The sequence below is a fragment of the Myxosarcina sp. GI1 genome, assembly GCF_000756305.1.
GTDB lineage: Bacteria > Cyanobacteriota > Cyanobacteriia > Cyanobacteriales > Xenococcaceae > Myxosarcina.
The window spans coordinates 230686-288356 of the sequence record NZ_JRFE01000022.1 but is presented as its reverse complement, the minus strand read 5'-3'; the positions used below and the strand labels follow the sequence as shown (position 1 = coordinate 288356).

The 57671-nt window shown below is 40.0% G+C and carries 56 protein-coding genes, 1 tRNA gene and 1 pseudogene (2 of these 58 only partly in view); 35 read left to right on the top strand and 23 right to left on the bottom strand.

Features of this window, described 5'->3' with window-relative positions:
- A protein-coding gene (locus KV40_RS16690) for a response regulator transcription factor (protein ID WP_036483759.1) crosses the window boundary here: on the top strand, positions 1 to 1243 show its 3' portion. The gene continues 599 nt to the left of window position 1, outside the view; 1243 of the gene's 1842 nt are visible here — the last part of the coding sequence; the start codon falls outside the window, past its left edge; it ends in the stop codon at positions 1241 to 1243.
- Between the two features lie 291 nt (positions 1244 to 1534).
- Here the strand turns inward: KV40_RS16690 and KV40_RS16685 are convergent, their stop codons facing one another.
- Complete coding sequence (locus KV40_RS16685) at positions 1535 to 1936, bottom strand: cupin domain-containing protein (RefSeq protein WP_036483758.1); 402 nt, start codon at positions 1934 to 1936, stop codon at positions 1535 to 1537.
- Between the two features lie 264 nt (positions 1937 to 2200).
- Between KV40_RS16685 and KV40_RS16680 the strand changes: the two genes are divergently transcribed.
- Together KV40_RS16680 and KV40_RS16675 are read left to right on the top strand one after the other, a co-directional pair.
- Positions 2201 to 2824: a histidine phosphatase family protein gene (locus KV40_RS16680; RefSeq protein WP_052055699.1), complete on the top strand. Its 624-nt coding sequence runs from the start codon at positions 2201 to 2203 to the stop codon at positions 2822 to 2824.
- Between the two features lie 89 nt (positions 2825 to 2913).
- Positions 2914 to 4503 carry a glycosyltransferase family 39 protein gene (locus KV40_RS16675; protein ID WP_052055698.1) on the top strand — a complete coding sequence of 530 codons (1590 nt, stop codon included), beginning with the start codon at positions 2914 to 2916 and terminating at the stop codon, positions 4501 to 4503.
- A 49-nt stretch (positions 4504 to 4552) separates the two neighbouring features.
- Here KV40_RS16675 and KV40_RS16670 read toward each other — a convergent pair whose 3' ends face one another.
- Entirely contained in the window at positions 4553 to 5002 is a 450-nt protein-coding gene (locus KV40_RS16670) for a hypothetical protein (protein WP_156114058.1), read from the bottom strand.
- A gap of 136 nt (positions 5003 to 5138) precedes the next feature.
- Positions 5139 to 6284, bottom strand: coding sequence for a mechanosensitive ion channel family protein (locus KV40_RS16665; protein ID WP_253274285.1), 1146 nt, complete (start codon positions 6282 to 6284; stop codon positions 5139 to 5141).
- A gap of 185 nt (positions 6285 to 6469) precedes the next feature.
- Between KV40_RS16665 and ald the strand changes: the two genes are divergently transcribed.
- The 7 genes from ald (at position 6470) to KV40_RS16630 (ending at position 12211) form a co-directional block, all read left to right on the top strand.
- Entirely contained in the window at positions 6470 to 7549 is a 1080-nt protein-coding gene (gene ald / locus KV40_RS16660; protein ID WP_036483754.1) for an alanine dehydrogenase, read from the top strand.
- A gap of 490 nt (positions 7550 to 8039) precedes the next feature.
- Positions 8040 to 8942, top strand: a complete 903-nt coding sequence (locus KV40_RS16655; protein WP_052055697.1) for an ISL3 family transposase — start codon at positions 8040 to 8042, stop codon at positions 8940 to 8942.
- Positions 8943 to 9022: 80 nt separating this feature from the next.
- A complete protein-coding gene (locus tag KV40_RS16650; RefSeq protein ID WP_156114056.1) occupies positions 9023 to 9286 on the top strand; it encodes a hypothetical protein in 264 nt (87 codons plus the stop codon).
- A 9-nt stretch (positions 9287 to 9295) separates the two neighbouring features.
- Positions 9296 to 9724 (top strand): Fic family protein, encoded by a 429-nt coding sequence (locus KV40_RS16645; protein ID WP_036483751.1) that lies wholly within the window; start codon positions 9296 to 9298, stop codon positions 9722 to 9724.
- A 332-nt stretch (positions 9725 to 10056) separates the two neighbouring features.
- Positions 10057 to 10977 carry a S1C family serine protease gene (locus KV40_RS16640; protein ID WP_036483749.1) on the top strand — a complete coding sequence of 307 codons (921 nt, stop codon included), beginning with the start codon at positions 10057 to 10059 and terminating at the stop codon, positions 10975 to 10977.
- Positions 10974 to 11585 (top strand): S1C family serine protease, encoded by a 612-nt coding sequence (locus KV40_RS16635; RefSeq protein WP_036483747.1) that lies wholly within the window; start codon positions 10974 to 10976, stop codon positions 11583 to 11585. Before KV40_RS16640 ends, KV40_RS16635 begins: the two co-directional genes overlap by 4 nt.
- Positions 11582 to 12211, top strand: coding sequence for a response regulator transcription factor (locus tag KV40_RS16630; protein WP_036483744.1), 630 nt, complete (start codon positions 11582 to 11584; stop codon positions 12209 to 12211). The genes KV40_RS16635 and KV40_RS16630 overlap by 4 nt, the downstream gene beginning before the upstream one ends.
- A gap of 108 nt (positions 12212 to 12319) precedes the next feature.
- Here KV40_RS16630 and KV40_RS16625 read toward each other — a convergent pair whose 3' ends face one another.
- Positions 12320 to 14233: a transketolase C-terminal domain-containing protein gene (locus KV40_RS16625; protein ID WP_036483741.1), complete on the bottom strand. Its 1914-nt coding sequence runs from the start codon at positions 14231 to 14233 to the stop codon at positions 12320 to 12322.
- Between the two features lie 678 nt (positions 14234 to 14911).
- Between KV40_RS16625 and KV40_RS16620 the strand changes: the two genes are divergently transcribed.
- Both KV40_RS16620 and KV40_RS16615 read left to right on the top strand, forming a co-directional pair.
- Positions 14912 to 17305, top strand: coding sequence for a phosphoketolase (locus KV40_RS16620; RefSeq protein WP_036483738.1), 2394 nt, complete (start codon positions 14912 to 14914; stop codon positions 17303 to 17305).
- A gap of 634 nt (positions 17306 to 17939) precedes the next feature.
- Positions 17940 to 18917, top strand: coding sequence for a sodium:calcium antiporter (locus KV40_RS16615; protein WP_036483736.1), 978 nt, complete (start codon positions 17940 to 17942; stop codon positions 18915 to 18917).
- 26 nt (positions 18918 to 18943) lie between these two features.
- Here the strand turns inward: KV40_RS16615 and KV40_RS16610 are convergent, their stop codons facing one another.
- Both KV40_RS16610 and KV40_RS16605 read right to left on the bottom strand, forming a co-directional pair.
- Positions 18944 to 20410 (bottom strand): tetratricopeptide repeat protein, encoded by a 1467-nt coding sequence (locus tag KV40_RS16610; RefSeq protein WP_036483734.1) that lies wholly within the window; start codon positions 20408 to 20410, stop codon positions 18944 to 18946.
- Between the two features lie 177 nt (positions 20411 to 20587).
- On the bottom strand, positions 20588 to 23251 hold the full coding sequence (locus KV40_RS16605; protein ID WP_036483731.1) for a tetratricopeptide repeat protein: 2664 nt from the start codon (positions 23249 to 23251) through the stop codon (positions 20588 to 20590).
- Positions 23252 to 23440: 189 nt separating this feature from the next.
- Between KV40_RS16605 and KV40_RS16600 the strand changes: the two genes are divergently transcribed.
- The 3 genes from KV40_RS16600 (at position 23441) to KV40_RS16590 (ending at position 26602) form a co-directional block, all read left to right on the top strand.
- The gene (locus tag KV40_RS16600) at positions 23441 to 24439 is read left to right on the top strand and encodes a glycosyltransferase (RefSeq protein WP_036483728.1); all 999 of its coding nucleotides are present in this window, start codon (positions 23441 to 23443) and stop codon (positions 24437 to 24439) included.
- A gap of 47 nt (positions 24440 to 24486) precedes the next feature.
- Positions 24487 to 25821: a TrkH family potassium uptake protein gene (locus tag KV40_RS16595; protein ID WP_036483726.1), complete on the top strand. Its 1335-nt coding sequence runs from the start codon at positions 24487 to 24489 to the stop codon at positions 25819 to 25821.
- A gap of 85 nt (positions 25822 to 25906) precedes the next feature.
- A complete protein-coding gene (locus tag KV40_RS16590; RefSeq protein WP_036483724.1) occupies positions 25907 to 26602 on the top strand; it encodes a TrkA family potassium uptake protein in 696 nt (231 codons plus the stop codon).
- 29 nt (positions 26603 to 26631) lie between these two features.
- Here the strand turns inward: KV40_RS16590 and tadA are convergent, their stop codons facing one another.
- Complete coding sequence (gene tadA, locus KV40_RS16585) at positions 26632 to 27129, bottom strand: tRNA adenosine(34) deaminase TadA (RefSeq protein ID WP_036483722.1); 498 nt, start codon at positions 27127 to 27129, stop codon at positions 26632 to 26634.
- Positions 27130 to 27224: 95 nt separating this feature from the next.
- On the opposite strand from tadA, the gene KV40_RS16580 reads away from it, so the two are divergent.
- The 5 genes from KV40_RS16580 (at position 27225) to KV40_RS16560 (ending at position 30462) form a co-directional block, all read left to right on the top strand.
- A complete protein-coding gene (locus KV40_RS16580) occupies positions 27225 to 27794 on the top strand; it encodes a hypothetical protein (RefSeq protein ID WP_036483721.1) in 570 nt (189 codons plus the stop codon).
- A gap of 37 nt (positions 27795 to 27831) precedes the next feature.
- The gene (locus KV40_RS16575) at positions 27832 to 28230 is read left to right on the top strand and encodes a DUF2358 domain-containing protein (protein ID WP_036483720.1); all 399 of its coding nucleotides are present in this window, start codon (positions 27832 to 27834) and stop codon (positions 28228 to 28230) included.
- Positions 28231 to 28259: 29 nt separating this feature from the next.
- Entirely contained in the window at positions 28260 to 29441 is a 1182-nt protein-coding gene (locus tag KV40_RS16570) for a TRC40/GET3/ArsA family transport-energizing ATPase (RefSeq protein ID WP_036483718.1), read from the top strand.
- A 471-nt stretch (positions 29442 to 29912) separates the two neighbouring features.
- A complete protein-coding gene (locus tag KV40_RS16565; protein WP_036483717.1) occupies positions 29913 to 30170 on the top strand; it encodes a 2TM domain-containing protein in 258 nt (85 codons plus the stop codon).
- Positions 30163 to 30462: a DUF3181 family protein gene (locus tag KV40_RS16560; RefSeq protein ID WP_036483715.1), complete on the top strand. Its 300-nt coding sequence runs from the start codon at positions 30163 to 30165 to the stop codon at positions 30460 to 30462. The genes KV40_RS16565 and KV40_RS16560 overlap by 8 nt, the downstream gene beginning before the upstream one ends.
- A gap of 9 nt (positions 30463 to 30471) precedes the next feature.
- Here KV40_RS16560 and KV40_RS16555 read toward each other — a convergent pair whose 3' ends face one another.
- Entirely contained in the window at positions 30472 to 31176 is a 705-nt protein-coding gene (locus KV40_RS16555; protein WP_036483713.1) for a TIGR04283 family arsenosugar biosynthesis glycosyltransferase, read from the bottom strand.
- Between the two features lie 47 nt (positions 31177 to 31223).
- On the opposite strand from KV40_RS16555, the gene KV40_RS16550 reads away from it, so the two are divergent.
- A complete protein-coding gene (locus KV40_RS16550; protein ID WP_036483711.1) occupies positions 31224 to 32012 on the top strand; it encodes a DUF6816 family protein in 789 nt (262 codons plus the stop codon).
- Here KV40_RS16550 and KV40_RS16545 read toward each other — a convergent pair.
- Entirely contained in the window at positions 31975 to 34083 is a 2109-nt protein-coding gene (locus KV40_RS16545) for a hypothetical protein (protein WP_036483708.1), read from the bottom strand. The genes KV40_RS16550 and KV40_RS16545 overlap by 38 nt on opposite strands.
- 877 nt (positions 34084 to 34960) lie before the next feature.
- On the opposite strand from KV40_RS16545, the gene trxA reads away from it, so the two are divergent.
- Both trxA and KV40_RS16530 read left to right on the top strand, forming a co-directional pair.
- Complete coding sequence (trxA, locus tag KV40_RS16535) at positions 34961 to 35284, top strand: thioredoxin (protein WP_036483703.1); 324 nt, start codon at positions 34961 to 34963, stop codon at positions 35282 to 35284.
- Between the two features lie 228 nt (positions 35285 to 35512).
- Entirely contained in the window at positions 35513 to 36577 is a 1065-nt protein-coding gene (locus tag KV40_RS16530) for an LOG family protein (protein ID WP_036483701.1), read from the top strand.
- A gap of 107 nt (positions 36578 to 36684) precedes the next feature.
- Here the strand turns inward: KV40_RS16530 and KV40_RS16525 are convergent, their stop codons facing one another.
- The gene (locus tag KV40_RS16525) at positions 36685 to 36930 is read right to left on the bottom strand and encodes a hypothetical protein (protein WP_172657300.1); all 246 of its coding nucleotides are present in this window, start codon (positions 36928 to 36930) and stop codon (positions 36685 to 36687) included.
- 170 nt (positions 36931 to 37100) lie between these two features.
- On the opposite strand from KV40_RS16525, the gene KV40_RS16520 reads away from it, so the two are divergent.
- Positions 37101 to 38315 carry a lipid-A-disaccharide synthase-related protein gene (locus KV40_RS16520; protein ID WP_036483698.1) on the top strand — a complete coding sequence of 405 codons (1215 nt, stop codon included), beginning with the start codon at positions 37101 to 37103 and terminating at the stop codon, positions 38313 to 38315.
- A 319-nt stretch (positions 38316 to 38634) separates the two neighbouring features.
- Entirely contained in the window at positions 38635 to 40200 is a 1566-nt protein-coding gene (locus tag KV40_RS16515; protein WP_052055696.1) for a Ppx/GppA phosphatase family protein, read from the top strand.
- 13 nt (positions 40201 to 40213) lie between these two features.
- Here the strand turns inward: KV40_RS16515 and KV40_RS16510 are convergent, their stop codons facing one another.
- Positions 40214 to 42256, bottom strand: a complete 2043-nt coding sequence (locus tag KV40_RS16510; protein ID WP_036483696.1) for a thioredoxin domain-containing protein — start codon at positions 42254 to 42256, stop codon at positions 40214 to 40216.
- A gap of 79 nt (positions 42257 to 42335) precedes the next feature.
- Entirely contained in the window at positions 42336 to 42545 is a 210-nt protein-coding gene (locus tag KV40_RS16505; RefSeq protein WP_036483693.1) for a hypothetical protein, read from the bottom strand.
- Between the two features lie 26 nt (positions 42546 to 42571).
- On the opposite strand from KV40_RS16505, the gene KV40_RS16500 reads away from it, so the two are divergent.
- From KV40_RS16500 to KV40_RS36995, 3 genes are all read left to right on the top strand, one after another.
- Positions 42572 to 42868, top strand: a complete 297-nt coding sequence (locus KV40_RS16500; protein WP_036483691.1) for a hypothetical protein — start codon at positions 42572 to 42574, stop codon at positions 42866 to 42868.
- Between the two features lie 178 nt (positions 42869 to 43046).
- A complete protein-coding gene (locus KV40_RS16495) occupies positions 43047 to 43502 on the top strand; it encodes a DUF1810 domain-containing protein (RefSeq protein WP_036483912.1) in 456 nt (151 codons plus the stop codon).
- A gap of 67 nt (positions 43503 to 43569) precedes the next feature.
- Positions 43570 to 43698 carry a hypothetical protein gene (locus KV40_RS36995; protein WP_256381139.1) on the top strand — a complete coding sequence of 43 codons (129 nt, stop codon included), beginning with the start codon at positions 43570 to 43572 and terminating at the stop codon, positions 43696 to 43698.
- Here the strand turns inward: KV40_RS36995 and moaC are convergent.
- A complete protein-coding gene (gene moaC, locus KV40_RS16490) occupies positions 43682 to 44197 on the bottom strand; it encodes a cyclic pyranopterin monophosphate synthase MoaC (protein ID WP_036483910.1) in 516 nt (171 codons plus the stop codon). The two genes, KV40_RS36995 and moaC, sit on opposite strands and share 17 nt — an antisense overlap.
- 69 nt (positions 44198 to 44266) lie before the next feature.
- Here moaC and KV40_RS16485 point away from each other — a divergent pair.
- A tRNA-Arg gene (locus KV40_RS16485) sits at positions 44267 to 44340 on the top strand.
- A 2-nt stretch (positions 44341 to 44342) separates the two neighbouring features.
- On the opposite strand, the gene KV40_RS16480 is transcribed toward KV40_RS16485, so the two are convergent.
- Both KV40_RS16480 and KV40_RS32225 read right to left on the bottom strand, forming a co-directional pair.
- Complete coding sequence (locus tag KV40_RS16480; protein ID WP_036483690.1) at positions 44343 to 45620, bottom strand: MFS transporter; 1278 nt, start codon at positions 45618 to 45620, stop codon at positions 44343 to 44345.
- A 307-nt stretch (positions 45621 to 45927) separates the two neighbouring features.
- Positions 45928 to 46425, bottom strand: coding sequence for an SPOR domain-containing protein (locus KV40_RS32225; protein ID WP_052055695.1), 498 nt, complete (start codon positions 46423 to 46425; stop codon positions 45928 to 45930).
- Positions 46426 to 46497: 72 nt separating this feature from the next.
- On the opposite strand from KV40_RS32225, the gene mnmA reads away from it, so the two are divergent.
- Both mnmA and KV40_RS33440 read left to right on the top strand, forming a co-directional pair.
- Complete coding sequence (mnmA, locus tag KV40_RS16470) at positions 46498 to 47550, top strand: tRNA 2-thiouridine(34) synthase MnmA (protein WP_036483688.1); 1053 nt, start codon at positions 46498 to 46500, stop codon at positions 47548 to 47550.
- A 67-nt stretch (positions 47551 to 47617) separates the two neighbouring features.
- Positions 47618 to 47731 (top strand): annotated as a pseudogene (locus KV40_RS33440) (IS1 family transposase); the annotation flags it as partial.
- A gap of 99 nt (positions 47732 to 47830) precedes the next feature.
- Here the strand turns inward: KV40_RS33440 and KV40_RS16465 are convergent.
- Complete coding sequence (locus KV40_RS16465; RefSeq protein WP_036483687.1) at positions 47831 to 48346, bottom strand: phycobiliprotein lyase; 516 nt, start codon at positions 48344 to 48346, stop codon at positions 47831 to 47833.
- Between the two features lie 131 nt (positions 48347 to 48477).
- Here KV40_RS16465 and KV40_RS16460 point away from each other — a divergent pair, with 131 nt between their 5' ends.
- Both KV40_RS16460 and KV40_RS16455 read left to right on the top strand, forming a co-directional pair.
- Positions 48478 to 48969, top strand: a complete 492-nt coding sequence (locus KV40_RS16460; RefSeq protein WP_036483686.1) for a hypothetical protein — start codon at positions 48478 to 48480, stop codon at positions 48967 to 48969.
- A gap of 173 nt (positions 48970 to 49142) precedes the next feature.
- Positions 49143 to 50015 (top strand): S-methyl-5'-thioadenosine phosphorylase, encoded by an 873-nt coding sequence (locus KV40_RS16455; protein ID WP_036483684.1) that lies wholly within the window; start codon positions 49143 to 49145, stop codon positions 50013 to 50015.
- Positions 50016 to 50634: 619 nt separating this feature from the next.
- On the opposite strand, the gene KV40_RS16450 is transcribed toward KV40_RS16455, so the two are convergent.
- The 5 genes from KV40_RS16450 to KV40_RS16430 all read right to left on the bottom strand — a co-directional run bounded on the left by KV40_RS16450 (position 50635) and on the right by KV40_RS16430 (position 54601).
- Positions 50635 to 50982 (bottom strand): DUF760 domain-containing protein, encoded by a 348-nt coding sequence (locus KV40_RS16450; RefSeq protein ID WP_036483681.1) that lies wholly within the window; start codon positions 50980 to 50982, stop codon positions 50635 to 50637.
- 85 nt (positions 50983 to 51067) lie between these two features.
- The gene (gene scpB / locus KV40_RS16445; RefSeq protein ID WP_036483678.1) at positions 51068 to 51535 is read right to left on the bottom strand and encodes an SMC-Scp complex subunit ScpB; all 468 of its coding nucleotides are present in this window, start codon (positions 51533 to 51535) and stop codon (positions 51068 to 51070) included.
- A gap of 13 nt (positions 51536 to 51548) precedes the next feature.
- Complete coding sequence (gene thiD, locus KV40_RS16440; RefSeq protein WP_036483675.1) at positions 51549 to 52361, bottom strand: bifunctional hydroxymethylpyrimidine kinase/phosphomethylpyrimidine kinase; 813 nt, start codon at positions 52359 to 52361, stop codon at positions 51549 to 51551.
- On the bottom strand, positions 52358 to 53614 hold the full coding sequence (gene ftsZ / locus KV40_RS16435) for a cell division protein FtsZ (RefSeq protein WP_036483673.1): 1257 nt from the start codon (positions 53612 to 53614) through the stop codon (positions 52358 to 52360). Before ftsZ ends, thiD begins: the two co-directional genes overlap by 4 nt.
- Before the next feature lie 222 nt (positions 53615 to 53836).
- Positions 53837 to 54601: a cell division protein FtsQ/DivIB gene (locus KV40_RS16430; protein WP_036483671.1), complete on the bottom strand. Its 765-nt coding sequence runs from the start codon at positions 54599 to 54601 to the stop codon at positions 53837 to 53839.
- 153 nt (positions 54602 to 54754) lie between these two features.
- On the opposite strand from KV40_RS16430, the gene ctpC reads away from it, so the two are divergent.
- Positions 54755 to 56047, top strand: coding sequence for a carboxyl-terminal processing protease CtpC (gene ctpC, locus KV40_RS16425; protein WP_036483670.1), 1293 nt, complete (start codon positions 54755 to 54757; stop codon positions 56045 to 56047).
- An 88-nt stretch (positions 56048 to 56135) separates the two neighbouring features.
- Here the strand turns inward: ctpC and KV40_RS16420 are convergent, their stop codons facing one another.
- Together KV40_RS16420 and KV40_RS16415 are read right to left on the bottom strand one after the other, a co-directional pair.
- On the bottom strand, positions 56136 to 56321 hold the full coding sequence (locus tag KV40_RS16420) for a hypothetical protein (RefSeq protein ID WP_036483667.1): 186 nt from the start codon (positions 56319 to 56321) through the stop codon (positions 56136 to 56138).
- An 84-nt stretch (positions 56322 to 56405) separates the two neighbouring features.
- A complete protein-coding gene (locus KV40_RS16415) occupies positions 56406 to 56522 on the bottom strand; it encodes a photosystem II reaction center protein I (protein ID WP_036483666.1) in 117 nt (38 codons plus the stop codon).
- A gap of 202 nt (positions 56523 to 56724) precedes the next feature.
- Here KV40_RS16415 and gcvT point away from each other — a divergent pair, with 202 nt between their 5' ends.
- Positions 56725 to 57671, top strand: the 5' portion of a protein-coding gene (gene gcvT, locus KV40_RS16410) for a glycine cleavage system aminomethyltransferase GcvT (RefSeq protein ID WP_036483663.1). 175 nt of this gene lie beyond the right edge of the window; 947 of the gene's 1122 nt are visible here — the first part of the coding sequence; the start codon lies at positions 56725 to 56727; its stop codon lies beyond the right edge, outside the window.

Below are 57671 nucleotides of genomic sequence, written 5' to 3'. Positions count from 1 at the left end.
ATTAAAATCCGCTGGTTTACCAGAAGATATTATTACTACGATGAGAGGACAGGGATATTGTTTGAAACCTTTGCCTCAAGCCGAAACTTCGGAAAGCATACTTGCTTCAGAACCAGCCGATAAGCACTCAAAACATTTAGCTGCTCTAACTCTAATTTGGAACAAACATCGACCCAAACGCCAACAACAGCTAACAACTATAGAACAAGCGATCGCCGCTTTACAACGAGGTACACTCGAACTTAGCGATCGCCTGTCGGCAATTGTCGCCGCTCATAGTTTGGCAGGAAATCTGGGACAATTTGGCTTGTATCGGGGTTCTGAGTTGGCTAGAGAACTAGAAGAATTGCTGCAAAACAATCCCAATCGCGAGCAATGGCAAAAATTATCGCTTAAATTGACTGCTTTAAATGAAGAAATAGCTAACGAACGTAATATTTCTCCCCAGCTCGACCAAAAACTTGCGGCAGATTCGCCTCTGCTGTTAATTGTTGGCGATGTTAATTCAAGCTCGCAGATAACCCAAGAAGCAAAAATTCAGGGAATTCGTACTAAGACTTTGCCTACATCAGAAACGGTAAAAATTTGGCTGGAACAACAACAAGACCGTTACGAAAATCTTCCCCAGGCAGTGCTGTTAACTATATCTTTTACTAATTTAGAATCCGACCTGCGGCAGGAATATTTAGCATTAATCGCCGAATTTAAATTACTAGAACCATCAATACCAGTTATTGTAATTGCCGATCGCGATCGCTTTGGCGATCGGTTGCAGGTAGCTAGACACGGGGGCAGTTTTTACCTCACTCAGCCACTAACTCCCAGTCAAATAATTGCTGTTTGCCAGCAAGCTATACAGCGTTCTTCTCGCTGCAAAAAAATCATGATTGTCGATGACGATACAGAATTGCTACAAGTCTTACCTTCTTTGTTACAACCTTGGGGATTTCAGCTAACTACCCTCCAAGATCCGCGACAGTTTTGGGAAGTTCTGCAAGCGGTAAATCCCGATTTAATACTGCTAGACATCGAAATGCCACATTTAAGCGGTATTGAATTATGTAAAGTGCTAAGAACTCATCCTTACTGGTGCAAACTACCTGTTTTGTTTCTCAGCATTCATAACGATCGTCATATTTCTAGTGATGCCTTTGCCAGTGGTGCCAGCGATTTTATCTGTAAACCTGCAACCGCTCGCCAACTCGCCCATCGTATTATCAATCACTTGGCTCGCTCTACTTAACCTGAGTTCGGGTTAAGCAGAGTAAATTTAGATTGCGACAAGCGCACTCTATCTCCTTTATATTCTCCCACATCTAGCAATGCGAGCGCGTACAAAAAACTTAAGCCGAATTTTTTAACCAGGTGCGATCGAATAGATTACAACTTTGTTATAGCGGTGGGTGCATAAATTCTGTCAAAAATACATTTGAGCGAGCGTAAAATAAGCCTGGTTAACAACAACCAAGCTTATCGAGCTAATCCGCTTTATTTATAAAAGTAAAACACTGTTATTAGAGTTTCTACAAATAGACTATGGATACAAACATAGTTCTTCGGAAGAACTCCGCGCCACGATATACTCTACTACTGTCTCGCCAATATTAGCTGGACAGTGAATCACATTAGCTGGAATATAGAGAAAATCACTCGCTTCTATATCTTTATATTCGCTTTTATCCTCTTTTAAGAAAACTCTACAGTTTCCTTTGAGCATATAAATTGCCGTTTCAAAAGGGTGATAGTGAGGGTTGGCACTCATTCCAGGAGGAATAATACCGTGAGCCATACTGAGATTTTTTGAACCAGCAGTTTGACCCGTTAATCCCCAGCCTCTTAAATAACCATGTTCGTAATCACACAGCCTATTTGGTTCTCGAACAACAACTATATCAGAAGATAATTTGCAATTTTTAATTTTAGATTCTACGAGCATTTGATAAGTCTCCAATTTTAAATAATAATGTAAATTTTTACGTATATCTTCGGACTGACATTTTCATATTAACAACGATTTAATTTTTTTAAGTATATTTACTTAGACTTTATCTAAAGATTAAAATTGTTAACCTTAGCTTTATTTGTATCGATCGAGCTAAAACAAAAAACTCAAAAATATGTTTGTTTAGGCGACTATAAATAACCAATTTATTATTAAAACAACGAGCTTAGTAAAATCCGAATCTTTCCAAATTAAGAAATGAAATCTTTATTCATCTTGTCTTTAACATTGTTTTTATTACTCGAAGTAAAATTTGCTATTAAATTTGAAAGATTTACAGATAATTATGCGATTTCAAACGTTGCGCGGGCAGCAGAGCGAGATATTTGGACGCAAATGCGAGAAGATACAGGTTATGTAGTGCTGTTGCGACATGCCCAAACAGTGTCTGGAACGGGCGATCCTCCTGGGTTTGAGTTAGATGATTGTACTACTCAACGCAATTTGTCGCAGGCTGGTAGAGAGCAAGCAAAACAGATCGGTAAAGAGTTTCGCGATCGCAACATTACGATCGAACAAGTTTTATCCAGTCAGTATTGCCGATGTTTGGATACAGCCAGATTGTTAGATTTAGGTACTGTCAAACCTTCTCCAATGCTAAATTCCATTTTTGAAGACCGTACTACGGTAACTCAACAAGTAGAACAGACTCGTCAACGAATATTCGATCGCCGCCAGAGTTTAGGGGTAACTGTGATGGTGACGCATTTTGCCAATATTACCGAAATTAGCGGCGTTAGTCCTCAAGAAGGGGAAGCAGTGGTGATAAAATCCGACCAACAGGGCAATTTAGAAGTAATAGGAACAATTCAAGATTGGTAAATCGAAAGAAGTTAAAAGTTTGTTAGTGGAAATACTGAGTAGTTGATTGATAATGGTGAATTAGTAATCAGCAACTAGTTAAACTTTCAATGAATTTTTCCAAGCTTCGTAGCGATCGCCTGACTATTTTTATTTTAGTGATTCTGTTATTAGGAATTTGGTTGCGATTTACTAATTTAGAGCGTCAGGTTTACTGGATAGATGAAGTACATACCTCGTTACGTGCTGCTGGTTATAGTCGCACTGAATTTGTAGAACAAGCTCCTGATGGTTATATAGTAGGCAGAGAAGATTTACAAAAGTTTCAGCAGCTTACCCCCGAAAGAAACTTTATTGCTGGGGTAAAAGCGATCGCTTCTTCGGAACATTCTCCGCTATATTATGTACTGGCTAGATTGGGAATGGAACTTTTTGGCAGTAGCATTGCAGTTACTAGAGGCGTAGCGGCATTAATTAGTTTATTGGCTTTCCCCTGCATATATTTGTTGGCAAAAGAATTATTTAATTCTTCTCTGGTGGGTTTAATAGCAATGGCACTACTAGCAGTTTCACCGTTTCATTTGCTATATGCCAGAGAAGCAAGGGAATACAGTTTACTGACGGTAACTATTTTACTTTCTAGTTGGGTTTTACTAAAGGCAATAAAACACAACCACAAAAGTTACTGGAGTTGGTATGGAATAAGTGTTGCTTTATGTCTATACGCTCATCCTTTAGCTATATTTGCCCTAATAGCTCACGGTATTTATGTTGCAGTTGGTAATAAGTTTAGCTGGCAGAGATTAAAAGCATATTTTATTGCTTCTGGTACGGGGATTTTATTATTTATTCCCTGGATTGTCGTTTTTATTGTTAACGGTGATGGTGTAGGTAGCTGGATCGAGAGAAAGATAGATCTAGGTGTATGGTTGCAACGCTGGATATTAAATTTAAGTTCGATTTTTTTCGATTTACAGGTAGGCTATAGCGATCGCCTGTTTGATGTAGAATCAGGACAAGATCTAGTTATTAACTATAGTAATTGGCTAAATTATTTAATTATTCCCATACTTTTATTTATAATTTATGCCCTTTATTTTGTAGTTCGTCATGCACCTAAATCTGCAAGGTTATTTGTCTTATTATTAATTGGCTGTACGGCTATTGGTTTGGGTTTACCAGATCTAATTTCTGGCGGACAGCGTTCTACTGTGGGTAGATATATTATTCCCCTGTATTTAGGAATCGAACTAGCTGCGGCTTACTGTTTGGCGAGTAAAATTACTACAGTTAAAAACAGTGAAGCTTATCGTTTTGTGTGGCGTATAGTTACGGTTGTTTTAATTTCTTTAGGTGTTTGGTGTAGTTTGGCTATAGTGCGATCGCCCACTTGGTGGAATAAATACAGTAGTTATTACAATCCTCAAATAGCGTCAGTGATTAATAACTATAACAATCCTTTAGTTATTGGCAACACTAATAGAATTAGTCGTCTAACTTCTCTCAGTTATTTATTAAACAGCGATGCCAAATTTTTGTTATTGGATATAAATGAAACTTTGCCAGAAATAGGCGATCGCAAAAACATATTTTTATTTCGTCCCTATAGTGAACTAATAGAAACAGTTGAACAGGATAATCGATACGCTCTAAAATCGATCTTTTTAGATTATCTGTGGCGTGTTAAAAATCGTTCGTAGCAATTGTCTGTAATTTAAAGTTGTTGGTGTTGTTAAATCAAAGCTGTCGCTAATAACCTTTAGGAAAAAGTTTATGAATTGTATTTTTTTGGCTGCAAGAGTATCCTGGTACTGCACCTAGAAATTCCCAACTATATCTAATTCCTGAAGGAACAGAAGTATCTACTATTCCATAACATCTTTCTAGACTAGAACCACCCGTATCAATAAACTTGTATTTTACGTAGTCAACTAAGGGATTTGGTAATTCACTACCATCACGACATGATGTAGCGTATAGAATTCCATCTACTTCTCCGTTTCTAAATGAGTAAGTTGCAATTGGTTGTATGGTTGAACAATCATTTCTGATTGTGGTAATTTCTAATTCTCGATCGTAGCTTGTACGCCATGCTAAGACTTCAGCATTTAAAACTTGCCAGATAAATAACATTAAAAAACTAAAAAACAAATGCAACATTAGTATATTCTTTAAAATATAAACTCTATTTTTTAACATCAAATTGATAAACTGAATACAACAGAACAATTGCGCCTTCGTAGAGTGAGCATTGTAAAGTATCGCGACGTAAAGAATAAATTTACTAATGCCCACCGCTAAAGATTATTTGTTTATGCAAGATCGGGCGATCGCGTCAAACATTAGTTGTTTGCTCTTTTTTGCCGTTTCCATTGCCATTTAGTTGTGTTTCATTTAAATGTAAATAATTAACCTGAGTAGGATAGGCAAACTCAATTCCTCTTTGGGTAAATTCTTGTTTTAGTTGTAAGTTTATTTGTTGTTGGGCGTTCATATATTGAGTGTAGTCACTGCTGCCAACAAAATAAACTACTTCAAAATCGAGGCTAAAATCACCATAAGCTAAAAAGTGAGCGCGATCGAAAGTTACATTTTCAGTGTTACTAATAATATGTCCTACTATTTGAGGTATTGCTGCTAGCTGTTCGGGGTTGGTATCGTAAATCACGCCAAATTTGAAGGCAATTCTTCTCTGTCTCATCCGCTTATAGTTGCGAATTCTCGAACTAGTTAAATCTGTATTGGCAATAATAATTTCTTCGCCGTCAATACTTTTAAGTCTGGTAGTTTTAATACCGACATATTCGACCGTACCTAAATAATCGCCCACGATAATAAAATCTTTTAGTTCAAACGGGCGATCGAACAAAATTGCAAAATAGCTAAATAAGTCCTGTAATAAACCTTGAGAAGCTAGAGCGATCGCTACACCGCCAATGCCCAAACTGGCGATAACGGCTGAAATATCAAATCCTAAGTTATCTAATAAAAAAACAAATCCGATCGCCCAAACTATAGTTCTAATTGCTGGTAGTAAAGCATCAATGGTTTGCTCGAAACTGACATTTTTAGAATGATGAGTGACCCAGTACAAACGTAAGGCATATTCAATTAAAGAAGTAATTAATTTTACACCCAGAAATGTCCCCAGAATAATTAATATTACATCGATAGATCTAGCTAAAAGCTGATGTAGTTTGAGTTGGTTGACAGCTAAATAAACACTTAATAAATAAAAGATGGGGATAAAGTGGCGTTCTACAATACTAACCAGGCGATCGTCCCAAATACTTGGGGTTTTATTTACCCATCGTTTGATACGTTTGAGAAAAAAGTAGCGAGCCAGTTTAACAATGACTACGGCGATAACAATTGTCGCTACCGCAGTTAGCAAACTACCAAGAGTATTACCTAAAAATTTCCATTCCATAAATTCTAAAGACATAAACATATCCTTCGATCGCTTTTGTGCGGTAGACATTCTAACTTCAAAACTAAAAAAATGAAAATTGGCAACAAGCTATAAACCCTATGATTTATGTTTTTTCTCATTTAATATTCATTTGTTGCCACTCACAATAATCTGGTTAATAGTTAAAGTAATGTAAGTAACAGCAATTTATAGTTGACTCAGGAAAGATTAAAATCGTTAGTAGGGGAGACAAGATGGAAATAGGCGTACCAAAAGAAACCAAAGATCGAGAATTTCGTGTGGGATTGACTCCTAATAGCGTTAGCGTCTTGTCAAAAAAACATACGGTATTTGTCGAAACTGGTGCTGGTGTGGGTGCTGGCTTTAGCGATGAAGATTATTTACAGGCAGGGGCGAAAATTGTTGAAGATGCAGCCACAGCTTGGGATCGAGAGCTAGTAGTTAAAGTTAAGGAACCTCTTAAAGCAGAATATCAATATTTACAGCCCCAACAGCTATTATTTACTTATTTTCATCTAGCTGCCGATCGCACTTTAACCAAAGCTTTAATTGAGTCGGGAACCACTGCGATCGCCTATGAAACTGTAGAATTACCAGACGGTAAACTCCCCCTACTTACACCGATGAGCATTATTGCAGGTCGCTTATCGGTACAATTTGGCGCGAGATATTTAGAAAAACAGCAGGGAGGCAGAGGAGTATTACTCGGTGGCGTGCCTGGAGTCAGTCCTGGTAAAGTAGTAATTTTAGGTGGTGGCATCGTCGGTACAGAAGCGGCAAAAATTGCTGTCGGGATGGGTGCGAGGGTGCAAATTATCGATATTAACGTCGATCGCCTGTCTTATTTAGAAACTCTATTTGGTTCGCGGGTAGAATTACTCTACAGTAGTGCGCCACAAATTGAAGCTGTAGTTCCCGATGCCGACTTACTGATCGGTGCGGTATTGGTAGTAGGTAGAAAAGCACCCGTGTTGGTTTCTCATGACTTAGTCGGTCAAATGCGTCCTGGTTCGGTAATTGTGGATGTAGCAGTAGATCAGGGAGGCTGTATCGAAACTCTGCGTCCCACATCCCATACCACTCCTACCTATGTCGAAGAAGGAGTAGTACACTTTGGCGTACCAAATATGCCTGGTGCAGTTCCCTGGACGGCTACACAAGCTTTAAATAATAGCACTTTGCCCTATGCAATTAAACTAGCCGACTTGGGTTTGAAAGCTTTAGAAACCGATGCCAATTTAGCCAAAGGTTTAAACATCAAAGGCGGTCAGATCGTTCACCCCGCAGTTCAACAGGTATTTTCCGATCTGTAGTAAATTATTGCTACAAATACAACTTTAATTTTGTGAAATTACTTTATTAATGTAGTAGGTATCATTAATGAAGTATTTTTTTATGACTAAAAATTTAACAAATTCTTATCGCGATCGCCAAAACATTATAAATAATAGTTATCTTCTCAAAAAAGTAGAAGATCATTTTAATCTTCATAGTATGAAATTTCCAGACAAATTTGTTTTTGAGGGCAATTTGGTTTTTACTAAGCAACAGCTATAGATTTTATTTGATGTGAGTGAAAACATTCTCGATAAATATTTAGCAACTCATAGCGAAGAATTAAAAGCTAGCGGTTATGGTTCTTCAGTTATAAATATGCCAAATAATTAGTTGATAACCCAAAAAACAGGAATCTAACCAAGAACATATCGAGGTAAAACCTTGGTTATATATGGGTTGTAATCACAATAACTTATCACATAAACTTGCTTTAGTCATAGTTAGTTAAGTTGATAGGTACACAAAATGGCATCCTCATCAAAAACCAAGCTGTTAGATGACATTAAGACGGTAGCTAAAAATAATGATGTCTCGACCGAAGAAATAGAAACAATGCTTAAAGATAAAGCCCAAGAACTAAAACAAGAGAAACCATCAAAGTTAAAAAGATTAGGAATTGACGAAATAGCCTTAGTGAAGGGACAGGGCAATTATTGTGCGGTATTAGTAGATTTAGAGAAAAGCAAGGTAGTCGATATTTTATCAGAGCGAAGTCAAGAAAAAATTATGTCCGTTCTAACTTCGTGGGGAACAGAAGTACTTCAGTTAATTGAATATGTGAGCATAGACTTATGGAAGCCTTACAAAAGTTTGGTTAGAAAGTTAATGCCGAATGCCGAAATAGTAGCAGACAGATTTCAGGTAATGAAACAAGTCAATGAGGAGTTAGATGAGCAAAGAAAAGCTCAAAAACGAGAAGTAAAAAAAGAGAAATCTAAGGAAAAGAAGCAGAAAATCTTATCGGGACTAAGCAAAAGCAAATATGCGCTGCTCAGAAATGAAGATAATTTAAATGAGAGACAACAAGAGAAATTAAACGAAGTTAAAATAGTTTGTCCGACATTGGGAAAAATGCACGAGTTAAAAGAAAAATTTAGAGATATTTTGCAACAAAAGCAAGATAGTTTAACAGGATTACTAAAAATTAGCGATTGGTTAAAAGAAGCCCAAGAATATTATCCAAAAGCTCAAAAGACAATTACCAGATGGATAGGAGAAATAATTGCTTACTTTGACCAGAGAATAACTAATGGAGTCGTGGAAGGAATTAACAATAAATTAAAGCTCATAAAACGAGCGGCATACGGATTTAGAAATTTTAGTAACTTTCGTGATAGAGTTTTGTTAACTTGGCATTTCAACTGTTAGTTAAGCATACTATTTACTGAAGAACCGAAAAAGGTATAGCAGAAGAAATGGAGTTAAGGTCAAAACAAAAAGAAAGAAAATTGTCTCTTCAAGAACTAGATGAGATTGTATCTAATTTAGAAAATAATCCGAATTTTGTGCCATTTATCGAAGAAGCTAGAATTAAAATGGCTAATAGCAAGCTGCCTTTTGAAGAGGCTTTGCATAAAAAAATAGAAGCTAATTTTAAAACTGCCTCAGAAGCAGACTTCGAGCAATTTCTAAACGAAAAAAGCCAATCCTTAAAAGAAAAATTATCAAATCCAGAAATCTTTGCTGTCTTTCAACGGCTTAAGAATTGCTAAACTGTACAAATGAGGATTTTGTATTTTAATAGTTGGCACGCTGTTGAATTGCATGACTGGATTATCGATAATTCTGGTGGTGTTCGTGGAATAAACAATCTCGATTGCTTGGAAAATTTACTTCAGCAAATTCAAAATGATGATAAGTATGCTAAATTTCATCATAAGCTAACTCATTTAGTATTTGCGATCGCTAAATTAAAAGTATTTGCCGACACAAATAAACGTTTGAGTATTGCTTTAGGTTGCTATTTTATGGAACTCAATGGATATGACTATGCAGTTCAAAAATTCGCTACAGAAATGGAAAACATCGCTGTTTGGCTTGCAGCAGGAAAAATAAAGAAAGAATTATTAGAAGAAATTACTGAATCGCTGATTTATGAAGAAGAATACAGCGAAGAACTTAAATTAAAGCTCACTATAGCGATCGCTTGATAATAAATTATCTGCTTAGATCGATTATTTTTTAAGATATACAGTAAATATAAAATCGAACCATCGATCCGTAAGTATACAACGCCTCTATTGCTCGCTTATAGCAAACGAACAATGAACAATGAACGATTATGACTGTTAATTGCTATATGATAATTGCTCATTGCTAACTGCTCATTGTCAATTGTCGAAGGGTTAGGCATTTTAGTTTTAACTTTTGCCTTTTGCTATACCTACCCAGATTTCCAGGTCAACATCTACCCAATTAACTGATGTCATCGAGTTGCTATATCGAGCAATATAAAAACAACGTTAAGTATCGATAATAATCAATGTCATCAGCAACTAATTCAAACACTAATCCTTTAATTGCTTTTTCGCAAAATTTAGCCGAGATCGTTGAAACTGTCGGTAATTCAGTTGTGGCAATCGGGGAACAGCGTTTTCCATGTAGCGGTATCTATTGGCGCGAAGGCATAATTGTTACTTCAGAGGAAAATATTAAACGAGAGAAAGTTAAAATTACGCTTCCTAACGGAGAAACTTCGCCCGTAACCTTATTAGGACGCGATCGCAGTACGGATGTAGCCGTATTCAAAACCGAGGCATCTTTACCCATTGCACCTATAGATAGTAACTGCGAACTCAAAGTCGGTCATCTAGCAATAGCTGTCGGTCGAGATCCCGAACGAGGTTCATTTGCCAGTCAGGGAGTAATTGCTACCGTAGGCGGTACGTGGCGCAGTAGCCTCGGTGGTAAAATCGATCGCTTTATTCGTTTAGACCTAAATTTTTACCCTGGTAGTGGCGGCAGTGCTTTGGTTAACGCCGCAGGAAAAGTTGTGGGTTTCAATACGACAGGACCGCGCCGCAGTGTGTTGACGATACCTGCCGTTACAGTAGAGCGCGTAATCGACCAGTTATTAGAGACGGGACATATTCGTCGCGGCTATTTAGGTTTAGCAATGCAGCCTGTTGGTTTACCCGACTCTCTGGTAGCCGAATTATCTTTAAATACCGATCGAGGATTGATGATTCTTAGTGTCGAATCTCTAGCCCCAGCAGAACAAGCTGGCATTTTACTGGGGGATATTTTGACCGAGATTGAAGATACTGCAATTAAAAACATAAGAGATATTCAGTCTTATTTAGAACCGCAAAATATTGGAAAAACGATAAAAATAAAGTTAATTCGTGCGGGTTCATTGCAGAATATATCTCTAACTATCGGCGATAGTGGTAAAGAAAGATGATTGTCAGGCAAATAGAGACTGAATTAGTAGCAATTGCTCGACAACTGAGAAGCTTAACCGTCGAGATCGCCAGTTATCGTAGCGGTGGTTCGGGAGTAATTTGGTCGAGAGAAGGTTTAATCGTAACTAATGCTCATGTGGTTTCGGGTTCAAAGATAGATATTAAATTAGAGGACGAACGAGTTATTAAAGGCTTAGTAATTGCTCTTGATAACAGGCGAGATTTAGCAGCAATTGAGATTCAAGATCGAAAACTACCTATCCCCACTATCGGCAATTCTCAACTGTTGCGATCGGGAGAAATAGTTTTGGCAATGGGTAATCCCTGGGGATTCAAAGGTGCTTTAACGGTAGGAATTATACATGCTACTAAATGGCAGAAAACTGATTCTACCCAAGTTCCTCGAAGGATGAAAACAAATTTAAATCCAAGTTATCCTACTCCTTTAATTGCTGCCGATCTTCAACTCGCTCCTGGTAATTCTGGAGGTATTTTAGCTAATGCTAAAGGCGAGATTATTGGGATTAATATGGCAGTTGCTAATGGTTTGGCATTGGCAATACCCAGCCAACAAGTTGAAGATTTTGTCAGATCGATCCCACGATGATTCGGATCGCAGTCTATAATTCTAACTCCCTCGTGCTAGCTGGTTTGGTTAGCATCCTCGATCGCCAACCCAATTTACAAATAATAGGTAGTTTTGTCGATGAAGCAAGCTTATTGTCTTTGAGCGATAGGGCTTTCGATTTACTACTACTAGAGCGAATGCCCGACAAAGATTTTTGGTGGCTGGAGCGATGGATGTTAGCGGTAGATTTCGAGGTAGTAGGTATTTTATTAACCGATTCTTTGACCGTTGAAGAATTGGGCGAATATCTCGATTTGGGTTTTAAAGCTTTTTTACCTCGTCTGACCAACGCCGATGAAATTATTGCCGCGATCGCCACTGTGAGGGCTGGTTTAATCGCGATCGCTCCAGAACTGGCATCTTTTGCCGAACATAATGTAGCAATTACTCCTCTACCAGCATTAGAAACTAATTTAACTTCTAGGGAAATGGAAGTATTGCAGTTATTAGGAACTGGTTTGGATAATAGAGCGATCGCCTCTGCTCTACAAATATCCAAACATACAGTTAAGTTTCACATCAGTTCGATTCTGTCTAAGCTCTGTGTCTCTAGTCGTACTGAAGCAGTTACATTAGGATTGCGACAGGGACTAATTAGGCTTTAACAATAATAATTCGATTGCTAGATTAAAAAGAAAAAATATCAAATCAAAAAAAAAGGTAGGCATCGCCCACCCTAGTTAGTTAGATATTTTGAGGTTTCAACTACAGAGTTACTTAACTAACTCTTTGACTTTTTTCATGATGCTTTCTGGATCGAGTCCCTGATAGGGGAACTGTTCCCAAAGTCCGCCGCAGCCTTCTTCGTGTGTACCGAGGTGAGCGAATTTAGGACTCAAGCCGCGTTCTAACAACCAGGAACCAAAGCGACTACCCAAACCAGTGCGACGATTGAAAGATTCTACGACTAAGACGAATGGAGAACGACCGACTTTAGCCAGCATATCTTCGTCAATAGCGTTAAGGGTGGGTTTGTTAATCAAACCAACTTCAATACCTTGTTGTTGGAGGCGTTCTACTGCATCTAAAGCGCGGTAGAGAGCATCGCCGAAGCTAATTATATAACCAGCACTACCTTCGCGAATCACTTCATCTTTACCAGGGGTAAATTTATAGTCACCGCCAAACAGTTCGTTACCTTCTTTATCTAAAATCATTGGCACTTTAGAACGAGTAGAGAAGATAAAACGCAATCCAGGATCGCCAAAGACTTTTTCGACACAGGCTTTCATTTGATTGGCATCGGCAGGGAAATAAAGACGGGTTTCATAGGCATCATCCAAGCCATTATCGGCAAACATATTATTTAGCCCAAAGTGGCAGGKATTATCCGCCATGTCGTCAATGCCCGCATGGGAAAAATGACAGAGAACATCAGACTTGTTCAACCGCGCCATAGTAATTTCGGAAACGCACATTTCTAAGAAAGCACTAAAGGTAGCAAATACACCCTGTTTGCCTTCTTGCATCCCAAAACCAGCCGCAGCCGAGAAGTTACCGCGTTCCATAATCCCCGAACTGATAAAGATTTCGGGATAGGCATCGTGAATTTGTTTGAAACCGCAAGAACCTTCTAGATCGCTGTCGATGCACATTACTTTGGCTTTGCGTTCTTCGGCACTCATTTTACCGAGAATAGATACCATAGTATCGCCAAAGACATTACGATTGGAGCCGACATTTTCAGTTACACCCAAGAATTGATAGTCGTTACTGGGTTTTTTGATGTTTTTGAGATAGTCGGCTGCTGCTTTTTGTCCTCGCTGTTCTAAATAGGCGATCGCTTTATCTACGGGAATGACATCGTGTCCGTGAGTCGAACCTTCAATTCCTTCAATTCCAGGACACATAGGACGCTTATTAATTAGAGCCACTGGTCCATCAGAAGTTACAGCTTCGCACATGCGACGATAGAGTTCGTTCAAATCTTCCCCTTCGCCTTCATTCACATCCAAACCATGACCTTGTAAAGTCTTGCCAGTGCTGAACCCAGGTAAATATTCCGAAGGATGTCCCGCAATAGTGACATCATTATCGTCAATAAATAGTTTGATATTGATATTTTTGGCTACTGCTAACCGTGCGGCTTCGGCATCGTTTCCTTCTTGTTGGGAACCATCAGAACCCAAACAAACAACTACTTTATCGGGATTAGCTAAGGCAACACCGTTAATAAAGGGCCACATGTGTCCCAATCTGCCAGAACTAAACTTAATTCCAGGTGTCAAACCTAGTTCGGGGTGTCCTGGTAATCTCGACTCGGCACCACGATAGTTTAATAAGTCTTCTTTGGGTAAATCGCCGTTTAGAACCGCCATCAAATACTGAGTAGCTACACGGTGTCCTGCTTCATCAAAAAAGATCGGCACGAATTTATCGGGTGCGCCGCGAAAAAAGGCATCGAGAATCATTACTTCGGGTACGGTATCGTAAGGTCCGCCAGTGTGACCGCCTACTCCTCTAGCCGCACCTGTAGCAGTAAAAAAAACAATAGTATCGCGACATAGTTGAATATTAGCTTTGAGAGTTTCGCGTTGTTCGTCGGTTAATTTGGGATTTGTAGGGTCTAATGCTAATGGTTTGTAGGCATCTAGATCGATGGGAAAACGAGTAGTTGTAGCTGTCATAGTTTATTTTTGTCTTTATTTTGAGTAAGAATCATAGATTGCTCCTTCTTATCTGGAGCAAACAAGCCGCAAGTGATAGAAGTATACCGAGACTATCGGTCGAGCAATATAAGATCGATATCTATACGCTGGAAAATTTTATTCTATTTAGTCGTGTAACCTACTTGATGGAGTAGCTAATTAAGTTCAAGTTTATCGGTTTTTTGGAATAAAAAAAAATAATTTCTTAATATTATCGCTGTACGGCTCTATATTTTGCGATCGCTACAATATTAGCGCGGGTCAAAATCTGCTGCATCAATAACTATATCTCTCGTTAGATTTAAAAAAAATATATTTTTTCTAACTTGTTTTTCAGTAGTATTTAATCTTTAAGCACCAGGCAAATTTACCTTAATCTAGTATTAAAGTTTTGTCGTGGTTAGTAGTCAGCAATACTATCAAATATAATTGGCAAACCTTTGCAAACGCAAGAAATTGCGTAGATTTATCAAATAACATTTTTTTACCAATTCGGTCAATATAACTACAGCTTAAAACAAAAATAGCTCGCAAAATTATATAATACAAAACCGTAATTTTCTGCTAAAAAACCAATTTTATAAACTGAATTTTTCAAATTCAGGCTCATCTGAAAGACACAAGAAAAACCAAAAACATTTGTAGGAGTGTCTCGTTATGACAGCAACAACTGACAAACTTACTGCTAACAAAAGCCGAAGCTACTTAAGTGACGAACGAGTTGAAAAAATTAATGCCTATTGGCGAGCCGCAAACTATCTTTCTGTCGGACAAATATATTTATACGATAATCCCCTACTCAAAGAGCCTCTAAAAATAGAACATATCAAACCTCGGCTACTCGGACATTGGGGAACGACACCAGGTTTGAACTTCATCTACGTTCACCTCAACCGCATCATCAAAGAACAGAGTTTGAACGTAATTTACATTACAGGTCCAGGTCACGGCGGTCCTGGGTTGGTAGCAAATACTTATTTAGAAGGAACCTACAGCGAATATTATCCCAATATTTCACAAGATGAATTAGGGATGAAAAAGCTCTTCAAACAGTTTTCCTTTCCTGGCGGTATACCCAGTCACGTTGCCCCAGAAACCCCAGGGAGCATCCATGAGGGAGGAGAGTTGGGCTACTCTATTGCTCATGCCTACGGTGCAGTATTTGATAATCCCGATTTAATTGCTGCTTGCGTAGTTGGCGATGGCGAAGCCGAAACGGGGGCATTAGCTACGGGCTGGCACTCGAATAAGTTTCTCAATCCTATTCGCGATGGTGCAGTGCTACCCATCTTGCATCTTAATGGTTATAAAATTGCCAATCCTACGGTTTTGGCTCGCATCAGTCATGAAGAGTTAGAAAGTTTATTTGTCGGTTATGGTTACAAACCTTACTTTGTAGAAGGGGACGACCCAATGACCATGCACCAGTTAATGGCAGAAACTATCGATAAAGTAGTTGCCGAAATCAAAAACATTCAACAAGAAGCACGTACTAACGGTATAGGCGATCGCCAGCAATGGCCTATGATTATTTTACGTTCTCCTAAAGGCTGGACTGGACCTAAAGAAGTCGATGGCAAAAAAACCGAGGGATTTTGGCGATCGCACCAAGTACCCCTATCTGGTTTGGCAAACAACCCCGACCATATCAAACAGCTAGAAGCTTGGATGAAGAGTTACAAACCAGAAGAACTCTTTGATGCAACGGGAAAATTAGTTTCCGAACTGGCAGAACTCGCCCCCAAAGGACAGCTACGTATGGGAGACAATCCTCATGCAAACGGAGGCATTTTACTTAAAGATTTAATTATGCCCGACTTTCGCGATTATGCCGTAGAAGTCGCCAAGCCAGCTACCGAAACCGCCGAAGCAACCAGAATTATGGGCAGTTTGCTACGGGATGTAATCAAAGCCAACCCCCATAACTTCCGTCTGGTAGGACCCGATGAAACCGCATCCAACCGTTGGAGCAACGTTTGGGACACTACAGCCCGTACTTGGATGACTAAAATACTGCCCGAAGACGAACATTTAGCTACTGATGGTCGCGTAATGGAAGTTTTGAGCGAACATACCTGTCAGGGATGGTTGGAAGGTTATTTACTTACGGGTCGTCACGGGTTCTTTTCTTGCTACGAGGCTTTTATTCACATCATCGATTCGATGTTCAACCAACACGCCAAATGGTTGAAAACTACCAAAAAGGAAATCCCCTGGCGCAGACCGATTGCTTCACTCAACTATTTACTTACTTCTCACGTTTGGCGACAGGATCACAATGGTTTTTCTCACCAAGATCCTGGTTTTATCGACCACGTAATCAACAAAAAAGCCGACGTAATTCGGGTCTATTTGCCACCCGATGCCAATACTCTATTATCCGTTACCGACCACTGTTTGCGGAGTCGAAACTACGTAAACGTCATTGTGGCAGGTAAACAACCAGAACTCCAGTATTTAGATATGGATACTGCCATCAAGCACTGTACCATCGGTGCGGGTATTTGGGAATGGGCGAGTAACGATCGCGGTTCCGAACCAGATATTGTCATGGCTTGTGCTGGAGACGTACCGACTTTAGAAACTCTGGCAGCTACTGATTTACTGCGTCAGTATTTTCCCGAATTAAAAATCAGAGTAGTTAATGTAGTAGATTTAATGACTCTCCAGCCTGAAAGCGAACATCCTCACGGCTTATCGGATAATGATTTTGACGACCTGTTTACTATGGATAAACCGATTATCTTTGCCTATCATGGCTATCCCTGGCTAATTCACCGCTTGACCTATCGGCGCACCAATCATAAAAATCTGCACGTGCGCGGTTACAAAGAAGAGGGAACCACTACTACACCCTTTGATATGGTGGTGCGGAACGAACTCGATCGCTTTCATTTAGTTCTCGATGCGATCGAACGACTGCCGCAAATGGGAGATAACGCTGCCTATGTCAAGCAGGAGATGCGTCATAAACTGATCGAACATCATCAGTACGTTACCACCTATGGTAAAGATCTTCCAGAAGTGAATGACTGGACGTGGTCGCATTAAAGCTGTGACTGAGTTTGAAGAAAGAAGGAGAATTTTGTCGCCAAGAAAAACTTCTTTCTTCTTCCTTCCTACTTTTCAAGTTTAGAGCCAGGCGATCGCTTTTAAATTTTATTTCACAAACTAAGTTTTTTCGAGAAAACTTAGCAAAATGTGATTCAATATACAATAGTCAGTAACTGAAAATACCTTGTATTAGTTGGCTGCTAACACAAGGTACAAATTTACGACTCAAAGTAAAATTTAAATCTATTATTTCAATTTTTTTGGCTCAGAGGTATTGCTATCTAGCATTACCTCTATTTAAGGCATATATTAAACTACCGATTTAATATGTTGAAGTGTTGACTTCAATTTTTTACGTTACTTTACAATCGTGACGATCTACATTTGGTTAAAGCAGCTAATTGTCAATTGAAGTAAAAGGCGAGAAGTAATAAAATTTGACCATCAAACATATATAAAAACTATTTGTTTCTAACTAAACACAGTTTGGTAAGCATAATATAAAGTTTGAATTTTAGCGATATCGTTTTATATTGTTAATCAATTGATTTGGAACTGTTAATTGAGGCGCAGGCGATTTCCTAATATAGTTTCTTAGCTCGTTCTTAGCAACATCAGTTTCAACAAAATTATGCAGTTAATACTTTGGTTTGCGGTACTTATAGCCTCGGTATGGGCAGCAGATTGGGGTTCCGACCAATTAGCCGAACCGCTGAGTAAACTTCGCAAACAGAAAGGATTAAGCGAAGCAGCAGGCGCGGCTTTTGTGGCTTTAGCTACTGCAAGTCCCGAAATCGGCACCAATACCGCTAGCGCAATTCGGGGACTATCAGATATTGGTTTGGGTAATTTATTAGGAAGTAATATTATTTCGGTTCCCATTATCGTTACCGTAGCTTACTTAGCCTCCAAGACCGATTCGACACAAAACACCAAACCAGAAGAACCCACGTTACAAGTAAAACGAGAAGCTCTTACCGTTCAAGCAATACCCTATGTAGCAATTGTTGTCTTAGCTGCCATATTGACCTTGCCTTCTCCCTGGCGTGGTTTGCAACCAATCGATGGTTGGATTATGTTTGCCGTCTATTTTATCTATTTAGCACAGGCGATTTTTCGCAAGCGTCAGACTGAAGAAAATGTAAATTGGAACCAAAGCGAAATTTTAGCGGCGGTTGCTGGGGTTTTGGCTTTGGCACTAGGAGCTTATCTTATCGTTACTGCTACCGAACAAATTGTTTCGATACTCGGTATTTCTGAGTTAATTGGCGGTTTGTTTATTACTTCTTCTCTCAGTATTGCCCCCGAAGCTTTTGCCACCTGGAACGTTGCCAGAAGCGGACAAGTTACTGCTGCTACTACTAGCGTTATTGCCGACAACACTGCCACCATGACTTTAGCTTTATTTCCGCTGGCATTGGTAGGTACTGCGGTTAAAGATGTGCGCTTATTTGCGGTTAATTTTTTGTTTGTGGCACTGTTTGCCATAGTTTATGCTGCCGTTATTAAGTGGGGCAAAAAACCTAACAGCTTTGAACTTTGGGAAGTGTTAGCTTTAGTTGCGATTTATTTGGTTTATTTGGCAGTAATGATTTTTGTAGTGCTTTGATTTTGGTACGGTAAATAAAGCCACCTCTATAACTTGCGTATTATTAATTGAAAAGTTGTCGGGCTGTGATAAATTACCTGCCAAAGATTTTTGGTAGTAGACAGAAACTTATCTATCCCCTGGGTAGGATTGAGTTGCGGATAGGCATGAGATACCCAGCCGTAATCGTTAAAAACTAGTATTCCTCCCGATTTGAGTAGCTTCCAAACCAAAATTGCATTTCTTTCTAAGCGGTCTGCCAGTTTGTGTCGGTCGTAAAGATTAATTATATCGAAGCTATCGGACGACAAAGCTGTTAGCTGTGAAGATAAATTTCCTTCTAGTATAGTTACTTTAGCTTCCGAGCCAGTCTTAGCAAGATTTTCTCTTAAGTGGCGATTGCTTTTTTCCTCAACACAGGTCAGACGTGCTTGGGGATGGACGAGGAGTTTATCTAACAGCCAGCAGGCAGACATTCCCTGGTAGCTACCCACTTCCAGCATATCGATCCCGTTTTTATCTGCTACCAGCGGCTGAAGTTGCTCCGTCCAAATTGGAATTTGCTCGCTAAAAACATCGTGAGTGAAATAATAATTGTGGGTAACGCACTCTTGCCATCCTCTACCCTGGCAAGCTTTTTGAAAACTTTGGGCGGCTGCGGCATTTTTACCTTTTGCTTTTAAAGCACTACCTAAAAACGAATAAGCCCAGGGATATTCTTCTACTATATTAATAATCGCATTACAAGTAGCAATCGCTTCGTCCCAGCGTTGCAGAGATAGATAAGTTTTGACTAAATCGTAATAAGCTTTAGAAAATTCTGGATCGCATTCGATGGTTTTTTGAAAACAGTCAATCGCCTCGGTAACACATTGCTGGTGTAAATAGAGTCTTCCTAACTGATGTTGCGCCAGAGCTTGAGATGAATCTGCTGCTAGAATTTGCTGATAACAAGACTTTGCCCGTTCCAACTGTTGTTGACGGCAATAAATCGCTCCCAGTTCGTAACTCACCCGAATGTATAGCTTGTCGTCCGATAACGCTTGCTGATAACAGGCAATTGCTTTTTCTAAATCTTTTTGTTCTTGAAATGCTTTACCTAGTTTATAGTAGCCGCTGGGATTGACAAAATCTGGTTTAATTTTAGTAGCTCGATACCACGCTAAAATTTCTGCTTTTTCTTTGCCTAACTTACCATAGAGTTGAGCTAGGTTGACTACACTTCGTAGTGAATCGGGCTGATATTTTAAGGCATTTTCAAAAGATTTCAGGGCAGCAGCATGGTTTTCAGTCGCTAAGTAAAGCTGTCCTAATTCGCCATAAGCCTCTGCTAAATCGAGTCGTTCTTCTGAAGCTAGAGAATGACAAGATACAGCAACATCAAACTGTCCCACGCCCTGAAGAATATTGCCCAAATTTTTAAAGGCAGTTTGCCAAACTTCGGGACGATCGCGATCGGTTTCTATAGCCTTTTCGCACTCTAATATTGCTCGATCTAAATAGCTGTAATCCACAAATTATTTGTCGCTCAAAAATAAATCATTAGGTATAAAAAGCAGCGATCGCCGAGTTGAAAATATTATTTGACTATCGCCGTTAAGTGCTATATAGTTACTACTAAACTTTTTGTAGCACCTAATTACAATATAATTTAGGATTTTGTTTTTGTCGAAAAACATAACTATTGCCAACTACTCCTGTAGTTTAGCCAGGTTTAAAACCAGTTCTAAAGAATTAAGCTCGACGAAAATATCTTCGGTTGCTGAAGTTTGATACATGAGTTGGCGTAGGTATTGACAATCGAAGCGATCGCCAACCAGATAATAATGCTGCAATTTTAAATGACTAGAAATGCTCCAGTAGTCGGGGCTAACGTAGTGAGGTGTAAAAAGTTCGATAACTGTAGTTTGGGGTTGGCAAAAAGCCAGATTAACCAGCACCGAACTATGAGGCGCGACAATAGTTTGAGCCTGGGCAAATATGGCTGCTTGTTCTACAACTGATAATTCTTCTAGCCAAACGGTTTGAAACCCGTGTTTAGTTAATAGCTCGATAACTTCAGCCTGATTAATTACTTGTCTATCGGTAGCAGGCAAACCTGGGACATAAATTCGCTTACCGTATTTAGGTTCTGAGAGGTTGTCATCGCTCAAAAAAGCTTGCCGCAAAAATTTAACCGTGGCTGACGATATCCAGCCTGACTCTTCTACAGCAGAAGGCACGATTAATTTGGTAGCAGCAATATGGGAATAGCGATCGCTAGATAGAATTTTGGTTGGCGGAATTTTTAATAATTCTAAAGTTTCTTTTTGAAAAGAGCGATTGATGTTATTAACTACAAACCAATCGATCGCATCTAAATCGATGCCGCTAAGGCGAATTGCTTCGATTTTAGGAATTACATCCAATAGCCAACGCTCGTAAGAGTGTCCTGCTATTGTCGATAGAACAGCAACCTTGCCCCTGATTTCTGCAACTGGCGGCAGTTTTTCAACGTGAAACAACGGATGGCTTTCTGCGATACTGCCACGCTGAGATGCCGATAACTTCCAAGGATAACTAAAGGACAAATCTGCAAGCAAATAACCATCGGGAGTAATAATCGCTCTAGCATCACAAAATTGCCAGGAACTTTTTTGCGGTGCGATCCAAACTCTACCTTTAAGAATAGTAACTACAAAAGGCACCGTCGTCGCTACGGGCAGAGAATCAGGAAAACAACATTTATAGACATTTTTCCCTAGCTGTTTGGGAGTAAAATAGGCAATTGTTTCGTGGCGATCGCCAGCTATGTTTTGTGCCTGGCTTAAAGAACTTGTACCTGTTACCGAAACTAATTCTGGCGGTCTTTTTTTAGTTATTTGAGGCTGAGAATAGCTTTCTTGCCAAGCAATTGTAGTGTAGACAAAATTATTAAATTGACAGTCTCTAGCCCAGTCTTGGGTAAGAGTATAGACTCTTTGCGGCAATCGCGGCGCATTTTTATCTACGGGAAATAACTCCAGGGGACTATTACTGCGGATAATTTCGCTCAAGCGAACTTTTAGCTGGCGGCAATCGCCATCGACCAGCAAACCCAGGCGATAAATTGCTATGGCAGCATCAAATCGTCGCTGTTTTGCCAAACAGTTTCCCAGGCGCAAATATACTTCTGGTTCGTCAGTTTTTATTTCTAGAGCCTGTTGAAAATAAAACTTGGCTCGCTCGAACTCTCCACGCTCGAACCAAATCTCTCCCCAACAACAACAAGTTTGCCAGAGATAGTGATAGATTTCCGAATAATTTAATTTCTGTTCTAAAACGTTGAGAAAGCGAGCGCAGGAAGATTTTGCCATTTCTAGTAGGGTCTGAGGTTGAATGGCTATACCTTGGCGTATATAAGCAGCGATAAAATTAGGCTGAAGAGAGATGATGCGTTGCCAACACTCAATAGCTTCAGCAAGTCGTCCGACTCGCTGTAAAACCTCGGCACAACGGCTATATGCCACAAGGTTGTGGGGTTCTAGTTCTATTACCTTACGAAAACAAGCAATGGCGGCAGTATAATCTCCGCGCCGCTGCCACAGCTTGCCCAGATCTTGATAAGCCACAGCCATCTGAGGATCGATAGCAATTGCATACTCAAAACTGGCTAGAGAGAGTTCTGGCTGTCCGTCTAGCCAGTAAACTCGTCCGAGAGCGCAGTGTAAGCTAGCCTGAGTGGGGTCGAGTTCCAATCCCCCTCGTAAGGCGGCAATAGCATCGCTATATTTTTGTAGTTTCGAGAAAATATTACCCAGCTTAGTATAGGTATCTATTCGCTCTGGCTGAAGCGCGATCGCCTGTTGATAGCTGGCTACTGCTGCTTCTAAATTATGTTGCCGCTCGTAAATCGCTCCCAAATTAAAATATGCTGCTGCATTTGGCTCGCTTTCCAAAGTTTTTTGATAGGCAGCGATCGCCAGATCCCAGCTTTCTTGCCGCTGGAAAATTACGGCAAGATTAAACTGTACTTGTGTCCAGTCGGGTTTGAGATTTAATGCTTGCTGATAGTGTCGCACTGCCTCATCCAGCCGATCTTTTTTGCCATATAACAAACCTAGTTGGGCATAGACTTCGGGTTGCTCGAATTCGCTATTAAGCTTGCTCAAAACGTCTGCCGAAGCTTTATTCGACAGATTTTTGAGTAGTTTTTGATAGGTGGCAATTGCTGCATCTACTTTTCCCAGACGCACATAAGCTTTAGCTAAAAAAGGATAGATGCCGGCTGCTAATTCTTGTCTTTCGGCGGCTGATTCACAAGCAGTAGCGATCGCTCCCCATTCTTCCCTGGCAAAGTAAGACCTGATTTTTTCGCTAAAAGATTCGTCTTGCATCTTCATAAGTCAACGCCATCGGGAATGAGTTTTACCAAAGCAGGTTATAATATATTGTAATACTTGGTTTTAGAACGTAAAGCATCATCCCTTACTAAGCATGATTTGTTAGTAAGCCCAGATTCTAAATCTTTAGGATATAAAAGAAATTTACGGTAGGCAAAATAGAACAAACTTTATAGAGCTAATATGGGATTTGCTAATGTAAAACCGCTCGTTAGTGTAATTATTCCCGTCGAGCGTGGCGATCGCTACATCGAACGGGCTGTGACTAGCGTTTTACAACAAAAAAACTGTAACTATGAAATTTTAGTCATCGATCGCGGCTCTAGCGATCGCACTTCAGAAATTTTAGCCACCTACAGCGAGCGACTGCGCTACTTTCGGCAGCAGCAGGGGTTAGCAGCAGCACTCAATCTGGGAATTACTCTGGCACAAGGAGATCTAATTACTTTTTTAGCTGCGGATGAATATTATTTACCTAATAAGTTAGTCTCTCAAGCGGCAATTTTCGTTCGCAGAAACAATATCGGTATGGTTGACAGCGGTTGGCAGACAATAGAAGCTGACGAACGAGAGCAGCTTACAGTCTGCCCCTGGCAGAGCATACCCAAGTTAGATTTAGAAGCCTGGCTGGCTCGTTCGGCGCTCGTTCCTGGCACGATGATGTTTCGTCATGAATGGCTAAAATATGTTGGTGGTTTTGACGAAAAGTTTCCTGGTGCCGAAGCTTGGAATTTGGTTCTCAAACTAGCTCTTAAAGGTTGCCAAGCGGAATGGTTAAAACAAGTTACGGTTGGCTGTCAGCACAAGTACCCGGCTATAGAGAACAGTTTACTGCAAGCTAATTCTGTAAATGCAGTTTTAGATGATTTTTTTACTCAGCCAGATTTGCCTCTTACAATTCGTTCGCTAAAAAACTCAGTGAGCTATCGAACTCTAGTTGAGCTTGCCTGGTATTTAGATTGCAGAGGGCAGCGAGTCGAAACAATGGCATATTTAAAAAGAGCCTGGAGTTATCGCTCTGCTTTAGCGACAGAAACTGTAGTTGACTGGATAGAAAGTTTTGCTCGACATTCTCGCGAACGAAAACTCGATTTTGACGTTAATTCACTAACTCTTGCTGCTGAGTGGCAACAGTTACTTAAATGGACGATGGAAATTACTGACAAAAGTGGTTCCAATTAAGTTATGCTCCAACAATAAACATTAGACATTAGTTGCTGTCTTCAATTATGACCGTCGCTCGTACTATTTGTTTGGGTTTTCTGGCTCTAATCACCCTTGGCTCTTTGCTGTTGTTCTTACCTATTGCGACTGCTGATGGCACCTGGAATAATCCGATCGTGGCATTATTTACCTCTACCTCTGCCGTATGCGTCACTGGTTTGGCAGTAGTCGATACTGGTGAATATTTTTCTTTCTGGGGACAGTTATTTATTTTGCTGCTCATCCAAGTAGGTGGTTTGGGCTATATGATGACTACCACTTTTTTAATCTTGCTATTAGGTAGAAAGTTTGACCTCAGACAAAAATTTGCCATTCAAGAATCCTTCGATCGCCCTTTTTTGCAAGGGAGCACTAATTTGGTGCGATCGATTATCGCCACGACAGCAATTTTTGAAATCACGGGAATTTTTTTATTGCTACGAACTTTTGTTGTCGAGTATGGTTGGTCTGATGGGTTATGGCTCTCAATTTTTCACAGCATTAGTGCCTGGAATAACGCTGGTTTTAGCCTGTTTTCCGATAGCTTGGTTGGGTATCAAGATTCTTGGGCAATAAACTTAATTATTTCGAGTTTGGTTATTTTTGGCGGTATTGGCTATCAGGTAATTGTCGAAATGTATTTGTGGTTTCTCAACTTTGCCCAGAGAAAACGCAAAAGATTTTGCTTTTCGCTGAATTTTAAAGTAGTCACCAGTACGACGATACTTTTGTTAATTGTAGGAACTATTGCCTTTTTCTTTACCGAACTACAAAATCCCGATACTCTGCAAACCCTTCCTTTTAAAGCCAAATTTCTATCCGCCTGGTTTCAATCTATGACCACTAGAACGGCTGGGTTTAACACCATCGATCTCGGTGAAATGACTGCGGCAGGTCTGTTTATTACTATGGGTTTAATGTTTATTGGTGCCAGTCCTAGCGGTACTGGAGGTGGGATTAAAACTACTACCTTTCGTATTCTTTATGACTCTACCAGATCGGTGCTGCGGGGAAAAAATCAGGTAGTTATATATCAAAGAGAAGTTCCTAGTACCTTAATTTTAAAAGCGATCGCCGTAGTTTTTGGTTCTGCTGCCACAATAGTCGTAGCAACTATTTTAATTTCCTGGTTCGATGCCGGCTTTTACTTTATTCAAATTTTGTTTGAGGTGATTTCGGCATTTGCTACGGTAGGTCTATCTGTAGGAATAACCGCTGATATATCTACTCTCTCCAAATTAATTTTAGTTTTTGTTATGTATGCAGGAAGAGTTAGCATTTTGATTTTTATCGCTGCTATTATTGGCGACTCTCGTCCCAGTACCGTTCAGTATCCCGAAGAAAATCTGCTAGTTGGATAGCTAAGTTTTTACTTACCAGAAAAGTTCGCTAATCGAGATCGCACTTAGATTAAAATGCCAATAGCGACAATTATTTTAGGTAATAATTAGATTGAGATCTCTAAATTTTTTGACCAATCCCTCGCGCCAAAATCGCCAATTTGCCGTAATCGGCTTGGGTCGTTTTGGTCGAGCAGTATGCCAGACTCTACATGAAATGGGTTGTGAAGTTTTAGGCACTGATATAGATGAAAAATTAGTCACTCAGGTATTGACCCAGAGAATTGCTTCTCATGCGATTCAGCTTGACTCTACCGAACCAGAATCTTTAAAGGAGGCTGGTATCTTTGAAATGGATACGGTAATTGTGGCGATTGGTAATTATTTACAAGAAAGTATTATTACTACTCTTAATGTTAAAGAAGCAGGTGTAGAACACGTTATTGCCAAAGCTTCTTCAGAAATTCACGGCAAAGTCTTACAAAGAGTCGGGGCAGACCGCGTAGTTTTCCCCGAACGGGAAGCTGGTTGTTCTCTAGCCAGAACTTTAAACCAACCCGCACTCTTGGAACGATTTGAATTAGATCCCGAAAATAGTATTGTGGAAATTTTAGTTCCAGAAACTTTTCACGATAAAACTATCGCTCAATTAGAATTAAGGCGACGCTACGGAATTAGTATTTTGGCTATTGGAGACGGAGATAAGTTTGTTACCAATCCCAACCCCCAAGAGAGGCTAAAGAAAGGCTCGATTATGGTAGTGATTGGGAGTAATCGCAATATTCAGCGTTTGCCAATATAGGGGTAAGATACTGCATTGCCCGTACATTATCAATTTCTTCTATTAGCAAACCAGGCTTGTAATTGTTGGCGGCATTCCGATTCTCTGATACCAGCAATTACCGACAAACGATGAAAAGAACAGGCACTATCGGGAAGATTTGTGACGGTGCGAATTGCGCCAGTTTTGGGATCGCTCGCGCCATATACTAGTAAACTCAGTCTAGCTTGAATAATTGCTCCAGCACACATGGGACAGGGTTCTAGAGTCACATAAAGAGTGCAATTTTTCAGATAGTAGTTTTGTTTTACTTTACAAGCCTCACGAATGGCTAAAATTTCTGCGTGTGCTGTCGGATCGCCATCGCGTTGTTTGCGATTGGCGGACTCGGTCAATAGGTTTCCTCGTTCATCTACAATTATTGCCCCGACAGGAATTTCTCCAGCTTTACCTGCCTCATTTGCCAGAGCGATCGCTTGTTTCATCCATTGACGATGAAGCAGATAAGCATCGTAGTTTAAATAAGAGAGCGATTGCCTCGAATTCATAAGAATCTATAGAATTACCGACTCGATCGCCACAAAAAACTATTAAGCTGAGTGTAACGCAAACTACATAGTTAAGTTTATACGGCGATCGCACCATGAAATCAGAAGAAATAGCCCCGATTCTGAACCAGCAGTTTCCCGAGGCTACAGTCAAACATGAAAGCAAAGATACCTGGCAAGTAGATCTAGATCGCTTGCATTTATTAGTGGTTTTATCTGAAGATGGTTCCTGGCTGCGAATGTTAGTTCCTATCGCTTCTGCTGCCGAAGCACAGTCTTTGCTAACTCAACTCTTGAGCGATAATTTCGATACGACCCAACAGGTTCGCTATGCCCTGGCTCAAGGGGTACTATGGGGAGTATTTCACCATCGTCTGGCTAGTTTGACCGATGAAGATTTTGTTAGTGCGATCGCTATTTTAGTATCTCTACTCGAAAAAGGTTTGTCCGAACCTTTCAGTCAGGTAATCGAACAGCGCATCCGTCAGATTATCAAAGCTGCCAAGCAGCAAGGACAGAGTTTAGAAGCTACCTATCAAACTCTGGATAGATTTTATCAAGAAGGAATGCTTGGCGGTGTAGACCAAGATCCCCAGCAAAGAAAACAGTTTCTAGCCGCCTGGAAATATCAGTTGGAAAGGTTGTGGTCGGAAGTAGAAGTTTAACCAGAAAGCTATTAGCTTTAAACGAGGACGTTATTTTATGGATATTGTGGAAACTTTAAAGCAAGATTATCAAAGATTTCCCGAAAATCAAACCTATAGTATTTATGCCGATGACGTTTATTTTAAAGATCCCCTAAATGAATTTCGGGGTCGCGATCGCTACAAAAAAATGATTGGTTTTATCGGTACTTTTTTTGGCAATGTGCAAATGGATGTCCATCATATTACCCGTAAGGACGAGATAGTTAAAGTGGAATGGACTTTAAACTTGACTTCTCCTTTACCCTGGAAACCCAGACTGGCAATTCCTGGTTGGACTGACTTAAAAATAAACTCATCAGAAAAAATTGTTTCTCATATAGACCGCTGGCACATTTCACCTTTTGATGTTTTGCTTCAGAATTTTGGCGTAAAAAAGGTACACAATGATAAGTAATGTAAATATACGATCTAAAGTAAATTTCAATGCGTGTAATTTTAATGACTGGAAAAGGAGGAGTTGGTAAAACCTCCGTAGCGGCTGCAACTGGTTTGCGGTGTGCCGAACTAGGCTATAAAACCTTAGTTTTAAGTACAGATCCCGCTCACTCACTAGCTGACAGTTTCGATGTTGAGTTGGGACACGATCCGCAACAGGTAAGACCCAACCTGTGGGGTGCCGAACTAGACGCACTGAGAGAATTAGAAGGTAACTGGGGTGCAGTCAAGCGTTATATTACTCAGGTTTTACAGGCTAGAGGTTTAGATGGAGTTCAAGCCGAAGAGTTGGCGATTTTACCTGGGATGGACGAAATTTTTGGCTTGGTAAGAATGAAACGCCACTACGACGAAGGGGATTATGAGATTTTAATTATCGATTCTGCACCAACAGGAACGGCTTTAAGATTGCTCAGTCTTCCCGAAGTTGGAGGCTGGTACATGAGACGTTTTTATAAACCCCTACAGGGAATGTCGGCGGCGTTAAGACCATTGTTCGAGCCGTTTTTTAAGCCGATTACGGGTTTTTCTTTACCTGATAATGAAGTGATGGATGCACCTTATGAGTTTTACGAACAGATCGAAGCTTTAGAAAAAGTTTTAACCGACAACAATCAAACCTCAGTACGTTTGGTAATGAACCCCGAACGTATGGTAATTAAAGAATCCCTTCGCGCTCATGCGTACCTTAGCTTATACAATGTCGCTACAGATTTAGTTATTGCCAATCGCATTCTTCCCGACGAAGTAAACGATCCATTTTTCCAGCGTTGGAAAGCCAATCAGAATACCTACAAACAAGAAATTTACGATAATTTTCATCCTTTGCCTGTAAAGGAGGCACCACTATTTACAGAAGAGATGTGCGGTTTAGAGGCTTTGGAAAAACTCAAAGAAACTCTCTATAAAGATGAAGATCCTACCAAAGTATATTATCAAGAAAATACGATAAAAATAATCCAAGAACAGGATAATTACAGCCTCCACCTTTATTTACCTGGTATTCCCAAAGAAAAAATTCAGTTAAACAAAACGGGAGACGAACTCAATATTAGAATTGGCAATCATCGCCGTAATTTGGTTTTACCCCAAGCATTAGCGGCACTTCAACCTTCTGGTGCCAAGATCGAGGAAGACTATTTAAAAATTAGCTTTAAAGATGCGGCATAAACTTCGGGTAAAAAGTAAATTTTATAGTTCGCATTTGCTTCAACATAAGCATAGCGGATAAGAAAATAGAGTTGCATCAGGGTTGGGTTTTGTTTCTTAACCTGAGAGCATCTCACTTTTGCAGTAAGTACAAATGCTTAAAGTAGAATAATGTCAAGCAAGACTCTTTTGAATAAAGCAAGACACCAAAAGAACAATTAATTGTTGTCTAGATAATGCAATCTTTGATTCAAGTATTTCTGCTTAATTGAAAACTGGGATGCTCTCGTCGGCTTGACTACAGATATTTTTTAAAATCTGACTTTCTTTACTGTAGTATTGCGTTATGTAGTTGGGGCTCTTAACTCATATCTATTTTTATTTCTGCATCAAATATATTTCAATACTTTAATTAGCAACGCAGACAATCAAACTGCTACTCAAACCGATACAATAAATAAATAATTCATATATTTTACGCTTTAATATCATATGCCTCCTCGTTGGCCCCGCAAACCAGACCGCAAAACAGATCCTGAATACAGACGTTTGGACGATATTATGAACTTTGCCATCCACGTAGGCATTTATGCTGCGGTTAACTCTGGCTTATGGTTCGTTCATAACCTTAAGTCTACCGAATGGACTTGGCTACTGTGGGTTAACGGTGTTTGGTTTGGAGTTTTAGCACTGCATTTTATTTATATTAAAGCGATCGCAGATTATTCATCGGTAAAATCTAATGGCTAGCACAAAAGAAATTGAAACTTTAGCAGCGCAAATTGGCGAAAATATCTACATTGATGTAGCTAAATGGCATTTGTATCTTGCCGATGCCCATTTACATACAACTGTAGCCGAACGAGCTTATTCTTTATTAGAAGAAAATTCTTTGAGCGAAAGTACCGTTAGCGATTTATTAAAAGATATTTCAGTTAAATTAGGCGGAGGTAAAAAAGAACTTTCTCTATCAGATCTCATCCCTGCATCAAACCAAAGAGATCTTTTAGAATTGCTAGAAAACTATCAGCAAGAAATGTAATAAAAATTGCTATAGCGATCGCTTTTTGCTATTACCAATACGGTGATAAAAGTTTCGTAATTTATGAGGAGAAATTCTCAAAAAGTAACCAATAATAATTAATTGATTGACTAAAGTAGTTTTAAATACTCCTAGCTTTTGCCAACGACGAGCGGAAGTTACTACAGCAGCAGGCGCGATCGCAATTTTGCCTCGGTGTTTCAATCTACTAATAAATTCAAAGTCTTCCATAATTGGTAGATTGGCATAGCCACCAATATCTATAAATGCCTGTTTGCGAATAAATATAGCCTGATCGCCATAGGGAAGTTGTAAAAAGCGCGATCGCAATTTAACCATAGTTTCTACAAGGCGTAAGGCTTTGGATTCAGCGTCGATAGCTAGTTCAAACGCTCCCGCAATTACCTTTGTTTGAGCCAGGGATTGTCGTACCAACTTGGCGTAGTTGGAAGGTAGTTGACTATCGGCATGAAGAAACAACAAAAAATTTCCTTTAGCTATAGCAGCACCTGCATTCATTTGACTGGCGCGGTTGGGTTCTGCGGCGATTGCTCTAATGTTCATTTGTCTGGCAATTTCAACGGTGCGATCCTGACTGCCGCCATCAACCACAATTAGCTCTACATCATCGCTAGCTTGAAGGCGTTTTAAAGTCTGGGCGATAATTGCCTCTTCGTTGAGAACGGGGATAATAATGCTAATGATTGGCTGCATTGTTTTCTAAAAACGGCATCCAGATAACTACAGGTTTCAAGTTAGACATGGTATATCGTATTTGTATTCTGATTTTAATTTTGCTTAGTTTTACGCCAAATGCGATCGCCTCAACCATGACGGAAAGGTTAGACAGCTTCCCTGACTGGAATAACAAGCCCTCAGTGCAGACTGCCAGAGGCGATTTAGAGTTTCCTGACTGGATGGCGGGAACTTGGGAGGTAACTAGTACCCTGGTAGAGCAATTCGCGCCTCTGGCACCAGATATTGTCACTCCAGGTTTTGAAGACAACAGAAGCTATTTCAACAAAGCGATCGCCTTTCAAGTTAGATTTGGTAGAGAGTATGATTCGCCTCGAACCAAGTTTTTTTCTCTTTACACTTCTCAGCCAGCCGTAGTAGCAGATCGTGCTTTTAACAGTAAAAATATCACTCAGGCTTATTTAGGAACAGACAGCGTTTATCGAGTAAAAGTAGATCCGAGTAATCCCAATCGACAAATAACTTTACTTAGAGGAGACAAAAGACTAGTTTCCACCGTTACCGAACGATATAGCGAACAATTAGCTGCCGATGAGTTTCTGGCGACAGAAATAATCGAACAGCTATTTAAGTCGCCAGAAAGAATCTATCTCAATCAAGTAGAAATTCTTTCAGATTATCAATTTATCTCACCAGAGAATATTAGGGGGGAACAGATTACAGCTATATATCTATCACCCCAAGATCCCGATTATTTTAAAGCGGGAAATCGCCCTGTAGCACTATATCACTATCATTTAGTCCTCAAGAAACAAATTACAAATAAGTTCTCAGAGAAGTTGCCGAAGCAATAGTAAGTAAAACTACCAGCAATACAATCGTCCAAGTTTTATATTTGCCGCTAGCGGCTTTTTTAGCTAACCAAGACTCTTGTTCTGCTATTTGCGATCGCAATTCATCAATTAAATCGGTTTGCTTGACACCTTGTTGAGTCAGTAAGTTGTAATTGCTGGTTTCAGACTCTAGTTGCTGGTTTAGTTTGTCTATTTGGCGATCGCGATCGCTTAACTGACTTTGCAAAGTTTGATTTTTATCTGTCACTTGCTTTAGTTGAGTTTGCTTTTCTGTTAGCTGTTGACGTACGGATTTAACACTTTTTTCTTCTTCAGCTACTCGCGCTTCTAAATCACCAACTGTTTTTAAATTATCTTCTAGCTGTTGTTGCTGTTGCCTGGTTTGCTGTTGTGCTCGATCTAACTTTTGCGCGATCGCTTGTTTATCTGCTAATAACTGCTCTCTTGCAGTTTCTTTTTGCTCGATGTCTGTTTGCAAATTTTCTAATTGCTGTCGCGCCTCAGTTAATTGTGTTTGTACATCCTGAGAGCGATCGAGTTGTTGGGAAAGTTCTTGTTGTAATTCGGCAAGTTTTTGTTCGGTTTCATCCACCTGCTGCTGTAGACTTGAATTTGCTTCAGTTTGTCGCTCTAATAAAGCTCTTTTACTTTCTAACTGGGTGGATAAATTACTAATTTGTGACTCAAGTTGCTGTCGCTCGTTCTGAGAACTCTTGACATTCGACTCGGAGCGTTCTAGCTGCTGCTGTAAATTTTGGCTATTGTTCTGTTCTGCTTCTAACTGGCTCGATAACTCCTGAATTTGCGACTCAAGCTGTTTATTATCATTTTGATAACTAGCTACTTGCGACTGTGCCTGCTCTAACTGCTGTTGCAAACTTTGACTATTGGCTTTAGCTTCCGACAGTTCGCTATTTATTGCCTCAATTTGCCGTTCTAAGTCAGAATTAGCTTCGGTTTGCTGATTGAGCGCGACTTGCTCTCTTTCTAGCTGTTGCTGTAGATTTTGGCTATTGTTCTGTTCTGCTTCTAACTGGCTCGATAGCTCCTGAATTTGCGACTCAAGCTGTTTATTATCATTTTGATAACTAGCTGCTTGCGACTGTACCTGCTCTAGCTGCTGTTGCAAACTTTGACTACTAGCTTTAGCTTCCGACAGTTCGCCATTTATCGCCTCAATTTGCCGTTCTAAATCAGAATTAGCTTCGGTTTGCTGATTGAGCGCGACTTGCTCTCTTTCTAGCTGCTGCTGTAAATTTTGGCTGTTGTTCTGTTCTGCTTCTAACTGGCTCGATAGCTCCTGAATTTGCGACTCAAGTTGCTCTAGCTCGCTCTTAGCATTAGCTGTTTCTGATTGTGACTGCTCTAGCTGCTGCTGCAAACTTTGACTGTCGGAAGCCAAAGCCGACAGTTCGCTTTGTAATTGCTCTAACTCTCGATCCTTATCTGCTAGCTTCTGTTGGGAAAGGCGATCGCTTTCTTCTTGGCTAGCGAGTTGTTGCTGTAACTGCTCTAATGCTTCCGTTGAAGTGCTGACTTGCTCCTGTTGTCCGACTAATTGCTGTCTTAATTCTTCAATCAGACTGGTTTGAGTTTCTATCTGTTGTTTTTGCTCCGCATTTACAGCATCGCGTTCTTTTAACTGTTTTTGGATCTCAGCAAGTACTCGCTCTTTTTCTTGTAGCTGCTGTTGTAAATTCTGGGAACTGGCTGCAAGTGCAGAGAGTTCTCGCTCTAATTTTTCTACTAATGATTTCTGTTCGCCAACTTCAGTTGGTTCGCGTTTTTGTGCCTCATTAGCAAAGACTGCACCATCTAAAACTTTGATTTTGTTTGAAGCGATGTCTTGAGTTGACATATTAGATATAGCTATTGTCTGTGCTGCGGAGCTACTAGCAATGGCAATTTGTCCCAAAACCAAACTTTCAATTAGCCTGGATTTACTCAATCCCGTTTCTTTAACGATTGAATTTAAATTTTTTAAAGCTTCTGAGGTTAGAGAAATTCCTAATTGGGATTTTTCTAGAAAACCAACATTTTTGCGAGTGGTTTTTGGTTTTTTACGCGCCATTTAGTCTACTCCAGCAATTCGTTATAAAATTTTCTATCAGATACTATTGAAGTATTTTGCCATGCTAATGTAGCTGTAGTTCGTCTAGATTTTTCAAAACATTAAACCTTTCAAAGCAAATCTACGAACAATTGCTAATTAATTATGTATTTGCAATTGTCGATCTGGTTTTAGTTCGAGCGAGCTATAGCTTTGCGTATCGGACTGTTAATTTTGCCAATTCGGCAGTTTTATTACTTTGCTGCTTGATACTTAAAATTAATTTTGGCTTTAGCATCTGGCAAGTAAAGCCTGAAACTTCAGCAACAACAACTACAACTTGCTAACTAAAGTTATTTGATATTTATTATAGAACGATCGCACTCGTAATTTCAGCGACGACTTATTTTGACTTTCGGCAATAGCTCAAAGCTACTGTAACTTTATTTCGTCGCGGCGAGAAGACTTCTTCCCTTTTCCTTTGTCAACGAGCATCATTTATTTTTGTTACGAACAGTAAAGTTATGACGATGACATTTTCAACAAAATTCATTCTGTCATGCCAAGTTTAAATTTTTTACGAAAATATTGTCTAAAACTCTGGAAAAACAGAAGTTCTATTTTAGAATATAGAAGTGCGGAGACAAATGTTTCCGTTCACTCCTCACACCACACTCCGTCCGATAATACAACGGGCGGTTTTCTATTTTTAACCAAAATAATAGCAGACTAAGGTTCGATCGGCACTCGACATAAATTGTAAAAAATGTTTGAGTAGTTAGTTTCGATCGCTAATCAACCTGTTTATCTATCTTCTATCTATCTATAGGGTAGTCTCCGATTGTGATAAAATCTTGTAATATTAAATAGAATTATGCTAAATAAGGATTTAATAGGCATGTCAGCAGCTGCCCCAGTAACAGATTCCAGTTTTACGGAACAAGTTTTAGAAAGCGAAGTTCCCGTACTCGTAGATTTTTGGGCACCTTGGTGCGGACCTTGCCGCATGGTTGCCCCAGTAGTCGAAGAAATAGCCGAGCAATATGAAGGACAGGTAAAAGTAGTCAAGTTAAATACTGACGAAAATCCTCAAGTTGCTAGCCAATACGGTATTCGTAGCATTCCTACCTTAATGATTTTTAAGGATGGACAGCGTGTGGATATGGTAGTAGGTGCAGTACCTAAAACGACATTGGCTAATACTTTAGAAAAATATCTTTAGTTTTTCTCGGTATTAAGTATAAAAAAATTAAACATAATATTATTACTGTGGCTTTGGCAAAGCTTTCCCCTGAAAGTAAGCTAAAGCTATTTTTATTGTTTCAAAGGAACTGGACTTTAGGCTTTAGGTAAAAAGACTTTCTACTCCTCAAAATGTAACCGAGGTTACTAAAGCTTGGGTAATGACAATTAGATAGCTACAATATATATAGCCGTAGTCAATTATTATATGGTTTTATCTTCCCCTCAATCGAAGTTATTGCTTACCCAAGAGATCGGAGAATTACTCGGTAGCTTGGGCGAACATAAAAACAAACAGTGGATCGAACGAGCGTTAGCGGTACTAGTTAGAATAGCTAAAGAAGATACCGAACGTTTGGATTGGAAAATACTTACGGCATCATTAGAAGATTTAGAACAAGGGTTTAAAAAGTTTTATCCTTACCGCCACGTTAGGAAAATAGCCATTTTCGGTTCTGCCAGAATAGAAAAAAACACTGCTGAGTACCAAATGGCAGTCGATTTTGCACGATGCATTACCCAGTTAGGATTTATGGTAATTACTGGTGCTGGAGGGGGTATTATGCAGGCTGGCAACGAAGGAGCGGGTAGAGTTAACTCCTTTGGTCTTAATATTAAGTTACCATTCGAGCAAAATGCCAACCAGGCAATTGACGGCGATGACAAACTTATCGATTTTAAATACTTTTTTACCCGCAAACTATTCTTTTTACGTGAAAGCGATGCGATCGCGCTGTTTCCTGGCGGATTTGGAACTCAAGATGAAGCTTTTGAAACTCTAACTCTCTGTCAAACAGGTAAGTATGGTCCCGTACCTTTAGTTTTAATCGACAAGCCTGGTGGAGACTATTGGCACTTATGGAATGATTATATTCATCAACAATTGTGCGATCGCGGCTTGGTTAGTCCAGACGATCCGAGTCTATACACTATTACCGACAATGTTGAAACAGCTTGCCAGACAATTCAAAATTTTTATCGCGAATATCACTCCAGTCGCTACGTTGGCGATCGGTTTGTAATTCGCCTTAATTCTGAGTTGAGTGACACCACAGTCGAACAACTAAATCAAGACTTTAGCGATATTTTGGCTAAAGGAAAAATTGTTAAAAGTAAGGCACTGCCAGAAGAACGAGATGATGAAACCGCCAAATTACCTCGTTTGGTATTTTACTTCAACCAGCGTAACTTTGGACGTTTGTATCAGTTAATTAATATTATCAATCAATCTGGTCAACCTTGTGAAGCTACCGAACATCCAGAACGAAAGTAGCAAGTAGCAAGTAAAAAGATTTTACCAATGAACGTACGATTGCTTAACATTTAGCATTTATCAATGTTCGATGTTCACTGTTCCTTATTCCCCGTTCCCTTCACAAACTACTGTTTGACATATCTCCGCCAAACCCGATAACTCCAACTAAGCAATAACAAAATTTGACGTATTTTTTGCACCTGTAGCTGTAAAATTTGATAGCGGTGTCTAAAAAGATGAATGTTACCGTGTCCGCGATAGATAATTTGTGGTGCGAGCGCTAGTACATAACTAAAATAGTTTTCGTAGTTAATTACAATTGCGGTTATGCGTTTGACTATCGATCGTAATTGTAAAATTTTAATTGCCAAGTACACATTAAGTAGTGTAATTAGTAAATTAATCAAAACGATTAAAACGATTGTTATTTGATGTCGAACTAAAAAATTGTAAATTAAAAGCAATTCTAAAAAAAAGATCGCGACTAACTAATTTTTTCTCTCGTAAAAATCTCTACGAACGGCAATCGCCATGAAAACTAATGAAGCTACTAATTTTAAGTAACGGTCATGGAGAAGATGTAATTGCTATTCGTATTATAAAACAATTACAACAGCTAACGTCTTACAAATTAAAGTTAGCGGCTTTGCCAATCGTCGGAGAAGGACACGCCTATACCCAATCTAACATTCCCATTGTTGGTAAAGTGCGACAAATGCCTTCTGGTGGCTTTATCTATATGGAAAGTAATAATTTGTGGCAAGACGTTCGCGGCGGTTTGATTGGGCTAACCATAGAACAAATAAGACTTGTTAGAAAATTAAGTAAAGAATGGTCGATTCTGGCAGTAGGAGACATAGTTCCGTTACTCTATGCCTGGTTGAGTAGTAGTAACTTTGCTTTTGTAGGAACGGCTAAGTCAGAATATTATTTGAGAGACGAAACAGGGTGGTTGCCCAAAACTTCTAGTTTAGAACGCTGGTTTGGTTCGGTGTATTTGCCTTGGGAACGCTGGTTGATGGCTAATTCGCGCTGTAAAGCTGTTTTTCCTAGAGACACCCTGACAGCAAAAATTCTACAGCGATGGTCGTCAATTTCTACCTACGATTTGGGAAATCCCATGATGGACGATTTGGAGTGTGAAAAACCTATTAAGATTGAGAAAAGACGAGAGCGAGTAACTGTGTTGCTGTTACCTGGTTCGAGAATGCCAGAATCTTTACATAATTGGCAACAAATAATTTCCGCAGTATCGGGAGTAATCGATCGCTTCAGCCACGTCAAACTAGAATTTTTAGCGGCGATCGCGCCTAATGTAAATCTCAATCCGTTTGTAGAATATGTAATTACTCAAGGTTGGTATCTTACTGCAACTTCCGTTTTAACTCGTGCCAACGCCACATTATATCTTACTCAAAATGCTTATGCTTGCTGCTTGCAACAGGCAGATATAGCGATCGCGATGGCAGGTACGGCTACGGAACAGTTTGTCGGTTTGGGCAAACCTGTAGTTACCATGCCAGGAAAAGGTCCGCAATTTACCTATGCTTTTGCCGAAGCGCAAACTCGCTTGCTAGGCTGTTCGGTTATTTTAGTAGCGAACGAGCGACAGGTAGCTAATACTATGTTTGCAGTTCTTAATAATCCTCAACAGTTAGAAGCGATCTCCACAAACGGTAAGCGACGAATGGGAAGTGCTGGCGCGTCTAAAAGAATTGCTTTATGCTTACAGGAAAAATTATTGGAGCGGTTTTAAGCAGTGAACAATGAACAATAAACAGTTAACAACAACAGTTTAGCTACAAAAGTGTTATTTGCTAACTACTAATTGCTCATGCAGCATATTAAACGGTATTTGTTGACCTATCGAGTAAAGTTTAAATTGTATCGAAATATTAAAACGTCAATCGATTTCTTTGTTGTTACAAAATAAGAAATAATGTACGTAGTGATACTTTTAGTACGGTCGTAATAATTAATAATAATAAATAGTATTGTACCACGAAATAACTAAGGTCGATTGCCGAAAGTTCACTAATAAACATAGTTAAATTAATTTTTTAATATTTAGATAAATGAAGTTAGCTGCGATCGATATAGGTACCAACTCCATTCACATGATTATTGCCGAAGCAACCAGCAAGTATAGCTTTAATATTCTCGATCGCGAGAAAGAAATGGCAAAATTGGGAGCGGGGGTATTTGCTTCTAATCGCTTGAGCGATCGCGCTTTTGAACTCGGTCTGGAAACTATTAGTCGCTATGTTCGACTAGCCGAGCGTATGGGAGTAGATGAGATTATTACTGCTGCAACTAGTGCGATTCGCGAGGCGCAAAACGGCGAAGATTTTTTAAACGAAGTAGTAGCTCAAACTGGTCTGTGTCCGAGAATTATTTCGGGAAAAGAAGAGGCGAGATTAATTTTTCTTGCTGTCCGCAACTCAATCGCTCTGGAAGATGACAAAGCTTTAATTCTAGATATTGGTGGTGGCAGTACGGAGGCTGCTGTGGGCGATCGCTACGAAATTTTTTATAGCGACAGTATGCCTTTGGGAGTTCAGCGCCTACTAGATATGTTTGAAGATAAGGGACCTGTTGGAGTGGAGGGACGAGGAGTTCTAGAGGCACATATTCGCTTCGTTGCCAAAGAAATTTTAGATAAGATACACCATATTGGTTTTGAGCGAGTAATTGGTACCTCGGGAACTATCCGTACTATGGGTGAGGCGGCGCATATCGCTGCTGGTGGCGAATCCTTACAGTCGGTTAACGCTGAAGTCGTAGGGTTAGAAGATCTTGGCGAATTAACTCAGAAACTGCTGGAAATGGATTTAGAAGAACGTGCCGAAGTTGATGAAGTAAGCAACAAACGTGCCGACGCAATTCATTTAGGCGGAGTGTTATTAGTACAGCTATTAAATATGGTGGGAGTAAAAGAAATTACTCTTTGTGATGCCTCCCTGCGAGAAGGGATGGTTTTAGACTATTTAGAACGGCATTCCCAAGAGGTTGCGGCTTCTTTTGAACTCAAAAATTTGCGACATCGTAAAGCAGCGCATCTAGTTCACAAATACGAGTCTGATTGGGAAGAAAATTCTCACATTGCTCATTTGGCACTACAAATTTTTGACCAAACTCAGAAACTGCACCAATACGGAGATTACGAACGAGAAATTTTGGAGTTTGCTGCTTTACTCCATGACATCGGACAGTTTATTTCTTTCCGCAAACATCATAAAAACTCGCGCTATATTATTAGACGAACCAATCCGAGAGGGTTTACCGATGAAGAAATATTGTTAATCAGGCATTTGACTCGCTATCACACTAAAGCCAAACCAAGCAAGAAACATAAGAAGTTTAAAAAACTCTCCAAACATCATCGTCATTTAATTAAAAAACTTTCGGGAATTTTAAGAGTTGCTGTTGCTTTAAACAAAACCAAGAATCAACGTGTCAAACAAATTTATTGCCAGGTGTCGGAAGAAAAACTAGAGATTGCAGTTTCTGGCGCAGACAATCTTGAGGTAGAGATTTGGGCAGCACAACGAAGCTCTGAGGTATTGGCACAGGCGATGAAACGAGAGGTTGAAATCAAAAAAAGCTTAATGAGCAATGAGCAATTATCAACGGCTCGGTAAACACTGTTCATTGTTAACTGTTCATTGTTAACTGCTTTAATAATTGTCGTTCGCTTGTTGCTGGCTCCAGACAGGATAAACCGCGGCAGACTAAACCTACTGCACCTTGAGGTAAATTAGGTTCCAAACGAAAAGCGGTAGTGGGAAAATAGTTAGGAATTAACTTAGCTAATTGTTCGGCAGTAGTTTTAACCAAAGTGCCGTTAAGCAACCAATCTAAGGCAACAAACAAACTAGGACAGGCTTGGGGCGATCGCTCCATAATAGTGCTGAAAGCTTTCAAGGCGGTTTCGGCACGTTCTAGATAGTCAGTATCTTCGGTTAATAAACCCAAACGCACCAGATTAGCAACTGCCGTACCGTTAGCAGCAGGAGTAGCATTGTCCATATAGCTGCGCTCGCGTATTAGTAATTCTTTACCACCATCGGCAGCATTGTTATAGTAGCCACCCTCTTCGCTCCAGAAAAAGCGATCGAACTCTTGCTGAAGCGCGATCGCTTTTTCTAACCATCGAGCATCTTGCGGACAAGCCATCTGTAAATCTAGTAGAGCTTTGATTAATAAAGCGTAATCTTCTGATTGTGCTAACACACTCACTCTGTCATCGTAGTTAAGACGGTGTAAGCGTCCACTTTGCCACTGATTATCTAAAATAAACTCAACTACTGCGATCGCCAAATCTAAATAAGATTGTTCTTTAAATACACTATAAGCTCTGGCTAATCCTGAAATGACCAAGCTATTCCAGGCAACGATGGTTTTAGTATCGGTAACTGGTGGAATGCGTCCTAACCAGTCTTTGCTTTTAGCTTCCCGATTGTTTTTTGCAGGAGGAAAACTATCGATCTCAGAGGCTGCCTTACCATAACGAACTGCAAATAGTTTTGCTAAGGCACTATTCAAAGTCTCGGATAATTGTTCTATTCCCAAACGCTGAAGTACATTTTTACCCTCAAAATTTCCTTCGGGAGTAACGGTAAATTCTGCCTGTAGCTGGCTTAGTTCTTCTGAAGACAGCAAGTCGGTTAACTCTTGGTAACTCCAGACGTAAAACTCGCCTTCTTCTGGTTCTGCGGCTTGGGGAGTAGTAAAATTATCGGCATCTTGAGCGGCATATAGTCCCCCTTGAGCCGAAGTCATCTCGCGTTTTAACCATTCTACCGTTAGCGCGATCGCTCGTTCGATTGCAGGTTTTTGAAACCCACTACTCCATAAGTTAGCCAGATATTCTAAAATCTGCCCATTATCATAAAGCATTTTTTCAAAGTGAGGCACAGTCCAGGTAGAATCAACAGTGTAGCGATGAAACCCCCCTCCTACATGGTCGAAAATTCCTCCCAGCACCAAATCTAGTCCTCTTTGTCGCGCTAGTTCGGTGGCATTATATTCAGAGCTTTCTTGCTGGCTATTTTGTAAAGCCAAAGCTGCATAGGGAATCATTGGAAAGCTAGGACGACCAAAATCGTTGGGACTAAGTACGGCCGTATTAGTTTCCATGCCGCGATTTAACAATTCTTCGCTAAGAATATTAGCTTTACCTGTAGGCAAGTTGGTTGACTGCTGAAGATTTTTAAAAATTTCTTCGGTCAAATTTTCCAGCTTTTCTGTTTCTTTGTCGTAAAAACGGCGAACTGCCTGAAGAATTTCTAAAAAACCAGGGCGACCGTATTTAGGTTCGACGGGAAAGTAAGTTCCGCCGTAAAAAGGAATTAGTTTATCTGGCGTGAGAAAAATATTGAGAGGCCATCCTCCTTGTCCGATCATCATCTGTAGCGCCTGCATATAAATGCTGTCGATGTCTGGTCTTTCTTCACGGTCTACTTTGATCGGCAGAAAGTTGGTGTTGAGATAGCTGGCGATCGCCTCATCGGAAAATGCCTCGCCTTCCATTACCGTACACCAGTGACAGCTTGAGTAGCCTATAGACAAAAAAATTGGCTTATTGTTTTGTTTGGCTAATTCTAAAGCTTCGTCACACCAATACCACCAATCGATCGGATTGTCGGCGTGTTTGCGTAAATACAGACTTTGAGTATTTGCTAGCTGATTGGGCATGATAGTTAGTGGTTAATAGTTTGAAGTTGCATAGCGATTGCAGCAGTCTATATACAATCGAAGCTGTTCTAACTGACTGTTAACTGTTAAGAATTTCTTTGGCTTTGTGATATGCTTCTAGAGCTTCAGGTGTAGCTGTTGCTAGAGATTTCTGGTGAATGCGTTCTAGAGCAGCAATGTATTCTGAATTCTTAGATAGCACGACATTAGCTTTAGATGAAGCGATAGTAGCTAACTGCGCTCTTAGAGGTAACTTGCTGAATACTTCCAGGCGTTTTTCGATTGACAAAGTAAGATCGCACCTCCCCTAGCAAAATGAAACAACTTTCAGTGTTGGCTTTGACTATAAGTATAGTAGCGAACTTCGCCGCAAAATCGGCTTGGGCATTACCACCGCCAGACGATATTCCCGAAGAAATCCTCCGCACTGAGATAATTTTAGAAGCGCGATCGCCTATAGACAGCAAACCATTAAGTGCGGCAGAATACGCAGAACTAGAAGCTAAACTGGCTGAAAGAGCATATCCTCAAGAGTTGAATTCCGATATTGAAGAACTAATTTTTTTATTGCAAATTAGAAAATTTTTTAAAACTATAATTCCTTTTTACTAGTTTCAATAGTGTTGAAACGCAAGCAGGTTATACAATTCCATAAAATAAAGATACAGATAAACTGCAAAGGAGCAGGGAACCGAGGAAAATTTATCGATCTGTAGTCAACATTTAAAAGTCACAAAAATCGAGTAGCAATCGACTATTACCATCGCTGGTATAGATGGAGCAAACAAATATGATAAAAGTAACCAATAACACCAATCCTGACGATCCTTTTAATTTAAATCGCTTTATTAGCGCACAAGAAGAAGTTTATCATCGCGCTCTAGCAGAGTTAAACAATGGCAATAAAAAATCCCATTGGATATGGTATATATTTCCGCAGTTTGCAGGATTAGGACAGAGTCAAACTTCTAAATATTACGCCATCAAAAGCCGAGAAGAGGCGTTGGCATATATAAATCATCCCGTTCTTGGTTCGAGATTGAGAGAATGTGCCAAAGTAGTGATTGCCGTTCAAGGGCGATCGGTTTCAGAAATTTTTGGCTACCCAGACAATCTCAAACTCAAATCGTCTATGACATTGTTTTCTTCTGTCGCATCAGATTCGGTATTCGATCGCGTTTTAGATAAATATTTTCAAGGCAATCGAGATGATAAAACACTTCAATTATTAGAAAAACTCGAATAGAACCCTCGCAGTTATAGCCATACGAACTTTCAATCGGAATGCAATTTCGTTTACTTATCCCGACAGTATGCCGAGTTTAGCGATCGATACAGACACTACTGGACGAGGCGATCTCCATTACAAACCAATTCACGGACAGTTATTTACTTCCAAGAAAATTCCCAGTTATAAAGAATTGCCTACAGATCTGATGTAGTCATCCCTTCAACAAAATAATCTCCAGATTTACCGCCAGTTTTACCGAGCAAACATATATTTTCAATCTGCATCGATTTTTCTAAAGCTTTTGCCATGTCGTATAGAGTTAAAGCGGCAACAGATACGGCAGTTAAAGCTTCCATCTCTACTCCCGTTTCGGCTTTAGTTATTACCGAAGCGCGAATTTGATAGCCTGGTAAATTGCGATCGCAAGTTATTTTTACTTCGATTTTGCTTAAGGGCAAAGGATGGCATAGGGGAATCAGATTTGCCGTTTGTTTGGCTGCCATAATTCCTGCTAGCTTTGCCGTACCAATGACATCGCCTTTTGGCGCGTTTCCTGCTTCGATCGCTTCTAAAGTAGACTCAGACATCCTAATTCTGCCTGCGGCTATTGCTTGACGACGTGTCGGCTGTTTGGCAGAAACATCTACCATTTGTGCTTCTCCTGTCTCATTGAGATGAGATAGAGAATTAAAATTATCATTATCTTGCATAAAACAATGTTGTCGTGCTAACATCATAAATCGTTGAGTAAATTGGATGAAACCAATTAACTTAACTAGGGGCGTGTAGCTCAGTGGATTAGAGCACATGGCTACGAACCATGGAGTCAGGGGTTCAAATCCCTTCTCGCCCGTATTAACAATCGATCGCGTAAGCATCGCGCACCTTACCCAAGGCAAAATTAAAAGACTGACGGATATTTTTACTAGACTGGGTAACAAAAATAACCAGTGCGGTTAGTGCCAAACAAGCCGCCAGGGAGAATAAACCGCGATAGCCCAAACTAAAAGCTAAAGCTCCTAATACGGGACCTGCTAAAGCAATTCCCAGATCGAAACCACTCATGCAAAGGGCAAAAACTTTACCTCGTTCGTTGGCATAAGAGCGGTCGGAAATCAGTGCCAAAGTTAGAGGAATTAAAATACCCGCTCCCGCTCCTTCTGCTAATGCTGCTAGCAACAAAGTGGGGGCAGTTTCGGCATTAGCCAGTAAAGTCATAGAAATAATGTAGCAGATAAGGCTACCGCTAATAAATAAACCCCGTCCGTAACGATCGCTTGCCTTGCCAGCAAATAAACGCACCGAAAACGAGGCAATTGCTACCGTCGTGTAAAATAAGCCAACATTAAAAGCAATATCTAACTCGCGCACGAATAAAGGCAAAAAAGCCACCATAGTGCCAAAAACCAAACCGACCAAAAGTAAAATCGTAGCGGGAATTACTAAGGCGGGATTTTGTGAAAGCTCCCAAAAGTTGCGATCGCTAGAATTAATTGGTTCTTTTTCTAATATTTCTTTATTTCCAGCTGCCTCTTGTAGGCGACTGGCTAAAACAAAGCCTGTAATTCCACACAGCGAAGAAGTCCAAAAAATAACCTCGTAACCAGTGCCTTCAGCTAAAAAATCCCACTGCCATCTGGCACTGTATGCCTGTAAAAATCCTCCCAACGCAGGACCGATAGACATTCCCGTAGGTACTGCTAAGTTCATGTAGCCAATTAACTCTCCTCGTTGTTGGCGAGGTGCAAAATCTACTACTAAAGCACTGTAGCCAATGGTGAATGAGGCGATGCTAATTCCATGAAAAGCGCGAATTGCTGCTAACCCCCCAATTGACTGCACAATAGAGTAACAAATTGGCGCGATCGCAGCAACGGTAAGTCCAATTAAAATGACTATTTTACGACTGCGGCGATCGGCAACTCTACCCAACCAGGTACGAGAACACAATAACCCAATGGCAAAACTACCCATTACCAAACCAACTTGTTGCGTAGTTCCTCCCACATCCTGTACGTAAGCGGGTAAAGTTGGTAATAATAAAGTAATGCTAATCCAAAACAACAGACCAGTAAAAAATAGAATGGCTAAGTTGCGTTTGGTATTTGCTTCTAAAACGTTCCAGGCTCTCACAAATTTTTTAAGTCAATATTGCCAACGATGAGGGCAATTTAGTAAATGTTATCCCCCGACTATAACTTATCTTAACGTTTCTTAACAAAAACCGCTTTCCGACTTTTGATATACAGATATATAAAAGCTGAAAAGACTTTAGCAATCTTGACTACTTAAAACTTGAGACATAACCGAATCTTTATTTAAATTATCTAGCAATTGGAAGTTGAAGGTTTTATAACGACTGATTTTAAAAAGTTAACTATTAAGGAACTTAAGCAATTTATTTCAAATAATCGTATTGTCAGTCATGGTCGAAACTCAATTAATAGCTTTCGCTAATAATAATTCTCGCCCAAAACCCCTCTACAGCAAGCTTACGAACTAAATCTTCAGCGTTATCCTGACGACTAAAAATTCCCACCTGAATTACATTGCCTTTTTGAAAAGCTTTGGGTTCGATCGCTCTAACTCGATCTAATAATTCTCGTTCGTTACCAAATACTTCTACTCGGTAATCTCGATCGTCTTCTGGTGGTGGCGCACTAAAAGTATATTCTCGCGGTGGTTCTTTACTAGTGTAGGTAGGAGGATCGAGATCTACTGGTACTATTGGTTTGTATTGAGGTTCGGCAACTCGATTGGGAGAGGCTACAGGAGGAGGTGGTGGTAAAAGTTCGGTAATAAACTTATCGCTCTGTGCCTTTGTAGGGACAGCAGTAGCTATAATTAATAATCCCATGCCGAGTAGCGTTCGCATCATCGTTGATGAAATTACTAACGATAGATAATTAGCAGCCTGAGAATTTAACTTATTTGTCATAATAAAAAGACGAGCCTACTATTTTAAAAATACCCTTAATAATTATTGAAGTTAACAAAATTGTAAAGTTCCATGAACAAGGTCGTTGTCGGCTTATCTGGTGGCGTTGATAGTTCTGTTGCCGCTGCCACCCTCCACCATCAAGGTTACGAAGTAATCGGTCTTACCCTCTGGTTAATGAAGGGTAAAGGGCAGTGCTGTTCTGAAGGCATGGTAGATGCAGCCCGTATTTGCGAAGAATTAAATATTCCCCATCACGTTGTTGATAGTCGGGAGGTATTCCAAGCTAATATTGTCGATTATTTAGTAGCTGGTTATGAAGCGGGAGTTACACCTTTACCTTGTTCGCAATGCAACCGAACGGTTAAGTTTGCACCGATGCTTGAGTATGCTAGAGAAAAGCTTGGTGCTAATAAGATCGCGACTGGTCATTACGCTCGAATTAACTACGACAAAACTACAGAAAGATACCAGTTATTGAGAGCCGTAGACCGTAACAAAGACCAAACTTACTTTCTCTACGATTTAACTCAGGAGTTGCTAGCAGGTTCGGTCTTTCCCTTGGGCGATCGCACCAAAGAAGAAACTAGAAAAACTGCTAGTGAATTTGCTCTGACAACTGCCGATAAACCTGAAAGCCAAGATTTGTGTTTAATTGAGGCTCACGGTTCAATGCGGACATTTTTAGACCGCTACATCGAGCGAAAAGAAGGAGATATAGTCGATCTAGAAGGTAAAGTGCTAGGCAAACATCAAGGCATTCACCATTACACTATCGGACAGAGAAAAGGTTTGGGTATTGCTGCTGCCGAACCGTTATATGTCGTCAAACTCGACCCTGTAATGAATCGCGTGATTGTCGGCGATCGCACCTCTGGCGGTAATATAGAATGCACGGTGTCGCGAGTTAACTGGGTTTCAATAGCTGAGCCTAGCACACCAATTCGCGCTGAAGTACAGATTCGCTATCGCGCCAAACCAGTACCAGTAAACATAATTCCTCTAGAAGACGATAATTTTCGCCTGGTATTTGACGAACCCCAATTTGGTATTACCCCAGGTCAAGCAGCAGTTTGGTATGACGGCGAAGTCTTACTTGGTGGCGGAATTATTAAGCGACCATAAAAAAACGGGCGTTGCACAGATAAAGTATGATAGTAATTATGATGAAGAAAAATACCTCGTAATGCCGATTGCTCGTTTGCATCGTAAAACATTCTGTTACTCAAAATCAGTTGAGATGCTTGAAGCCTCAATTCGACTTCTCACCTATTATCTTAAACACTGGACTTTGCCTGTTTTTTAATCGATCGTCTATTTATTTTGCAACGCCTTGAGTTGCAAAGGCAAGATTTCTAGAACTGCTGGTGTATTCGCCATCATAATTACTTCTCTAGCAATCTACTTACTTAGCAGGTGCTTTACGAATCTCTGAATAAAAAGAAGTCTGAACGATCGCTTTAGTTACTTTATCTGTTACTACTGTAGTTCTCAGTCTTAAATTATCGCTAGCAAACCACTGACGTTCTTCAGCAATAATGCTGTCGGTTTCCACAACTACAGTCAAAGCTCCATCGTCTCCTAGAGTATAGCTGCCCTGAGCCTTACCGTTTTCCTGACGCAATACTTTACCAGTGCGATCGCTACTGTCATCGGCAATAAATACCATGACTACCGAACCAATCTGTTTGGGTTTTCCCCAATCTACCGAGCTATCCCAGCTAGTAGATAGACCACCCAAGCTATGTTGGGGATCGATTCGTTCGTTTTGACAAAGGTTAACTATTGTAGAATTATCTGAGGCTAAAAGCTCCACTGTCAAATCGGCTTTACCGCTTTGAGCTTTATCGCCAGTCAAATAATTGGTGCGCTGACTAAACCATTTACCAGCGTTCAAATCTAAAAATTCTTTTATATCCATCAAAAATAAACTGTTTCTCTACTAAAAATTTTATAGAATTATAGAGATTTTTTCATAATATCTGCCCTATTTTGCACTGCATAGTTAGTAATTTTTGGCAAGCTATAGCAATAATTTTAGCGATTTAAATAATGACGATTGAAGCACTAACAACCGAGCGGACAATAAGCAAATTAGTTTTACTAGAAGATGCGATCGCCAAATTACTCAATCGACAAGAAAAAGATTGGGGATGTTTTCAAGTAGTTAAAGAGGGAGATTTTTATTCTTTATATATTCCTTCATTAGCGAGTCTAAAACTCTATCAAAGTTCTAAAAGCATAGTTTATAAAGGCTATTGGTGGCACGAGCGAGAAGACACCCTACCAGATATCAAAGACAGAAGCGAAAAACCCGATATTTATCTTCGCAAAAAACGTAAGGAGGTACCCGACAAGAAAAATCCGAGATTAATCAAGCAGCAGCGAATTTTTGAAATTTATTATCGGTACAATTCCTGTCCTGAAGTTCGCCGCCTCAATCAAATAATTACCCGTGCTATTGGCGATCGCATTTTGAGTAGCGTAACTATTTCACCAGCCGAAGAACTGGTACCTTTAATTTTAATTTCCGAAGCCGATTAATTTTCCGTTAGAATAATTGCGGCTCATAGGGTTAAATCCTCATCGTCATCAATGGACGGCAAACAAGCGAAGGATGTAAGGGAAAGGTTAAAGGTTAAAGAAAGTTATAGCGATCTTCCCTTTAACATGTTATAGGCTTTAAATCCTTAAAATAATTGGTAAATAAGACAGATATGGTAGAAGCAAGAATTGGCATTATTGGCGGTAGCGGTTTGTACAAAATGGACGCGCTGCAAAATCTCAAAGAGATCGAGCTACAAACGCCTTTTGGCGAACCTTCTGATGCTTTAATCGTCGGTCAATTAGATAATACTACCGTCGCCTTTTTGCCACGTCACGGACGCAATCATCATTTGTTACCTTCAGAACTGCCGTTTCGCGCTAATATTCATGCTTTAAAACAGTTGGGAGTAGAATACATTATTTCCGCTTCGGCAGTAGGTTCACTTAAAGAATCTGTCAAACCTTTAGATTTGGTAGTTCCCGATCAGTTTATCGATCGCACCAAAAATCGCCTCGCCACCTTTTTTGGGGAAGGGTTAATCGCTCATATTGCTTTTGGCGATCCTGTCTGTCCCAATCTAGCTAAGGTTCTTGCTGAGGCGATCGATTCTTTAGATTTATCTGAAGTTACCCTGCATCGCGGTGGTACTTATGTATGTATGGAAGGACCTGCATTTTCTACTAAAGCCGAATCAAATTTATATCGCAGTTGGGGAGCAACGGTAGTGGGTATGACTAACTTAACTGAAGCTAAATTAGCTAGAGAAGCAGAAATTGCCTATGCCACTTTGGCTTTAGTTACCGACTATGACTGCTGGCATCCCGACCACGGCAGCGTAACTGTAGAAATGATAATCGAGAACCTCCAACGCAACGCCGTCAATGCTCAACGAGTCATTCGAGAAACCGTTAATAGGATTAGTACCAATCCCCCTGAATCTGAGGCACATTTGGCTTTAAAATACGCCATTCTAACTCCGCCCGATAAAATCCCTGCTATGACTAAAGAAAAACTGTCTCTATTAATACAAAAATATTTATAGCTCGAACCAAATTACGTTTGCTTATTAACGGTGCTTCAGCGAATTAGTACCTAGAGACATATCCACCGAAATTGAGAATTGCTATAGTAGATTTATTAACAAAATATTTAGTTCGATACCATCTTGCTCATAAAGAGTTAGCCTAAAAATACTAAATCAATCTCGACAAATTTTTTTAACTTAATGACTTCTAGCGAACTATTAACTCTCGTTCTATTACTAAGTCCTGGAATGCTATTGTCAATTCTAATCATGCTAACTTTTTCCAAAGGCGGTTAAATTTGCAGTGTAAAGTAATGTCAAAGGCGTGAGCAGTTTTAGTTTGGATTATTTCAAGAAATCGGACAGTTATAGTAAAAGTCAAAAGTCAAAAATTAAAATATTTAATTTATAAAGCTTTCAGTAGCTTGAGATGTCCTAATTCTTCTGTCCACTGCTATATATTTAGCTGGAAAATCCAATTCGGTAAATTTTTTAGACATACTAGTCAAGTAGCAAGTTATACAATTAGTCTTGCTATTTTTTTGTAGCTACGCACGAGCTAGTTGCTGACAGGTGTTCGCTGCAAATAATTAAATTGAGATTTTCTCAAAGTTTTATTGTTATTGATTTATCTCTCTCACTCAATATCCGATGATTTATCCGAAAGAGAATTAGACTCGGCAATACTTTCTTCTAAATCCATGCGCTTTTCCATCTGGCATAAAAAATAGCCAGTCATCATCGCTGAAGCTAAAAGATGAGCTAAATTTTCGCGATCGGTAGTAATTTTAATATTGAAATCCCCCGTAGGCAACATTCCTACCAGACCTTGGACATTTTGAGAAATAATTTGTTTGACTTCAGGACTAGCGGACTGAGCAATTTGCGCTAACACTTCTGGTTGCTGCTGGCGCAAATACTGCATCAGAGTATTGTAGTTTTTTTCTTGCTGTTCGGAATCTGAAAAATCAAAATTAAATATCATTCGTTACCCAAAGTTGGATGTAATTCTCTACTACTTTGACATAAATTTGTCCATATCCGCTAGTAATAAATTTTCGGATAACCTCTCAAAGGGCAGTCAAATCGTTGATTTCAAAGTATTGATGAAATTTATCAGTCACCTCTAGCCAATAAGAGCGTCCATCGGCTTGTTCTCGTTTGCGAATAAACCCCAACTGTACTAATTCTGCTACTTGCTGATAAGCACTGCTACCGCGTAACTCAATTAATTCGGTTTGCAGTATGGGGTTTTTTAAAGCTACTGCCGCCAGGGTTCGCAATGCTCCTTTGCCTAGTTCGGCAGGGACTAACTCCTGTAACAGGTTGGCATAAGCAGGCTTAAGCTGTAAACTATATCCTGCGGAAGTTTCTACAATTTCTAATGCCGTGTCGCGATGGGCATAATCGTTCATCAACTCAATTAAAGCATCTTCAGCTGCCTCAAAGTCACAATCTAGATAGCCAACAATTTCCGCCAAGTTAAGAGGCTTGCCCTTAATATAAAAAATTGCTTCTATTTTATTTGCTAGCTTCAAAGATCGCTCCTACTCAAAATGATCGGTTATTTAGTAACGGAAAAAAATGTCCTACTGGACCGTGACCCGCACCAATATCTAAAGCATATTCAAGAGCTTTGGTTACATATTGTTTGGCTGCGATCGCGCTCGACCATAAATCTTTACCTAAGGCTAAATTGGCGCAGATTGCGGCTGAGAGAGTACAGCCCGTACCGTGAGTATTATTCGTGTTAACTGGCGTTACTTTTAATACTTCGAGCTTATTACCATCAAACCAAACATCGCTGCCCCGAAACTTTCCCGATAGACTACCCCCTTTAGCTAAAATTACTGCTCCTGCTAATTCCTCGTAAATGGCGATCGCCGCTTGTTTGAGATCTTCTAGATTATTAATTTCCCTACCGCTCAAAATTTGAGCTTCATAAAGATTGGGTGTAACGATTGCCGCTTGTGGTAACAAGTACTGTTGCATACTAGTGACGGCAGCTTCGTCAAGCAAACGCGATCCCGTACGAGATACCATTACGGGATCGACAACTAACTGACTCAGATTTAGCTTTTGTAATTGCTCTGCTACCGTCTCAATAATTTCTCGATTCAAGAGCATTCCTGTCTTGAGCGCATCGACTTTAAGATCTTGAGTTACTGCTTCAATTTGAGCTTTAACCATTGATGGCGCGATCGCCTCGACTGCTGCAACTCCTGTAGTATTTTGTGCAGTTACGCAAGTCAAAACACTAGCTCCATGAACGCAGTGAAAGGCAAAAGTTTTTAAATCCGCCTGAATTCCCGCACCACCACCACTGTCAGAACCAGCAATAGTTAGAGCTACATTAGTTATCATTTGGTAAAGCGTCTTCTTTGTAAGAAGTCGGGAATTTCAATTCTACTGCGATCGCTAACTGGTTCGGGAGTTCGGGTTCTTTCTGACTGAGGCATGGAAGTAAAAATGCTGGGTTCTTGCCGTTCTGGTTCCATAACTTCCTCACTTTTATCGCCTTCAAAACCAGTAGCAATGACCGTGATCCGCACCTCGCTATCCATAGTTTCGTCGATAACCGCGCCAAAAATGATCTCAGCTTCTTCATCCACTACTTCATAGATGCTTTCTGCTGCGGCATTGACCTCATGAAGAGTTAGATCTTTACCACCAGTAATATTTAGCACGACACCTTTAGCACCATCAATTGGAGTTTCGAGTAAGGGTGAAGAAACCGCAGCTACAGCAGCCTCTCTTGCACGAGATTTACCCGAACCAGTTCCTATGCCCATCAAAGCCGAACCCGCATCCGCCATAATTGCTCTAACATCGGCAAAGTCAACGTTGATCAGACCTGGAATGGTAATAATGTCAGAAATCCCCTGTACGCCCTGGCGTAAAATATCGTCTGCATAAGCAAATGCCTGTTGTACTGGAGTTTCGGGAGAAATCACCGAGAGCAACTGGTTATTGGGAATTGTAATTAAAGTATCTACACGACTAGCCAAAGCCTCTATTCCTTTAACTGCTTGGCTATTGCGCCTTCTACCTTCAAAAGTAAAAGGACGAGTTACTACACCCACAGTCAAACAGCCCATTTCTTTGGCAACTTCTGCTGCAATGGGAGCCGCACCTGTTCCCGTACCGCCACCCATACCTGCGGTAATAAAAACTAAATCTGTATTTTCTAAGGCATGAGCAATTTCATCTCGCGATTCCTCTGCTGCTTTTTGACCAATTGCTGGATTACCACCCGCACCCAACCCTCTAGTAATTTTTTGTCCTATCTGTAGTTTTTGCGGTGCCTGTGCGTGGTTGAGTGCCTGGGCATCCGTATTTACCGCCCAAAATTCAATTCCCGCTATCTGACCTTCGATCATGCGATTTACGGCATTACAACCACCACCACCAACTCCAATCACTTTGATTTTAGCGACGTTGCTCGGCACAATTTTATTACCTCTCATTTCTTCTTTGGGAATTTGAGAATTACCACCTGCGTGAAAAGGAATTCCGATTCCATTGCTAGCATAGCTACTTGCTTTAGCTGAAGTTGACTCGGAGCTGTAGTTAACTTGATTATTGTGAAGCTGAAAAACTCTGTGGTTGGCTGTCATGGGCGTATAAAGAGATTCTCCTTAATGTTTTCTTCTATACAAAATTGATTTTCGATTTTTTCTTAGCTTAATTATTATCTAATATAGTTAATTAGCTGGAAATATTTAAGTTTTTATAACTATTAAGCAATTAATTCTAAACTTCAGTTACTACTTTTGCTTATTTTAAGAGTAAATACTGAAATATCAATACGTAAAAATACAGATTTTTTACGATTTTTGTTAATTACGGTACTTTTGAATCAAATTTTGTTGGGGATTGCTTAAATCGATAAAAGCAATTTTGCTAGAATCAAAGCGTTCTGGCAAATTTTTTAGACGCACCATAACCTTAAAGCGATCTTCAAGTTGAGACATGTCCGAACCTAAATACACCATTCCTAACTCGGTTTTTAAGAATAAACCCTCGGATTCATCCCAACGAACTTCGGTAATTTCAACGGCAGAATAGGCTGAGATCAAACGATAGAGTTCCGTCCAGGAAGCCCGACTCTGCAAGGGAAAATTAATGACTTTTAGTTGGGGAAGTGAAAAATTTGTCTTTAAATCTTTATATAAATAGGAAGGAATCCAAGTTCCTTCAGCATCTAAAAACCCGACTTTTCCTGCCGATAAAGCTAAAGCTACGGGAACTCTTTCCCGAATAAAAATCGTTAGCTTTGGGGGAATAGTTTGTTTGCTGACTCTCACGGTAGCAATAGCAGGAATAGATTCTAATTTTTGGGCGAGTTTCTGACTTGGCGTAGCTCCTAAAAACTGAGGATATTTTAAATCTAAGAGCGCATGAATAGCAGCTTCTGAAACCAAATTTTCTCCTTCGATTTGAACTTGAGTATCTCCTTTTATTTGCCAATAGGAAGATGTACCGACCCCAGTTATAGCGATCGCGCCACCAATCGTAACTATTGCTCGCCAAAGCGATCGCCTACGCTCTCGTTGCTGTTTTCGCCTGAGATGTTCTAGTTTGGAAGATAAAGATTTTACCATAGACTATAAATTAACTAAGAATTGCATGAAGTGTGGGTAAAGTGTAAGTAAAGTGTGAGTTTACAACACTGCTTTAAAAAATTACCTATGATAAATTAAGGTTTACCGAATGATTTAGTCTAGTCTGCCACCGACAAATATTTTTTTTTACTTATGATAAATACCAAACGCGGACTCGTTTTAGGAACGACTGCTGTAGCTCTTTCGACTATAGCGGTAACAGGAGCAGGAATTCATTTATCTCATAGTCAAGCTTTTTTTCAAGATAGCCCCAAAGAGTTAGTAGATGAAGTTTGGCAAATTATTAATTATCAATATGTCGATACCAGCTTTAACGATAAAGATTGGGTAAAAGTTCGTCAAGAATATCTAGAAAAAAATTATCAAGATAAGGAGCAAGCTTATCAGGCAATTCGAGACATGCTAGCGCAGCTTGGAGATCCCTATACGCGGTTTATGGATCCAGAAGAGTTTAAGAACATGCAGATCGATACTTCTGGAGAATTAACTGGTGTGGGAATTCAAATTGCTAAAGACGAAGAAAGCGATCGCTTAATTGTCATTGCTCCAATTGAAGATACTCCAGCTTTTGAAGCGGGAATTTTAGCTAAAGACATCATTACTAAAATCGACGGCGTAGATACTAAAGGAATGGATGTCAACGATGCGGTCAAGCTAATTCGCGGTAAGCCTGGTAGTAAAGTAAATTTGACTATCGATCGCAGTGGCAGGACTAACAGTTACGATATTGTTAGAGCTCGCATTGAAATTCATCCCGTACGCGCCAGTATAAAAGACACCGAAATTGGAAAAGTCGGCTATATCCGACTGACTCAATTTAGCGCCCAGGCAGCAACAGAAATGCGTCAGGCAATTGAAGATTTTGAATCGCAACAGGTAGAAGGTTATGTTCTCGATTTGCGCTCTAATCCTGGAGGCTTGCTCTACTCTAGTATTGATATTGCCAGAATGTGGTTGCAAGAAGGAAAGATTGTTTCGACAGTAGATCGTAAGGGAATCAACGATACTAAGTCTGCCAATCATAAAGCTTTGACTGATAAACCACTGGTCGTGCTTGTTGATGGCGGTTCGGCAAGTGCTAGCGAAATTCTTTCTGGTGCTTTGCAAGATAACGAACGCGCTCTTCTAGTAGGTACGCAAACTTTTGGTAAGGGACTGGTACAGTCGGTTCGTTCTTTAGGAGATGGTTCCGGCCTGGCAGTGACGATCGCTAAGTACCTGACTCCCGACGGCAGAGATATTAATAAAGAAGGTATTCCCCCCGATGTAATTATCGATCTCAGCGATGAAGAAAGAGAAAAACTACAGAGCGATCGCAATTTAGTCGGAACCAGACAAGATCCTCAATTTCTCAAAGCCGTAGATATTTTATCGGGTGAGATTAAAGCCAAACAGGGATCGGGTAGTCAGGCAAGTAAAAAGTAGAAAGTAGGAAGTATAGAAGGCAACAGTAAAAACTTTTTACTCACCCTTCGGGAGGTGCGCCTCTACTCGCTACTCAAAAGAGCCTATTCTATTGAGGTTTACATTTACCTGCCCTAATCAAACCAATTCTTTTGGCGATCGCTTGTTCTTGGTTTTCAAAAGGTCCCCAGTGAGGCTCTGTTGTCGGTGGAGTATTTCTGCTTTCAATAATTTTGCAGTTAGAGTCTGGCTGTTTGACTATGTACCATAAGAGCGAATTATCGTTGGTTGTCATAACCGAAAAACTATAGCTAAAAATAGAAAAGCGGGGTTGAGTGCAACCCCACCAGTTTTAAAAAACAATCTTTGAGAAAATCTTCTATTCGAGATCTCTACCACCGGGGTTACGAGCGGGATCGCTAGAAAGGAAACCAAAAACAAAGAGTCCAATAAAGAAAAAGACGGTGATATAAACGATAATTTTGAGAGTAAGCATTTTAATCTTTCCTACAAATGTCAAATAATCCTGACGAACACAGCAATGATTTAGTTTATAGTTTGCTCCTTTGCAGGCAGCTACAAAACCAGTTGCTAAAAATAAACATTACATGATTATTAAATCATACCCGAAAGCAGTACAATAAATCGACTTTATCCTTAAATAAAGGATCGTTAGTACTAACAAAACACCAGAGTTTATGAGCGATCGCAATTCAAATCAAGACTTATTACGTACTCCTCTATTTCACTTAGCTAAAGAAAAAAAAGCTCGCTTTACGGCTTTTTCGGGTTGGGAAATGCCCGTACAGTACGGGGGATTGAAATTAGAACACCAAGCAGTGCGATCGCAAGCGGGCATGTTTGATATTTCCCACATGGGTAAATTTTATTTGGTAGGCAACAAATTAGTTGAAACACTACAAAAATTAGTTCCTACAGATTTATCCAGGTTAAATCCTGGTGACGCACAATATACGGTTTTACTAAACGAACGTGCGGGAATAATTGACGACGTTATTTTTTATCATCAAGGCTTAACAGAAACGGGACAACAGCAAGGAATATTAATTGTCAATGCAGCAACTACTGCTAAAGATAAAGCTTGGTTATTAAGTCATTTAAAAGCTAGCGAGGTAACTTTAGAAGATGTCTCCGATAGTGCTTTAATCGCGCTTCAAGGACCTCATGCTGCAGAAATATTGCAGTCCTTGGTAGCAGAAGATTTAACTGCCATGCCAGTCTTTAGTCACCGACAGATAAAAATTGCGGGTGCGTCTGCTTTTATTGCTAGAACTGGTTACACTGGCGAAGATGGCTTTGAAATCATGTTAGAGTCTGAAGCCGCTCAGAAATTATGGCAACTTTTGTTTGAGGCTGGCGTAATTCCCTGTGGTTTGGGTGCTAGAGATACCCTGCGCCTGGAAGCGGCAATGAGCCTATACGGACAGGATATAGATGAAACTACTACACCTTTAGAAGCTAGCCTGGGTTGGTTGGTAAATTTAGATTTCAAAAATGACTTTATCGGGCGAGGGGTGTTAGAACGACAAAAAGCCGAGGGAGTCGAACGCCGTCTGGTAGGATTGGAGATGGCGGGACGTTATATTGCCCGTCATGGCTACCCTGTTATCTTTGAGAATCAAAC

What these genes read in the sequence shown, in the direction of transcription:
- KV40_RS16685 (WP_036483758.1), bottom strand. Translation starts at nt 1,936, where the DNA reads ATGCTCGTAGAATCTAAAATTAAAAATTGCAAATTATCTTCTGATATA.
- KV40_RS16680 (WP_052055699.1), top strand. Translation starts at nt 2,201, where the DNA reads ATGAAATCTTTATTCATCTTGTCTTTAACATTGTTTTTATTACTCGAA.
- KV40_RS16675 (WP_052055698.1), top strand. Translation starts at nt 2,914, where the DNA reads ATGAATTTTTCCAAGCTTCGTAGCGATCGCCTGACTATTTTTATTTTA.
- KV40_RS16670 (WP_156114058.1), bottom strand. Translation starts at nt 5,002, where the DNA reads ATGTTAAAAAATAGAGTTTATATTTTAAAGAATATACTAATGTTGCAT.
- KV40_RS16665 (WP_253274285.1), bottom strand. Translation starts at nt 6,284, where the DNA reads ATGTCTACCGCACAAAAGCGATCGAAGGATATGTTTATGTCTTTAGAA.
- ald (WP_036483754.1), top strand. Translation starts at nt 6,470, where the DNA reads ATGGAAATAGGCGTACCAAAAGAAACCAAAGATCGAGAATTTCGTGTG.
- KV40_RS16655 (WP_052055697.1), top strand. Translation starts at nt 8,040, where the DNA reads ATGGCATCCTCATCAAAAACCAAGCTGTTAGATGACATTAAGACGGTA.
- KV40_RS16645 (WP_036483751.1), top strand. Translation starts at nt 9,296, where the DNA reads ATGAGGATTTTGTATTTTAATAGTTGGCACGCTGTTGAATTGCATGAC.
- KV40_RS16640 (WP_036483749.1), top strand. Translation starts at nt 10,057, where the DNA reads ATGTCATCAGCAACTAATTCAAACACTAATCCTTTAATTGCTTTTTCG.
- KV40_RS16635 (WP_036483747.1), top strand. Translation starts at nt 10,974, where the DNA reads ATGATTGTCAGGCAAATAGAGACTGAATTAGTAGCAATTGCTCGACAA.
- KV40_RS16630 (WP_036483744.1), top strand. Translation starts at nt 11,582, where the DNA reads ATGATTCGGATCGCAGTCTATAATTCTAACTCCCTCGTGCTAGCTGGT.
- KV40_RS16620 (WP_036483738.1), top strand. Translation starts at nt 14,912, where the DNA reads ATGACAGCAACAACTGACAAACTTACTGCTAACAAAAGCCGAAGCTAC.
- KV40_RS16615 (WP_036483736.1), top strand. Translation starts at nt 17,940, where the DNA reads ATGCAGTTAATACTTTGGTTTGCGGTACTTATAGCCTCGGTATGGGCA.
- KV40_RS16605 (WP_036483731.1), bottom strand. Translation starts at nt 23,251, where the DNA reads ATGCAAGACGAATCTTTTAGCGAAAAAATCAGGTCTTACTTTGCCAGG.
- KV40_RS16600 (WP_036483728.1), top strand. Translation starts at nt 23,441, where the DNA reads ATGGGATTTGCTAATGTAAAACCGCTCGTTAGTGTAATTATTCCCGTC.
- KV40_RS16595 (WP_036483726.1), top strand. Translation starts at nt 24,487, where the DNA reads ATGACCGTCGCTCGTACTATTTGTTTGGGTTTTCTGGCTCTAATCACC.
- tadA (WP_036483722.1), bottom strand. Translation starts at nt 27,129, where the DNA reads ATGAATTCGAGGCAATCGCTCTCTTATTTAAACTACGATGCTTATCTG.
- KV40_RS16580 (WP_036483721.1), top strand. Translation starts at nt 27,225, where the DNA reads ATGAAATCAGAAGAAATAGCCCCGATTCTGAACCAGCAGTTTCCCGAG.
- KV40_RS16575 (WP_036483720.1), top strand. Translation starts at nt 27,832, where the DNA reads ATGGATATTGTGGAAACTTTAAAGCAAGATTATCAAAGATTTCCCGAA.
- KV40_RS16570 (WP_036483718.1), top strand. Translation starts at nt 28,260, where the DNA reads ATGCGTGTAATTTTAATGACTGGAAAAGGAGGAGTTGGTAAAACCTCC.
- KV40_RS16565 (WP_036483717.1), top strand. Translation starts at nt 29,913, where the DNA reads ATGCCTCCTCGTTGGCCCCGCAAACCAGACCGCAAAACAGATCCTGAA.
- KV40_RS16560 (WP_036483715.1), top strand. Translation starts at nt 30,163, where the DNA reads ATGGCTAGCACAAAAGAAATTGAAACTTTAGCAGCGCAAATTGGCGAA.
- KV40_RS16555 (WP_036483713.1), bottom strand. Translation starts at nt 31,176, where the DNA reads ATGCAGCCAATCATTAGCATTATTATCCCCGTTCTCAACGAAGAGGCA.
- KV40_RS16550 (WP_036483711.1), top strand. Translation starts at nt 31,224, where the DNA reads ATGGTATATCGTATTTGTATTCTGATTTTAATTTTGCTTAGTTTTACG.
- KV40_RS16545 (WP_036483708.1), bottom strand. Translation starts at nt 34,083, where the DNA reads ATGGCGCGTAAAAAACCAAAAACCACTCGCAAAAATGTTGGTTTTCTA.
- trxA (WP_036483703.1), top strand. Translation starts at nt 34,961, where the DNA reads ATGTCAGCAGCTGCCCCAGTAACAGATTCCAGTTTTACGGAACAAGTT.
- KV40_RS16530 (WP_036483701.1), top strand. Translation starts at nt 35,513, where the DNA reads ATGGTTTTATCTTCCCCTCAATCGAAGTTATTGCTTACCCAAGAGATC.
- KV40_RS16520 (WP_036483698.1), top strand. Translation starts at nt 37,101, where the DNA reads ATGAAGCTACTAATTTTAAGTAACGGTCATGGAGAAGATGTAATTGCT.
- KV40_RS16515 (WP_052055696.1), top strand. Translation starts at nt 38,635, where the DNA reads ATGAAGTTAGCTGCGATCGATATAGGTACCAACTCCATTCACATGATT.
- KV40_RS16510 (WP_036483696.1), bottom strand. Translation starts at nt 42,256, where the DNA reads ATGCCCAATCAGCTAGCAAATACTCAAAGTCTGTATTTACGCAAACAC.
- KV40_RS16500 (WP_036483691.1), top strand. Translation starts at nt 42,572, where the DNA reads ATGAAACAACTTTCAGTGTTGGCTTTGACTATAAGTATAGTAGCGAAC.
- KV40_RS16495 (WP_036483912.1), top strand. Translation starts at nt 43,047, where the DNA reads ATGATAAAAGTAACCAATAACACCAATCCTGACGATCCTTTTAATTTA.
- KV40_RS36995 (WP_256381139.1), top strand. Translation starts at nt 43,570, where the DNA reads ATGCCGAGTTTAGCGATCGATACAGACACTACTGGACGAGGCGATCTC.
- moaC (WP_036483910.1), bottom strand. Translation starts at nt 44,197, where the DNA reads ATGCAAGATAATGATAATTTTAATTCTCTATCTCATCTCAATGAGACA.
- KV40_RS32225 (WP_052055695.1), bottom strand. Translation starts at nt 46,425, where the DNA reads ATGACAAATAAGTTAAATTCTCAGGCTGCTAATTATCTATCGTTAGTA.
- mnmA (WP_036483688.1), top strand. Translation starts at nt 46,498, where the DNA reads ATGAACAAGGTCGTTGTCGGCTTATCTGGTGGCGTTGATAGTTCTGTT.
- KV40_RS16465 (WP_036483687.1), bottom strand. Translation starts at nt 48,346, where the DNA reads ATGGATATAAAAGAATTTTTAGATTTGAACGCTGGTAAATGGTTTAGT.
- KV40_RS16460 (WP_036483686.1), top strand. Translation starts at nt 48,478, where the DNA reads ATGACGATTGAAGCACTAACAACCGAGCGGACAATAAGCAAATTAGTT.
- KV40_RS16455 (WP_036483684.1), top strand. Translation starts at nt 49,143, where the DNA reads ATGGTAGAAGCAAGAATTGGCATTATTGGCGGTAGCGGTTTGTACAAA.
- KV40_RS16450 (WP_036483681.1), bottom strand. Translation starts at nt 50,982, where the DNA reads ATGATATTTAATTTTGATTTTTCAGATTCCGAACAGCAAGAAAAAAAC.
- thiD (WP_036483675.1), bottom strand. Translation starts at nt 52,361, where the DNA reads ATGATAACTAATGTAGCTCTAACTATTGCTGGTTCTGACAGTGGTGGT.
- ftsZ (WP_036483673.1), bottom strand. Translation starts at nt 53,614, where the DNA reads ATGACAGCCAACCACAGAGTTTTTCAGCTTCACAATAATCAAGTTAAC.
- KV40_RS16430 (WP_036483671.1), bottom strand. Translation starts at nt 54,601, where the DNA reads ATGGTAAAATCTTTATCTTCCAAACTAGAACATCTCAGGCGAAAACAG.
- ctpC (WP_036483670.1), top strand. Translation starts at nt 54,755, where the DNA reads ATGATAAATACCAAACGCGGACTCGTTTTAGGAACGACTGCTGTAGCT.
- KV40_RS16420 (WP_036483667.1), bottom strand. Translation starts at nt 56,321, where the DNA reads ATGACAACCAACGATAATTCGCTCTTATGGTACATAGTCAAACAGCCA.
- KV40_RS16415 (WP_036483666.1), bottom strand. Translation starts at nt 56,522, where the DNA reads ATGCTTACTCTCAAAATTATCGTTTATATCACCGTCTTTTTCTTTATT.